Source organism: Porcipelethomonas sp. (assembly GCF_051893655.1).
Classification (GTDB): Bacteria; Bacillota; Clostridia; order Oscillospirales; family Ruminococcaceae; genus Porcipelethomonas.
Genome location: NZ_JBJFHN010000024.1, coordinates 1 through 41,845, shown reverse-complemented (window position 1 = coordinate 41,845; position 41,845 = coordinate 1). Strand labels below are relative to the sequence as shown.

37 protein-coding genes, 1 tRNA gene, 1 pseudogene and 1 riboswitch are annotated in these 41,845 nt (G+C 37.9%); of the genes and pseudogenes, 17 read left to right on the top strand and 22 right to left on the bottom strand.

Annotated features, from left to right (window positions below):
* Positions 1 to 683, bottom strand: a 683-nt coding sequence (locus ACI4WO_RS01305; protein ID WP_439805751.1) for a chemotaxis protein CheC, incomplete at its 3' end; no start/stop codon positions are given.
* 2 nt (positions 684 to 685) lie between these two features.
* Positions 686 to 1,693 carry a flagellar motor switch protein FliM gene (locus ACI4WO_RS01300; protein WP_439805750.1) on the bottom strand — a complete coding sequence of 336 codons (1,008 nt, stop codon included), beginning with the start codon at positions 1,691 to 1,693 and terminating at the stop codon, positions 686 to 688.
* A gap of 427 nt (positions 1,694 to 2,120) precedes the next feature.
* On the opposite strand from ACI4WO_RS01300, the gene ACI4WO_RS01295 reads away from it, so the two are divergent.
* The 5 genes from ACI4WO_RS01295 to ptsP all read left to right on the top strand — a co-directional run bounded on the left by ACI4WO_RS01295 (position 2,121) and on the right by ptsP (position 9,581).
* Positions 2,121 to 4,166, top strand: a complete 2,046-nt coding sequence (locus ACI4WO_RS01295) for a methyl-accepting chemotaxis protein (protein ID WP_439805749.1) — start codon at positions 2,121 to 2,123, stop codon at positions 4,164 to 4,166.
* Positions 4,167 to 4,547: 381 nt separating this feature from the next.
* A complete protein-coding gene (locus ACI4WO_RS01290; protein ID WP_439805748.1) occupies positions 4,548 to 5,402 on the top strand; it encodes a PRD domain-containing protein in 855 nt (284 codons plus the stop codon).
* A gap of 87 nt (positions 5,403 to 5,489) precedes the next feature.
* Positions 5,490 to 7,628 (top strand): glucose PTS transporter subunit IIA, encoded by a 2,139-nt coding sequence (locus ACI4WO_RS01285; protein ID WP_439805747.1) that lies wholly within the window; start codon positions 5,490 to 5,492, stop codon positions 7,626 to 7,628.
* 39 nt (positions 7,629 to 7,667) lie between these two features.
* Positions 7,668 to 7,925 carry an HPr family phosphocarrier protein gene (locus tag ACI4WO_RS01280; RefSeq protein ID WP_439805746.1) on the top strand — a complete coding sequence of 86 codons (258 nt, stop codon included), beginning with the start codon at positions 7,668 to 7,670 and terminating at the stop codon, positions 7,923 to 7,925.
* A 21-nt stretch (positions 7,926 to 7,946) separates the two neighbouring features.
* Positions 7,947 to 9,581 carry a phosphoenolpyruvate--protein phosphotransferase gene (gene ptsP, locus ACI4WO_RS01275; protein ID WP_439805745.1) on the top strand — a complete coding sequence of 545 codons (1,635 nt, stop codon included), beginning with the start codon at positions 7,947 to 7,949 and terminating at the stop codon, positions 9,579 to 9,581.
* Between the two features lie 52 nt (positions 9,582 to 9,633).
* On the opposite strand, the gene ACI4WO_RS01270 is transcribed toward ptsP, so the two are convergent.
* Positions 9,634 to 10,335, bottom strand: coding sequence for a zf-HC2 domain-containing protein (locus ACI4WO_RS01270; RefSeq protein ID WP_439805744.1), 702 nt, complete (start codon positions 10,333 to 10,335; stop codon positions 9,634 to 9,636).
* The gene (locus tag ACI4WO_RS01265) at positions 10,332 to 10,820 is read right to left on the bottom strand and encodes an RNA polymerase sigma factor (protein ID WP_439805743.1); all 489 of its coding nucleotides are present in this window, start codon (positions 10,818 to 10,820) and stop codon (positions 10,332 to 10,334) included. The genes ACI4WO_RS01270 and ACI4WO_RS01265 overlap by 4 nt, the downstream gene beginning before the upstream one ends.
* Positions 10,821 to 10,948: 128 nt before the next feature.
* Here ACI4WO_RS01265 and aroF point away from each other — a divergent pair, with 128 nt between their 5' ends.
* A complete protein-coding gene (gene aroF, locus ACI4WO_RS01260) occupies positions 10,949 to 11,956 on the top strand; it encodes a 3-deoxy-7-phosphoheptulonate synthase (RefSeq protein WP_439805742.1) in 1,008 nt (335 codons plus the stop codon).
* 16 nt (positions 11,957 to 11,972) lie between these two features.
* On the top strand, positions 11,973 to 12,827 hold the full coding sequence (locus tag ACI4WO_RS01255; protein WP_439805741.1) for a prephenate dehydrogenase: 855 nt from the start codon (positions 11,973 to 11,975) through the stop codon (positions 12,825 to 12,827).
* 113 nt (positions 12,828 to 12,940) lie between these two features.
* Here the strand turns inward: ACI4WO_RS01255 and aspS are convergent, their stop codons facing one another.
* The 8 genes and pseudogenes from aspS to ACI4WO_RS01215 all read right to left on the bottom strand — a co-directional run bounded on the left by aspS (position 12,941) and on the right by ACI4WO_RS01215 (position 24,104).
* Positions 12,941 to 14,254 carry an aspartate--tRNA(Asn) ligase gene (gene aspS / locus ACI4WO_RS01250; protein ID WP_439805772.1) on the bottom strand — a complete coding sequence of 438 codons (1,314 nt, stop codon included), beginning with the start codon at positions 14,252 to 14,254 and terminating at the stop codon, positions 12,941 to 12,943.
* A 129-nt stretch (positions 14,255 to 14,383) separates the two neighbouring features.
* Positions 14,384 to 15,808: pseudogene (gatB, locus tag ACI4WO_RS01245) on the bottom strand (Asp-tRNA(Asn)/Glu-tRNA(Gln) amidotransferase subunit GatB); the annotation flags it as partial.
* 14 nt (positions 15,809 to 15,822) lie between these two features.
* Positions 15,823 to 17,277 (bottom strand): Asp-tRNA(Asn)/Glu-tRNA(Gln) amidotransferase subunit GatA, encoded by a 1,455-nt coding sequence (gene gatA, locus ACI4WO_RS01240; RefSeq protein WP_439805740.1) that lies wholly within the window; start codon positions 17,275 to 17,277, stop codon positions 15,823 to 15,825.
* Between the two features lie 18 nt (positions 17,278 to 17,295).
* Complete coding sequence (gene gatC / locus ACI4WO_RS01235; protein ID WP_439805739.1) at positions 17,296 to 17,574, bottom strand: Asp-tRNA(Asn)/Glu-tRNA(Gln) amidotransferase subunit GatC; 279 nt, start codon at positions 17,572 to 17,574, stop codon at positions 17,296 to 17,298.
* A gap of 205 nt (positions 17,575 to 17,779) precedes the next feature.
* A complete protein-coding gene (locus tag ACI4WO_RS01230) occupies positions 17,780 to 18,838 on the bottom strand; it encodes a hypothetical protein (RefSeq protein WP_439805738.1) in 1,059 nt (352 codons plus the stop codon).
* Complete coding sequence (locus tag ACI4WO_RS01225) at positions 18,807 to 19,310, bottom strand: RNA polymerase sigma factor (RefSeq protein WP_439805737.1); 504 nt, start codon at positions 19,308 to 19,310, stop codon at positions 18,807 to 18,809. Before ACI4WO_RS01225 ends, ACI4WO_RS01230 begins: the two co-directional genes overlap by 32 nt.
* Positions 19,311 to 19,432: 122 nt before the next feature.
* Positions 19,433 to 20,161 carry a hypothetical protein gene (locus ACI4WO_RS01220; RefSeq protein ID WP_439805736.1) on the bottom strand — a complete coding sequence of 243 codons (729 nt, stop codon included), beginning with the start codon at positions 20,159 to 20,161 and terminating at the stop codon, positions 19,433 to 19,435.
* A 169-nt stretch (positions 20,162 to 20,330) separates the two neighbouring features.
* A complete protein-coding gene (locus ACI4WO_RS01215; RefSeq protein ID WP_439805735.1) occupies positions 20,331 to 24,104 on the bottom strand; it encodes an endo-1,4-beta-xylanase in 3,774 nt (1,257 codons plus the stop codon).
* 241 nt (positions 24,105 to 24,345) lie between these two features.
* Here ACI4WO_RS01215 and ACI4WO_RS01210 point away from each other — a divergent pair, with 241 nt between their 5' ends.
* Positions 24,346 to 25,539 carry a helix-turn-helix domain-containing protein gene (locus tag ACI4WO_RS01210; protein WP_439805734.1) on the top strand — a complete coding sequence of 398 codons (1,194 nt, stop codon included), beginning with the start codon at positions 24,346 to 24,348 and terminating at the stop codon, positions 25,537 to 25,539.
* 77 nt (positions 25,540 to 25,616) lie between these two features.
* Here the strand turns inward: ACI4WO_RS01210 and ACI4WO_RS01205 are convergent.
* The 6 genes from ACI4WO_RS01205 to ACI4WO_RS01180 form a co-directional block, all read right to left on the bottom strand.
* Positions 25,617 to 25,703: transfer RNA gene (locus tag ACI4WO_RS01205), tRNA-Leu, on the bottom strand.
* A 151-nt stretch (positions 25,704 to 25,854) separates the two neighbouring features.
* Positions 25,855 to 26,715: a hypothetical protein gene (locus ACI4WO_RS01200; protein WP_439805733.1), complete on the bottom strand. Its 861-nt coding sequence runs from the start codon at positions 26,713 to 26,715 to the stop codon at positions 25,855 to 25,857.
* 33 nt (positions 26,716 to 26,748) lie between these two features.
* Positions 26,749 to 27,135, bottom strand: coding sequence for a cytidine deaminase (locus ACI4WO_RS01195; RefSeq protein ID WP_439805732.1), 387 nt, complete (start codon positions 27,133 to 27,135; stop codon positions 26,749 to 26,751).
* Positions 27,136 to 27,507: a hypothetical protein gene (locus tag ACI4WO_RS01190; RefSeq protein ID WP_439805731.1), complete on the bottom strand. Its 372-nt coding sequence runs from the start codon at positions 27,505 to 27,507 to the stop codon at positions 27,136 to 27,138.
* A 90-nt stretch (positions 27,508 to 27,597) separates the two neighbouring features.
* A complete protein-coding gene (locus ACI4WO_RS01185) occupies positions 27,598 to 28,797 on the bottom strand; it encodes an acetate/propionate family kinase (RefSeq protein WP_439805730.1) in 1,200 nt (399 codons plus the stop codon).
* Positions 28,798 to 28,926: 129 nt separating this feature from the next.
* Complete coding sequence (locus tag ACI4WO_RS01180) at positions 28,927 to 29,169, bottom strand: hypothetical protein (protein ID WP_439805729.1); 243 nt, start codon at positions 29,167 to 29,169, stop codon at positions 28,927 to 28,929.
* Positions 29,170 to 29,400: 231 nt separating this feature from the next.
* On the opposite strand from ACI4WO_RS01180, the gene ACI4WO_RS01175 reads away from it, so the two are divergent.
* The 7 genes from ACI4WO_RS01175 (at position 29,401) to ACI4WO_RS01145 (ending at position 36,065) form a co-directional block, all read left to right on the top strand.
* On the top strand, positions 29,401 to 30,615 hold the full coding sequence (locus ACI4WO_RS01175; RefSeq protein ID WP_439805728.1) for a nucleotidyltransferase family protein: 1,215 nt from the start codon (positions 29,401 to 29,403) through the stop codon (positions 30,613 to 30,615).
* Positions 30,599 to 31,261: an HAD family hydrolase gene (locus ACI4WO_RS01170; RefSeq protein ID WP_439805727.1), complete on the top strand. Its 663-nt coding sequence runs from the start codon at positions 30,599 to 30,601 to the stop codon at positions 31,259 to 31,261. The genes ACI4WO_RS01175 and ACI4WO_RS01170 overlap by 17 nt, the downstream gene beginning before the upstream one ends.
* A 3-nt stretch (positions 31,262 to 31,264) precedes the next feature.
* Entirely contained in the window at positions 31,265 to 32,332 is a 1,068-nt protein-coding gene (gene mnmA / locus ACI4WO_RS01165; RefSeq protein ID WP_439805726.1) for a tRNA 2-thiouridine(34) synthase MnmA, read from the top strand.
* Positions 32,333 to 32,455: 123 nt separating this feature from the next.
* Complete coding sequence (locus ACI4WO_RS01160; protein ID WP_439805725.1) at positions 32,456 to 33,106, top strand: hypothetical protein; 651 nt, start codon at positions 32,456 to 32,458, stop codon at positions 33,104 to 33,106.
* A gap of 3 nt (positions 33,107 to 33,109) precedes the next feature.
* Entirely contained in the window at positions 33,110 to 33,754 is a 645-nt protein-coding gene (locus ACI4WO_RS01155) for a class D sortase (RefSeq protein WP_439805724.1), read from the top strand.
* Positions 33,755 to 33,771: 17 nt separating this feature from the next.
* Positions 33,772 to 34,653, top strand: a complete 882-nt coding sequence (locus ACI4WO_RS01150) for a hypothetical protein (protein ID WP_439805723.1) — start codon at positions 33,772 to 33,774, stop codon at positions 34,651 to 34,653.
* A 389-nt stretch (positions 34,654 to 35,042) separates the two neighbouring features.
* Positions 35,043 to 36,065: a hypothetical protein gene (locus ACI4WO_RS01145; RefSeq protein WP_439805722.1), complete on the top strand. Its 1,023-nt coding sequence runs from the start codon at positions 35,043 to 35,045 to the stop codon at positions 36,063 to 36,065.
* Positions 36,066 to 36,070: 5 nt separating this feature from the next.
* Here the strand turns inward: ACI4WO_RS01145 and ACI4WO_RS01140 are convergent, their stop codons facing one another.
* From ACI4WO_RS01140 to ACI4WO_RS01130, 3 genes are read right to left on the bottom strand one after another with little or no spacing between them, the layout of a single operon-like run.
* Positions 36,071 to 36,721 carry a sigma-70 family RNA polymerase sigma factor gene (locus tag ACI4WO_RS01140; protein ID WP_439805721.1) on the bottom strand — a complete coding sequence of 217 codons (651 nt, stop codon included), beginning with the start codon at positions 36,719 to 36,721 and terminating at the stop codon, positions 36,071 to 36,073.
* Positions 36,714 to 37,151, bottom strand: a complete 438-nt coding sequence (gene spoIIAB / locus ACI4WO_RS01135) for an anti-sigma F factor (RefSeq protein ID WP_439805720.1) — start codon at positions 37,149 to 37,151, stop codon at positions 36,714 to 36,716. Before spoIIAB ends, ACI4WO_RS01140 begins: the two co-directional genes overlap by 8 nt.
* A gap of 13 nt (positions 37,152 to 37,164) precedes the next feature.
* Positions 37,165 to 37,476, bottom strand: coding sequence for an anti-sigma factor antagonist (locus ACI4WO_RS01130; RefSeq protein WP_439805719.1), 312 nt, complete (start codon positions 37,474 to 37,476; stop codon positions 37,165 to 37,167).
* 456 nt (positions 37,477 to 37,932) lie between these two features.
* Positions 37,933 to 38,016: riboswitch (cyclic di-GMP riboswitch) on the top strand.
* Between the two features lie 121 nt (positions 38,017 to 38,137).
* Between ACI4WO_RS01130 and ACI4WO_RS01125 the strand changes: the two genes are divergently transcribed.
* Both ACI4WO_RS01125 and ACI4WO_RS01120 read left to right on the top strand, forming a co-directional pair.
* A complete protein-coding gene (locus ACI4WO_RS01125; RefSeq protein ID WP_439805718.1) occupies positions 38,138 to 39,994 on the top strand; it encodes a dockerin type I domain-containing protein in 1,857 nt (618 codons plus the stop codon).
* A gap of 149 nt (positions 39,995 to 40,143) precedes the next feature.
* A complete protein-coding gene (locus tag ACI4WO_RS01120) occupies positions 40,144 to 41,226 on the top strand; it encodes a leucine-rich repeat protein (protein WP_439805717.1) in 1,083 nt (360 codons plus the stop codon).
* Between the two features lie 146 nt (positions 41,227 to 41,372).
* Here ACI4WO_RS01120 and ACI4WO_RS01115 read toward each other — a convergent pair.
* Positions 41,373 to 41,845, bottom strand: a 473-nt coding sequence (locus ACI4WO_RS01115; protein ID WP_439805716.1) for a PfkB family carbohydrate kinase, incomplete at its 5' end; no start/stop codon positions are given.

The window sequence follows — 41,845 nt, the reverse complement described above, 5'->3', positions numbered from 1 at the left end:
TCTTCGTCGTCTTCTTCGTATTCATCGTCATCTTCCTCATCCTCATCTGAGGTGCCAAGAAGTGTCTTAGCCATACTGTCGGCAAGCTCTACCGGAAGAAGCATAATAAATCTGCTGTCAATAGCATCTCCGACCTCAAAGTCAAAAGCGATTACACATACTTCACTGCTTGCCGGTATTCCCTGCATTTTGTATAAAGTTTTAGTGTCATCAGAAACTTTCGCTTCCGGAGGATCAATACTAACGGTACCGTTAAGTACCTGAGACAGGGAAGTTGCCGCAGCACCCATCATCTGGTTCATAAGTTCAGTAACGGCTGAAAGATGCATGTCATCAAATTCAAAGTCATCAGTAACATCAAGCTCCATTCCCATGAGCCTGTTTACGATCATCTCCATATCTTCCGAGTTGAAAACCAGAACAGATGTACCTTTTATACCTTTAGTATAATTTATCTTTATGTAAACAGTATCTTCATTTTTATTAAACAGAATTCCTTTTACCGACTGCTTCAGCTTGGTTCTGACTATTTCACTGGCTTTGCACACTGTCACCTGCGGAGACGTAATAGATACATCTGAATCAATCATTCCAGAAACAGCAACAGCTGCCGAGCCCATAGCAATATTGTATACCTCGCCCAGGGCGTCAGTTTTCATTTCATCTAAAACAGGTCCGGCCATTTTTATCTCCTCGTATCATAAACATTACAAATTTTAATAGCTTTTTTGTGATTGACAATTCCCATTTTCCCGTCAAACAGCTTTTCGTTATTGACAATAAGAGAAATATTGTGATCAATTGGTACATTAAGCATCAGAACATCGTTGGGATGCAGGGCAAGAATTTCACTGAGATCAACCTGCGTTTTGGCAAGTACAGCTTCAATTTTAAATTCAGAACGTGAAATTCTTTTTATCATTCCGTCACGGTATTCTTTTTCCTTTTCCGGATCAGAAAGTTTTCTGCCGGTATTGGCAATGTGTGCCTTTGATATAATAGCTTCCATTGTAATTGCAGGAATTGTAATTGTAATAATATTTTTAACATCATTATACTCAACCTGAAGCGTTGCAAGAACAATAACCTCATCTGCTGCTATAGGCTGGTTTACACGAGCATTTGTTTCAATATCGGAAAGAGAGGATGTAACGTCGACATAAGGTAAAAAAACCTCTTTGATAAATGCACCCATTTTTTCAAATATGTTACGCATTACTCTGATTTCAATATCAGTGAAATTTCTTGATAAGTCCATATTGCGGCCATAACCGCCCAGAAGCCTGTCAATAAGGGAAAATGAAACAGAGTTGGAAAACTGTATCATGCATCTGGTATCCATAATATCATCGCCTTCATTGAATGAAAGGTCGATATTTCCCATTAAAGTACAGTCGGGAAGAGCGTTATTGAATTCGTAAAAGCACTGTTCTTCAATCTGAAGCACTTCAACTTTGCAGTAAAATCTGGTGACGCTTGTGAGGTATGAAGAAAATAATCTTGCGTATGATTCATAAATAGTACCGATTGACTTGAGCTGTTCCTTTGTGAACTTTTTAGGAGCTTTGAAGTCATAGGATTTTACCTTCTTTTCGGACAGACTGTCACTCATGTCCTCAAGAGTCTGACTATCAGCATTATTCAGATTTTTTAACAGCTCGTCTATCTGGCTTTGGGAAAGTACATCTGACAATTTCTTCACCTCTCAATATGGGAAAACTATTTTCCCTTTGTCAGACCAAAGATTAAAACATAAGAAACTTAGCAACATTTTAAACATTGCTAAAAAATAAAAAATATTATTTATATTATAGCATGTTTTTTGATAAATTTCCATAGTAAATTAAGCTTTCACACAATTTTATACATAATTAACAAATGATGCCGTCCGGATTTGCAAAAAATTCATAAATTTTACTTCTGATATAAAAAGCAATAAGTAAAAAGTATTTTTTGAACTGATGTTTATAACAATCATGCTGAATGTTGTTTACAATTTCATGAATGTTTTGTAATTTTTGACGAAAAACGTTGACTTTTTAACTTGAGTGTGATATACTGTAATTACTAAATTAATTTAAATTAATTTTATAAATATAAGATTTGGGAGTTGACTTTTAATGCGAAAAGGAAAAATCAAAACAAGTATAATCGTATTATCTGTAGTAGCTATTTTATTAACAGCAGTTACTGTGTTTGCCACAACTTTTGTGCCGTCACAGCGTATAACTACTAGCGTTCTTGAAAGCCATGCGTCAGATATGCTTATAGTGCTTAAAAATGAAGTTGCATTTTTGGAGAATGAATGCAAAACTTCAGCAGAAACTCTTGCTTCTTACACGCCGATTGTTGAAGCATACGAAGCAAATGATACAGAAGCACTGAAAAAAGCAGTTGATGATTTTTATAATTTTACTGCAATGACTACAAATTGTATTACTCTTACAGACGCTGAAGGAACAGCGTTATTCCGGTATTACAATGATGAGAGCGGGGACTCATTGGCTGAGCTTGATTATATGAAAAAAGCTCTTGCAGGAGAAGAAGCAACATCTGTTTCTAAGGGGAACAGCATAAAGCTGGGTGCCATAACGGCAGTGCCTGTAAAAAATTCTGAAGGAAAAATATTGGGTGTTGTTTCAGTTACATATCCTCTTGATCATGAAGCTATTGTTGATCAGCTTAAGGGCGAAACTGACAATGAATTTACCATATTCATGGATGATGAAAGAATCAATACAACTATTATTCAGAATGGACAGAGATCCGTTGGCACAAAAATGAATGCTGATATTGCAAAAATTGTTCTTGAAGATAAAAAAGAATATGTTCATGAAACAGAAATTCTCGGTCAGGAATATATGGCAGCTTATGCCCCGCTTCTTGATTCAGATGGAAATACTATTGGAGCGTTATTCGTTGGAAAGAACATAAGTGATGTTGTTTCACAGAGAACGAGTTCTTTTGTATCAGGTATTGGAATAGCATTAGTAATTGTAGCAATTATTATAATAATCATGAATATATACATAAGTTCATCTATTGTGAAACCAGTTACACAGCTTTGTGACACTGCAGGTGAAATGGCAAAGGGCAATCTTTCAACAGATGTTAAAAAAGGTCCTAATAATGAGATTGGTACTCTTGCTGAATCAATGAAAGAGACAAGGGATCATCTTAAGACATACATAGGCGATATTTCCGAACACATGGAAAGTATGGCAGCCGGTGATATGACTAATGAAATCACAGGAGAATATGTAGGAGATTTCTCTTCAATAAAAGACTCAATAAATAAAATTGCAAGTTCGTTAAATAATACGCTTTCTTCAATTAATATTGCGGCAGAACAGGTTAATTCCGGTGCAGATCAGGTTGCAACAGCTGCTCAGTCACTTTCGCAGGGTGCTACTGAACAGGCGTCTTCAATTGAGGAACTCGCAGCTTCAATTAATATTATTTCTGAAAAGATTAATGCCAATGCAGCAGATGCAATTGAAGCAAGCAACAATACCGATGAAGCCGGAAGGGAAATGCAGGAAGTTAATGTCAAGATGAATGAGCTTGTTTCTGCAATGGATGAAATCAGAGAGTCTTCTGATCAAACAAAGAAGATTATTAAAACTATTGAAGACATCGCTTTCCAGACTAATATACTGGCTCTTAATGCAGCTGTTGAAGCCGCAAGAGCAGGTGTTGCCGGCAAGGGCTTTGCGGTTGTTGCTGATGAAGTAAGAAATCTCGCAGGAAAGAGTGCGGAAGCTGCTAAAAATACCACAGCTCTTATTGAAAGTACTGTTTCTGCAATTGAAAAGGGCAATACATTTGTTCAGGAAGTTGCAGACAAAATGACAGTTGTTTCTGAGTCGTCAAAACATGTTGCTGAAATTAATGCTAAAATTTCAGAGGCTTCAAAGGATGCGGCAGATTCTATTGTTCAGATTACAGTAGGCGTTGATCAGATCTCTGCTGTAGTTCAGACCAATTCCGCTACATCACAGGAAAGTGCAGCTGCAAGTGAAGAGCTTTCAGGACAGGCACAGATGCTCAGAGAAGAAATTTCTCAGTTCAAACTAAAAAATACTTATGGTGAACCTGATAGTGTAAATGATTATCAGCAACCGGAACAGCCTATAAAAATAGACCTTGATGATGATAAGTATTAATGAATTGCTTGATTAATACCTGATTTTATCCCGGCAGAGAGTGTGGTCTCTGCCGGGTTATTTTTATTGCTATCGGATAATTTATCCTTAATTTGCATGTTGCTTTTGTGCATTGTGCTGAAAAACAAGCACTAAAAATTATATAAAACGCAGATATTTGTTGAAAGATTATAGATATTATTGACAAACTGGAATTTGCGTGGTATACTTAAATCAACATAAAGAAATAAAATATTACATGAATATTGGAGTGTTACTGTTCATATAATATGTGCAGGCATAACCAACTTTGTACGGAATCATTTATTATTTAAAAGATAATAAACTTCTGCGTATAGGGTTGGTCTTTTTGTTTATATAGGGAAATAAAGGATGAAATGTATGAAAATCATAAAAGTTATCAATAATAACAATGTGTGCGTGCTGAATGAAAAAGGCAGAGAACAGATCGTTTCCGGAAAGGGAATTGGTTTCGGAAAGAAGTATGGTGACAGCGTTGATTCTTCCCGGATTCAGAAAACATATCTTTTTACTGATTCGGCATTGCAGAAAAAACTTATGGATTTAATGACTGAAATTCCTTATGAGTATATAAAGTTTACCAGCGATATGGTTGAGTATATAAAGGAGTGCATTCCGTCAAAACTTAATGAATCACTTTTAATTACTCTTTCCGACCATATATGCTTTGCTATAGAACGAAAAAAACAGGGAATTGAATTTACAAATCCCCTTATTGACAGTATCCGTGAGTGTTACCCGGAAGAACTAAAGCTTGGCTTTTATTGTCTTGAACAAATTGAAAAGCGTCTGGGGATTACTCTTCATAAGGATGAGGCAGGATTTATTGCAATGCATATAATAAACGCCAGACTTTATACTGATATGAGTGAAGTTTATGACATAACAAAGCTTATTGACGGGTGTGTAAAAATAGCTGAAGATAATTTTACAGACCGTTTTGACAGAACCACATCAGCATATGAACGCTTTATGATCCATATGAAATACATGTCACAAAGGCTTTTTAAGAATGAATCCTGTAAGGAAATTCTGGGCAAAGATAAAGTTTTTACGGAATTTATCAGAAGTGATTACGACGTATATTACAGCTGTGCAAAGACTATGCAGAAATATATTCTTGAGACTTACGGTAAAAATATAAATGAAGATGAGGTAATTACTATTACACTGCATCTTGTGCGTGTGGTTTCTGAGTCTGAAAAAGCAGACTGAAATTCATGTAAAGTAAATTGAGTCTGATGCAAACCCGGTACCATTTGCATAATGACTTTTATAATTTATAATTCAGGAGGTAAAACCATGAAAGACAAAATTTTTGGTGTTTTACAGCGTGTAGGACGTTCTTTCATGCTGCCGATTGCAATTCTGCCTGTGGCGGGACTGCTGCTTGGTATCGGAAGCTCGTTTACAAATCCCACAACGCTTGAAACATATCATCTGACAAACATAATAAGAGAAGGCGGAGTACTTTACACTATACTCGACATAATGAGCAAGACAGGAAGTGCTGTTTTTGACAATCTGGCACTGTTGTTTGCAATGGGCGTTGCAATAGGAATGGCAAAAAAAGAAAAAGAAGTTGCCGCCCTTTCAGGAGCAGTTGCATATCTTATCATGAACACTGCCATAAGTGCACTTATTAATGCCAAGGGCGGAGTTGAAGCTATGGCTGCAAACTCAACCACTTCCGTTCTGGGAATAACTACCCTTCAGATGGGTGTATTCGGCGGTATTATCGTAGGCTTAGGTGTTGCGGCACTTCATAATAAATTCTACAAAATAGAGCTGCCGCAGGTTCTGTCGTTCTTCGGCGGAACAAGGTTTGTGCCGATTATATGCAGTCTGGTTTATCTGCTTGTTGGTATACTTATGTTCTTTGTATGGCCGATAGTTCAGAATGGAATTTCTCATCTGGGAAATCTGGTTCTGGCTTCAGGATATGCAGGAACATGGATTTACGGAATAATCGAAAGAGCACTTATACCTTTCGGACTTCATCATGTTTTCTATATGCCTTTCTGGCAGACAGAAGTCGGCGGTTCAGCTATGGTTGACGGAACTCTTATTCAGGGTGCACAGAATATTTTCTTTGCAGAACTTGCTTCCAAGTCAACAGAACATTTCTCGGTATCCGCAACAAGATTTATGTCAGGAAAATTCCCGTTTATGATATTCGGTCTTCCGGCTGCTGCATTTGCAATGTACCGTGCTGCAAGACCTGAAAAGAAAAAGGTTGTAGGAGGTCTTCTCCTTTCAGCAGCTCTTACTTCAATGCTGACAGGTATTACAGAGCCTCTGGAATTCACATTCTTATTTGTCGCTCCGGCAATGTATGCTGTTCACTGTGTTCTGGCAGGTTTGTCATACATGCTTATGCACATTTTCAATGTAGGCGTTGGAATGACCTTCTCAGGCGGTCTTATTGACCTTACTCTGTTTGGTATTTTACAGGGCAACGAAAAAACAAACTGGATCTGGATTGTTATTATAGGTCTTATTTACGCAGTGGTTTACTATTTTGTATTCTACTTTATGATAACAAAGTTCAATCTTAAAACTCCGGGAAGAGAAGCCGATAATGAAGAAACAAAGCTTTATACCCGTAAGGATGTTAATGCAAGAAAATCCGGAAATAATGCAAACTCTTCTTCCGGTTCTGTTGATACCGTAAGCGCACTTATCCTTAAAGGCTTGGGCGGCAAGGAAAATATTTCAGACGTTGACTGCTGTGCTACAAGACTTCGTATAACTGTTAACGATCCGGCAAAGGTAACTGACAGTCTTCTTAAGGATAGCGGAGCGTCAGGAGTTATTCACAAGGGTAATGGCATTCAGGTGGTTTACGGTCCTCAGGTTTCTGTTGTAAAATCTCACCTTGAAGATTTTATGGACACTCCGGAATCAGACAGGCTTGATGAAATACTGGGCGATGCTCCTGCTGCTGATAAAAAATCAGATGATTCAGCCACTGAAAAAACTGATGGAAAACAGATTTTGCTTTGCTCTCATTTAAGCGGTACAGTAGTTCCACTTGAAAATGTAGATGATGAAGCATTCTCTACAGGTGTTCTGGGCGAGGGCGTTGCTGTAGAACCGGATGACGGAAAACTGTATGCACCTTGCAGCGGCAAAATTGACACTGTTTTTGATACAAAACATGCTGTTAATATCATATCAGATGACGGCTGTGAAATATTGCTGCATATAGGTCTTAACACAGTAAAGCTTAATGGAAAGCCTTTTACAGTTCATGTAAATGAAGGCGATCAGGTTAAAAAAGGCGATCTGCTTATTACCTTTGACATGGATGAGATTAAAAAGGCAGGTTATAAAACTACTACTCCTATGGTTATCTGCAACAGCGAAGATTACAGTAATGTTGCCGTTACCGCTTCCGGAAAAGTAAAAGCCGGAGACGATATAATAAAAATTAATTAACTTCAGACAATTTTTTAATTGCAGAAAGGATGTATCATCATGAAAACAATAACCTATACGATCAAGGACGAGCTTGGAATTCACGCAAGACCAGCAGGTATGCTTGCTAAAAAGGCAAAGGAATTTTCAAGTGAAATCACTATTCAGAAGGACTCAAAGACTGTTAATGCTACAAAGCTTATTGCTCTTATGGGACTGGGAATCAAGTGCGGAGACAGTATAACAGTAAGCGCATCCGGAGAAGATGAGGATGCTGCAATCAAGGCGATGGAAGAATTTCTTTCAGCTAATCTTTAATTGAATTCAGGAGGTGTCGGTATGAATAAATTCAGCGGAAAGGGCGTCTATAGTGCAGTCGCCATCGGGAAAATATCGGTGTTCAAGCGTAATGAGGTTGCAGTTAAGCGTACCCACGTTGCCGACACCGGACTGGAAATTGAAAGGCTGAATAAAGCCAAAGAACTGACAACAGCTCAGATTGAAAAAATTTATCAGAAGGCTTTAAAGGAAGTCGGCGAAACTAATGCTCAGATTTTTGAAATCCATATGATGATGATTGAAGATGAGGATTATAATGAATCTATTGTCAGTATTATAGAAGGACAGAAGGTAAATGCAGAATATGCAGTAGCTGTAACGTCAGATAACTTTGCTGAAATGTTTGCGAATATGGATGATCCATATATGCAGGCAAGGTCTGCTGATATCAAGGATATTTCAAATCGGATCATCAGTAATCTGTCCGGCGGTACGGGAGAATCTGATTCTGATGAAAAGGTAATAATCTGTGCTGATGATTTAGCACCCAGTGAAACAGTTTCTCTGGATAAGGACAAAGTGCTTGCATTTGTAACTGCTCACGGTTCATCAAATTCCCATACTGCTATTCTTGCCCGCAATATGAATATTCCGGCGGTTATAGGAGCAGGGGACGAATTCCTTGAAAGTATCAAAGACGGTGACAGTGCAATAGTTGACGGCTTTACAGGAACTGTTTATGTCAATCCGGACAGTAAAACTACAGAGGAAATGCAGGCAAAGCAAAAGGCTGATATGGAGAAAAAAGCATTGCTTTTAAATCTTAAGGGAAAAGAAAATATAACTCTTGACGGAACGAAAATCAACGTATTTGCCAATATCGGCGGCGTTGAAAATATCGGTGCGGTACTTCTCAATGATGCCGGAGGAATAGGACTTTTCCGCAGTGAATTTCTCTATCTTGAAAACAGTGACTATCCTACAGAGGATCAGCAGTTTCAGGCTTATAAAAAAGTTGTTGAAAGTATGGCTGGAAAAAAGGTTATTATCCGTACTCTTGATATAGGTGCGGACAAGCAGGTTGATTATTTTGATCTGAAAAAAGAAGATAATCCGGCACTTGGTTTCAGAGCAATCAGAATCTGTCTTACACGTCCGGAAATATTCAAAACTCAGCTGAGAGCCCTTTACCGTGCTTCTGTTTTCGGCAATCTGGGGATAATGTTCCCTATGATTACCAGTACTTCCGAAGTTGAAAAAATTCTTGAAATATGCAGTGAGGTAAGAGCTGAGCTGAAATCTGAGGGAATAGAGTATTCGGAAAATGTCGAACTGGGAATCATGATCGAAACTCCGGCAGCAGCTGTAATAAGCGATAAGCTTGCACCGATGGTTGACTTTTTCAGTGTAGGCACTAATGACCTTACTCAGTATACTTTAGCCTGCGACCGACAGAATCCTGAACTTGAGGATTTCTGTGATACTCATCATGAGGCTATTTTACGGCTTATTGAAATGGCTGCAAAAAATGCTCATGAAAACGGTGCGTGGATCGGAATCTGCGGCGAGCTGGCAGCTGATACCACTCTTACAGAAACATTTCTGCGTATGGGTATTGACGAGTTATCTGTATCACCATCATTTGTGCTGAAGGTGAGAGATGCTGTCAGAAAAATTGACTTGTCTAAAAGTTGAATATTTGAATATGAAAAAATCAGACGTTCCTGTCCGGAGCGTCTGATTTACTTTATTTTTTCCATAATATGTGTCTTTCACCATCGTCATACATAATGCAGTCTATATCCTTTTCACCCCATGCATCTGTAAAATCATAGTCCGGCATATTATCTGTCAACTCAATTTTGGTGTTATTAAAGATTGTTGCCCTTGCAGTTATAATTATGGTATCACCATATTCAGTTTCCTCATGATCAAATGTAATATTTCGTGCAAATTTTTCAAATTTTCCTGTTACTTTTATTACATTATCTCCCATTTCATATTTATCTGCCGGAAAATCGTATATCAGATCGTCCAGATTCATTTTTATTGTAGAACCATCATTAGTATACCAACCATGGTTTGATGTGTTCATTTCTATAACTTCAATATTAAATTCCGCATCATCATACTTACATTTTATCAATGGTACTTCTAAACTGATATAAATAATTCCGCAGACAGCAGCAACTGCCAGTGCAGATGAAACTGCAATTACCATTATTCTCTTTTTTATTTTTTTAGACACTTTTCTGATAATGGTCTTCTTTACGCTTTTATCATTTTTGAAGTTTTTGTAGCCGGACAGCATTTGTTTATATTCGCTGTCACACTCGCCGCATTCGTTCAGATGTTCTGCAATCAAATCGCTGCTTTCACTGCTGCACACCTCGTCAATATATGACGGAAGCAAATCCTTAATAATACTGCATGGTATTTTATTACTCATAAATCATTCTCCTTTTCCAGTTCTGTCTGTATTTTTTTCTTTGCACGAAAAAACGTTACTCTCGCCCAGTTTTCGCTTTTTTCGAATACTTCTCCGATTTCCTTAAATGAAAGCTCTCCGAATACTCTTAGTGTAAATACTTCCTTGTAGGGCTCTTCAGTCTTATGAAGAATTTTATGTATTTGCCTGCAGGATTCATTATTAGATACGATATTTTCAATGCTTGTGTTATCAGCAATTTCCGGTATTTCGTTGCCTGATATTTTACTTTGTTTTCTTAAATAGTCCAAATAAATATTTTTGGCAATCTGGCAAAGCCATGTATTTACATTTTTATTTTCATCTGTTTTTTTATAATGAATGATAGCTCTTACAAAGGTTTCACTTGTAATATCCTCTGCAAGCTCTTTGTTTTTACATAAATTTACAGCAAAGCCATATATTTTTGAAAAGTACTCATTATAAAGCAGTTCAAAATCGTTCACTTTTTCACCTCCGGAAATTATACGAAGTAAATTTAATTTTGTTACAAAAAAATTATGCTATTGACTTTTGGACTTTAAAGTGATATACTATTTAAAGTGAATAAGCAGAATTTAAAGGAGAATAAATTATGATAATAGTATGCAAAAAATCAGATGATGCTTCTGTAGAGATGCTCACTGGCAAGTTTGAAAGTATGGGATTCCGTACACATCTAAGCAAGGGGACTGAATCGACAATAATCGGTCTTATAGGAGATACATCAAAAATTTCTGTAGAGGATATAGAAGCTATTGATATTGTTGAAAAGGTTCAGAGAGTATCAGAGCCTTACAAACTGGTAAACAGAAAATTCCATAATGATGATACGGTTATAGACGTAAACGGTGTTAAAATCGGCGGCGGACATTTTGCTGTAATGGCAGGTCCCTGCTCTATTGAAAGTGAAGAGCAGATTGTCAGCTGTGCAAAAGCGGTAAAAGCGGCAGGTGCAAATTTTTTAAGAGGGGGAGCATTTAAACCCAGAACTTCTCCTTATGCATTCAGAGGTCTTAAAGCTCAGGGACTTGAATTCTTGCTGACTGCTAAAAAGGAAACAGGACTGCCGGTGGTAACTGAGCTTATGAGTCTTGAACATCTGGATTTATTTAATGATGTTGATATAATTCAGATAGGCGCAAGAAATATGCAGAATTTTGAGATGCTGGCAGAAATAGGGAAGTGCCGCAAGCCTATACTTCTGAAAAGAGGTCTTGCAAATACAATTGAAGAATGGCTTATGAGTGCTGAATACATTATGTCAGGAGGAAATGAAAATGTTATCCTCTGTGAGAGAGGAATTAGGACATTTGACACTGCTACCAGAAATACCTTTGATGTTTCTGCAATTCCTGTACTTCATAATCTTACTCATCTGCCTGTTATTGCAGATCCCAGCCATGCTTCAGGAAAATCGGCACTGGTAAAACCACTTGCCAAATCGGCAGTTGCCGCTGGTGCTGACGGACTTATGATTGAAGTACATCCGGAGCCTTCAAAAGCTTTGTGTGACGGGGCACAGTCACTTACTCCGGAAGCATTTGAAAATGTTATGACAGATGTCAGAAAATTATGCGGACTGGAAAATAAAATATTATAATATAAGGAAGTAAAAAATGAAAATTCTTATTGTTGGTTTAGGTCTGATTGGCGGTTCTTACTGCAAAGCTATTACAAGCTACACCGACCATGAAGTATATGGGTTTAACAGAAATCCGAAGGTGATTGACGCAGCTGTAGAGTGCGGCTGTATAAAAAGAGGTGCGGATATCTCGGAGTTTGGCATGTTTGATATGGTGATTGTATGTCTGCATCCTGATCCTACTGAAAAATTCATGCGTGATAACATGGATAAATTTAAAAAGGGATGCATATTAACAGATGTCTGCGGAATAAAAGGACAGATGACTGTTGAAATGACAAAGCTTGCAGCAGATTATGGCGTCAATTATGTAGGCACTCATCCTATGGCGGGAAAAGAACATTTTGGTTTTGATTTTTCTGATGGTTCACTTTTTATTGGTGCTAATTTTATTGTAACACCTCTGGAGGAAACTGATAAGAATTCCGTACTTATCGTTGAAAAGCTTGCCAGAGATATGGGATTTGGCAAGATCGTTGAAACAACGCCTTTTGATCATGACAGTATTATTGCGTATACATCTCAGCTTGCTCATGTAGTATCCAGCGCATATGTTAAAAGTCCTACAATGCAGAAAGAACTGGGATTCAGTGCCGGAAGCTTCAAGGATATGACAAGGGTTGCTACAATGAACGAAACCATGTGGACTTCTCTTTTTATGTCGAACCGTGACTGTCTGGTATTTGAAATCGATGAGCTTATAAAGCATCTTACAGAATATCGTAATGCGATTGCTGAAAATGATTCTGATACCCTTGAAAAGCTTATCAGAGACGGCAGACTTTTAAAAGAGGAAAATTTAAAGCATCGTACAAAGGAATGCGAATAGTAATCAGGGGACGCTTTGCAAGTGAAAGCGTCCCCTGATTTGCTTTAAATTTAAGTTTTTCTAAAGACTTGGACACCGCACAGTTTTGTGCGGTGTTTTTCAATATTTGTAACTTATGGTAAAAGTCTGTTTATATCTCTTGGGAACATACTGCATGATCTTACATTCTGAGCACCGATTAATTTCATAACCAGTCTTTCAAGACCGATACCCAGACCGCCGTGAGGAGGAAGACCGTATTTATGAGCCTCAAGATAATATTTGAAGTCATCAGGATTCAGTCCCTGAGCTTTCATTTTTTCAAGCTGTTCATTGTAGTCGTGAATTCTCTGACCGCCGCTTGTTATTTCAAGACCTCTGAAAAGCAGGTCGAATTTATAGGCAAGTCTTGGATCTTCCTTTGAATTCATAGCATAGAACGGAGGCTTTGAGGACGGGAAATGAGTAACAAAAATGAAATCACTGTTAAATTCTTTCTTTGCATATTCGCAGATAGCCACTTCATCTTCCGGTTCAAGGTCAAGCTTGTTTTTAGAACCCTTATTTCCGAGAATTTCCTTGGCTTCAAGAAGTGTGACACAAGGAATTTCGTCAATTACAGGTATTTCTGCTTCAAGAATTTCTATTTCATGAGCATAATTTTCCTTAAGGTAATTCATGACATATTTAAGCATTGCTGTTTCCATTGCCATAACGTCATACATGCTGTCAATATATCCCATTTCAAAGTCAAGACCGATATACTCATTAATATGTCTTGATGTTGCGTGTTTTTCCGCACGGTAAACAGGTCCGATTTCAAAAACTCTGTCAAAGAATGCTACAGCAGTCTGCTTATAGAACTGAGGGGACTGGTTTAAGAATGCCGGTTTGTCAAAGTATTCCAGATGGAAAATATTTGAACCGCCCTCAGCACCCTGAGCAACAATTTTCGGAGTATGAATTTCAGTAAAGTTTTCTTTGAGCATAAACTCTCTGAATCCGTTGCATACGCCTTCCTGGAGCTTGAAGATAGCTCTTTCATAAGCATTTCTCAGAGATACTGAACGATTGTTGAGGTTAATGTCCAGAGTACAGCCGAGACGTTTGTTGGGAACATGGAGAGGATATTCTTCAGCCGGAGCAGAAATAAGTCTGATTTCTTTCAGAAGAAGCTCTATGCCGTTGTAGCCCTTTTCGTTTTCCGTAACAGTACCTGTAATGTTAACGAAATAACCCTCTTTAAGTCCGTCAATACTGTCTTTGCAGTTCTCAGGAGAGTAAATAGTCTGGATAAGATATCTGCCTGTGCGGACAACGATAAACGAAAATTCGCTCATATTTCTGATTTTATATACACAGCAGCTTAAAGTAATATCCTTGCCGATATTTTCAAGTGCGTCTGACAGTACAAATTCCTTTTTGAGAATGTCAGGATTTATCTGCATGATATTTTTCTTAGTGCCCGGCTTGTAAATACTGTCATTTACATAATCGGTCATATTGTTTTTTGCGTCTTCGATATTTTCACCGGACTTTTCAGCAGTATTTTCTGCTGCTGATGCAGTTTCCTGAGAAAGTTTCTTTTCAAGTTCTTCCTTGATTACTTTAGGAGTGCAGACACCCTTAAGCAGTTTTGAACACTGTCCCATAAGGAAACCGAATACTTTAGTTTCGCCGTTTCTGTACTGTTCAGCAGCTGACTGATTTTCATTAAGAACAGAATCTATTACCTCTGCGACCTTAGTCATATCGTTTATGATAAGCATACCTTTTTCTTTTGCAATTTCATCCGGAGCTTTGCCGGTTGCAATCATTTCACGCAGAATTTTTTTAGCGTCATTTTTGGATATCTTTTCAGTATCAGCCATTTCAATCAGTTTTGCAAAAGCGTCTGCTTCAAAAGGCAGATTTTCCATTGAAACCTCTCCCAGATTTACACGTCTGAGAAGTTCCACAATAATGAAGTTTGCGATAGATTTCGGGCTGTTATAGGTTTTGAGCGCACTGTCAAAGAAGTCAGAAACAAGCTTTTGATTTACCAGTATTTTAGCATCTGTTTCAGAAAGACCGTATTCATTTGTATATCTTGCAAGACGCTTATGAGGCATTTCCGGAAGCTTTGCCTTGATTTCGTCCAGCATTTCATCAGTGAAATTAACCTGTAAAATATCAGGCTCCGGGAAATAGCGGTAGTCATGAGCGTCTTCCTTGGTTCTCATAGAAGTTGTTTCTCCACGGTTATCATTGAAACGTCTTGTTTCCTGAATAACCTTTTTGCCCATGTCAAGCAGTCTGGACTGACGTTTTATTTCATAGTCAATAGCTCTTGTGATAGATTTGAGGGAGTTTAAGTTCTTGCACTCTGTTCTTGTACCGAACTCCTTGTCTCCCGGTTTCATAATTGATACGTTTACATCAGCTCTCAAAGAACCCTGTTCCATTTTACAGTCGCAGACTCCTGCGTACTGCAAAAGCAGACTTACCTTTTCAACGAAAGCTCTTGCTTCCTCCGCAGAGGATATATCAGGTTCTGTTACTATTTCAATAAGGGGTACGCCGCATCTGTTGTAGTCAGCCAGAGATACGGCATTGAAGTCGTCATGTACAAGCTTTCCGGCATCCTCTTCAAGATGAATACGGTTTACACGGATATCCTTTTTCCTGCCGTCAACCTCAATAGTAACAATACCGTTTATACAAAGGGGCAGATTAAGCTGTGAAATCTGATAAGCCTTTGGAAGGTCTGGATAAAAGTAGTTTTTTCTGTCAAATACTGAAAATTTATTTATATCGCAGCCCAAAGCAAAGCCAGCCTTGACTGCATATTCAACAGCAGTCTGGTTAATTACCGGAAGAGTTCCCGGCATACCTGTGCAGACAGGACAGCAGCGTGTATTGGGGTCGCCGCCGAATTCTGCGTTACAGGTACAGAAAACCTTTGATTTTGTTGAAAGCTCAGCATGAACTTCAAGTCCTATAACCGGAATATATGATGACATTAATCTTCTCCTCCTTAAACAATTTCAGGTGCTTTATATGCAAATGTTTTTTCAAAAGCATCAGCTGCACCTATAATTGAAGCTTCGTCAAACTTCTTTCCGATGATTGACATGCCGATAGGCATACCGTCTGCATTATATCCGCATGGTGTTGATATTGCCGGAAGAGAAGCGATATTAACCGTTACTGTACATATATCTGCCTTGTACATCTTTACAGGATCTGAAACATTTTCATTGGCATTGTAAGCAACAGAAGGAGTTGTAGGTGTCAGAATCATGTCGCACTTTTCAAAGATACTGTCATATTCTGCGGAAATTTTTTGTTTTAAAGCAAGTGCCTTGCCATAGTAAGCGTCATAGTATCCGCTTGAAAGGGCGTAGTTGCCGAGAAGGATTCTTCTTTTAACCTCACTTCCGAAGCCTTCTGCTCTTGAATTGCAGATAAGCTCGTTGAAGTTCTCGCCGATTTTGCTGCGGTGTCCGTACTTTATACCGTCATATCTTGAGAGGTTTGAGGAAGCCTCCGCAGATGAGATCAGGTAATATGCCGGTACGGCATATTTAAGGCTTGGCATGCTGCACTCAATAAGTTCAGCACCCATTTCCCTGTAGCTTTCAGCAGCCTTTAAAACTGCATCTGAAACTTCCTTGTCGATACCTTCGCCGTAGAATTCCTTAGGAATGGCAATTTTAACACCTTTCATACTCATGCCGATTTTTGAAGTATAGTCCATAGTTGGATTTTTTGATGAAGTTCCGTCGTGTCTGTCATATCCGGCAATTGCATTTAAAATAACAGCACAATCATGTGCGTCTTTTGCCAGAGGTCCTATCTGGTCAAGTGAAGAAGCGAATGCTACAAGACCGTAACGTGAAACTCTGCCGTAAGTTGGCTTAAGACCTGTAACACCGCAGAAAGCAGCAGGCTGTCTTATAGAACCGCCGGTATCAGAACCCAGCGCACCGGCACAGAGAGATGCTGATACTCCGGCAGCTGAACCGCCTGAAGAACCGCCCGGAACTCTGTTTAAGTCATAGGGGTTTTTAGTTTTAGCAAATGCAGAGGTTTGTGTAGAACCGCCCATGGCAAATTCGTCCATACTCACTTTGCCCAGCATAACTATATTCTGAGAATTCAGCTTGTCCATAACTGTTGCATTGTAAGGGGGAACAAAGTCCTCCAGCATTTTTGAAGCACAGGTAGTTTTAACTCCGTCAGTGCAGATATTGTCCTTTATAGCGAGAGGAATACCGCACAGATCAGAGGAATTTCCAGCGTCAATGGCCTTCTGTGCATTTTCAGCACTTTCAATAGCTTTTTCTTCTGTAACAGTAATAAAGCTCTGAAGCTTTCCGTCATATTTTTTAATTCTGTCAATATAGGACTGAGTAAGCTCCGGAGAAGAAATTTGCTTGCTGTCAAGAAGCTTTCTCATATCTCTTATTTTTAAATTTTTAATATCCATTTCCTACCTCTTATCCGATTATTCAACAACCTTTGGAACAACAAAACAATTTTCACTGTTAACTGCGTTCTGCAGTATTTTTTCCGTAGGCATACTAGGTTCTGAAGCGTCTTCACGCAGATCATTCAGATATACATTTTTGTTGTCTGCGAGAGCATTATACTCAACGTCAATTTCCTTGATTGTATCCATAATTTCGATAATACTGGTCATTTCCTCAGCTGTTTTTTCAAGTTCTTCTTCAGTAAATGAAAGCTTGCCCAGCTTTGAAAGATAAGTTACCATTTCAAGATCCAAATCAATTCCCTCATTTCTTCATATTTTATCTTCAAATATCGTTAAAATAAACTTATTAAATTATACTACATTTTAGCAGTCTTTGCAAGATTTTTTTCTTATTTTATGTCGGCTGATCATATTTTTGTGCTTTGGCAGCAGGCGGACTGGCATTTGTTGTGCTGAAATACAAAAAAGTATCCGGGAAAATCCGGATACTAATATTTTATGGCTTTGAGTATATAAGGTTATCGTCTATATAAATTTCAGCAATATCGTCCGGGTTTATGGGACTGTCAAACTGACTTTCCACGCATGATACATTCGTTGCATCAGTTGAATCAGAAGATGAATACCCATAGGACGAGCCATAGTTACCGGATGCATTGGCAATACTTCCGTTATTCATTACTACCTCTATTTTCGATCCTATATAATTAAGTTCATTATATGCAGCTATTGATAAAGGAGTTATAACAATTTTGCTGATACTATATGAAGTGTCTTCGGGCAAATTATCAATTACAACAGTATTGGTATTACCAAAATTAACTTTAAAGTCGATTCTGTAAAAATCGTAATCACTGACTGTATTAAAATTGCTTAAATCCAAAGGCTGCTGTGTATTATAAGGGTTAACGCAATAAGACCAGATATTTTCAATTTCACTGACTGTCAACTTGTTTTGATTGTCAATATGCTTTGAATGGTCATAATTTGAAAGGAAAATACTTACATTGTGTCCGTCTGTAAAAATCTGATCAGTCAGGCTGAATTTAATTATTATATTCCCGGTTTCTTCATCTATATAACTTGATGAAGTCGCCCCCATTCCTTCATCATGTTTCAGACAGTCAGAGTATAAGTTAATGAAGGAAATTTCATTGCCTTGAAGGTTAACAGGTCTTATAACGCAGTATAAATTCTGTTCGTCTGCAATCATTCCGACAGGCTCAAAGCTTACATTTTCATTTGTAGACTGGAAGCTGAAATTTTCCATTTCACCTATAAGTCCCTCTTCAAATTCTGTAATTTCTGTATTTTCCATACCATCTGAGAATAATGATTTAAACCAATCCAGACCGCCATTTTCAGCCGCTGCCCATGTACCGCAGGTTATGCATATCGCTGCTGCTGCGGCAACAGGCACAAAACGGATTTTTCTGTGCTTTGCTTTCTTCACATTTTCATTTTCTTTACAAAATGCTGCTTCTGTTATTTTTTCTTTGCATCTGTCGCTCATTGTAATTTTATCAAATGTCTGAGTGTATAAATTTTTGTTCATATTCCTCTTCCTCCTTCAGTTTCTTTTCAATAAGTTTTCTGGCACGCTGCAGCTGAGTCTGAACAGTAGATATTTTTCTGCCGGTAATCTGAGCGATATCTTTTATCGGGTACTGTTCATAGTAGTATAAGTGAATTATGATTCTGTATTTTTCAGGAATTGACATGACTGTTTCAAGAAGCTCCTGCTGTGCCTCGTTCATGGAGTAGGTAAGCCGGCATTCATCGAGATCGGTACGGGTATTCTTCCACGAAGATTTTAACATGTCTTTGCATTTGTTTATAGTAATTCTTATAAGCCATGCCTTTTCTTCGCCGTTATCAGCAAAAGATTTTTCATAGGTATAAAACTTTAAAAATACATCCTGACATACGTCTTCAGCATCAGAGATGTTTTTCAGATATGAGTAAGCAATGCGGAAAACGGTATCCTTATATAATTCGAGTTTTTCGCAGAAAATATCATCATTCATGTTGCTTCACCGCCTTTGTATGGTTTTGAAACGTTTCATTAATATAACGATTGAGAAGCGGAAAAAATCCCGGTTTATAAAAAAAGAACCCTTGTGTTAAGGGTTCTTTTTATTATACCTGATTAATTAAATCTTCTTCCTCTGGTAATCTTTTCTGCTATTTTAGGATAGCATATAGCTTCAACGAGGTCAAAATCCTTAAGTTCTCCGTCAGCGTCCAGCATCATCCATGAATAGCTTTTTCCAGAAACATCATTTGAGAGTATATGAGTCATTTCAAACTTTTCGCCGCTTATTACCACATCAGCAACAATTTTAAATGAATCAAATTCATCTATTGTAAGCTGCTGAAAATCAGTAATGTCGATGCTTTCATATACACTGCCGTATGCTTCAATGTAGCTTTCTTCTGTTCCGGCAAGAAATGATTCCTTATCCTCATATTCGTCAACTATTGTAATAGTAAGGGTATCTTTTGTATCTTTATATTTTATTACAGCCGGAAATGATGTGATATCGTCGGATTGCATGTCCGTTGCTTCTCCGCCGGAAACAATTTCCCAGCCGTTTTCCATAAACAGTGCAGTTGAATATCCTTTAAGTGTAAAAGCTTTATTAGAATGCCTGTATGTCTTTACATTGGTGGAAATAAAGTTTTTGGCAGCCGGCAAAGTCAAAGTGGTTTTACCGTTTATTTTGGTAATTGCTCCGCTTGCGGCTGTTACGGCAGCCGAATCGGAGGCGGTCTGACTTTCTGATGCAGCTTCTTTTGTATTGTCGTTTTCGCAGGCAGTAAAAAGTGAAGTCATGAAAACTGCTGCTGACACAAGGGCAAAAAATTTCCGTTTCATATTAATCTCCATTCTGCCGCTTTAAGCGGCGGGCAGAACACCTGTTTGAATAAAATATGCAGTATTATTTTTTACGCTTAATTCTTTTCAAGTGTTATATCAAAAATCCTGTTATAATTATAACACATACCTGAATTGAAGTCAACAGCGGTTATTCATTAAGGTTAGTTTAAGAAAAGTACCAATAATCGAATTCAGCATCCGAGCTGAATACAAAATACAAATCCTGAGTACCGCTTATGCTGTCCACAGAAAAGGTGATTTCATCCATACTTCCGCCTTCCGGTACTTCAGCATAGCCTATAGCCTTCCCGGACGGACTGCCTGTGCAAATCTTTATCGCACAGCCATTTTTTGAGGATACCTTTAAAGTAACAGTTGACGCACCATTTGAGAAATTTACTCCGGAAACTTTGATCCAGTCACCTTTGTCAATATCGGTGACGATAGTATCACCTGTATTTTTTACATTGATTCCTGCCTGATCTGACATTGTTTCAGCCTGAACTTTCGCATAAGGGTTCAAAGTCTGCAGCTGTGGAATACCAGTCATTGTACCTGTCACAGATGTGAAGTTTTCGCCGTCCATGGTGATTTTATCAGCCTGAGGGCTTCTGTAGTTTCCGTCAATACCCATAGCTGCTTCAACCGGACGTGCATGATAGAACAGGTATAACTGACCGTTAAGTTCTGCAATGGAATGGTGGTTATTGCCGTAAAGACCGAAGAAGTTCCCCTGATTTTTAAACAGCTCACCACCATAGGTGAAAGGTCCCATTGGACTGTCACTTACCATATATTCAATTGCTCCGCTTGTCATACCATAAGAATTTCCCGATGTATTCCAGTTTGAGCAGTAAGTATAATAATATTTGTCTCCGATTTTGTTGATACCGGAATCTTCAAACAAATAAGGGGGATTAATAGTCTGAGGAGTACCGACGATGCTTATCATATCATCTCCCAGCTGTACGACTCTTGCTGTTCCCGGATCAGCTGTTTTGCCTTCAGGAACACCGCCGCCGAAATAAAGATAACCTGTACCGTCATCATCAACCAGTACTGCCGGATCGAAAAGCCATGTAACATCTGAACAGTTAGGAGTTGAACGTGTGATTAATCCTTTCCCCAGAGGATCTGTCCACGGACCTGTAGGACTGTCTGCCGTAAGAACGCTTACTCCGTTTCCGCCGTTGCAGAAATAGAGGAAAAACTTTTCCTTGCCGTTGATTGTTTTATGTGCTGCACAGGGTGCCCATGAATTTGACGTCCATTTTGCAATTCCGTTTTCACCTGCAACTTCAATAGAGCCATGGTCAGTCCAGTTAACCATATCGTCTGAAGAAATACAGTTGATTTTATTTATCTGTGCATAAGTATTTTCCACTACATTTCCGCTGTCATCATATTCTATTACATCGTTTGTTGTATATACATATATTCTTCCGTTATACTCCATAACTCCCGGATCTGCTCCGAAACGCTGAGTGAAAAGCGGATTGTTTACATTGTCTTTTTTATAGCTTTCGGCAATAGTGATACCTGAAAATATTGATGCCATTTTTTCGGTATCTACAGGTGTTACAGGTTTTTCTGCAATTGGAAATTCAGTTATTTTCTTTGTAAGAAACTGCTGAATATATTCTACATCTGAAGTATCAGCAGTTCCGCTCTGATCAACATCAGCTGCAATTTCCTGTGCTGTATTGTCAAAACCGCTGCTTATTCCTCTTTTGGCAAGAATTACATCCAAAACATTAATTGTACCGTCACAGTTAACATCTCCGGCAATGATATCAACTGAACCTGCCCCAAGAATTGATGTTCCGCCAACTGCTCCGATAACCTCGTCAATATAGAAGTTATTAGTAGTTTCGGCTGTTTCAATGTAAAGCTGCATGTTTGATGCATCAGCAGGAATTTTATAATTTTTATTTGCAAGCTGAACCCATTCACCCTTGATTCCTGTGGCTTCTGCAATTGTTGAATACTGTGTTTCGCCATTTTCATCAGTATACTGTAATTTTAAATAGAATTTATCTGTGGAATTTCCGTCAAAATATGTAACATTTGCACTGAAACTGTATTCTGTGCCCGGCTTGAATATTGCAGTACTAAGCGGTTTTGCAGCACCGTTCCATGAAGCTTCTCTGTTCTGGACAAGAAGAGCCTCATTGCCTACATAGTAAGTACGTCCGCTTGTCATTATATCTGCTGAGCCTCTTCCGGTCCAGCTGCATACATCACCTTCAAAGCCGTCCTGAAAATACCAGCCGTATTCATTAGGTTCAACAGGTGTGCTGCCGCTGCCCCATTCTGATTCAGGTATCATGGAAATAAGTGTTGTATATGCAAGCTTAGGCTGATTATCTGCATCATAAAGAAGAGGTGCATTTTCTGTTTTGATCCATGTATTTGCGTCATTTGGACCCCAGATGCAGACCGCCGTTACTCTGCCGTCAGATTCCGGATTACTGTTCCAGTCCATTGCAGCCTGGAAAATTGCCTTGTACTTATCAGCCTGCTGCTGGAGTGTATATGTACCATTTTCAGTACTTATATCAAGTTCAGTAATCTGAACATCACAACCGATTGAAAGGAACTTTTTCATTGCTGTGGTGTAGGCAGATACGCCGGAAAATCCATCGTAATTTGCATTGATGTGGGACTGCATTCCGACACCGTCGAGAAGTCCTTTTTCATAGAGGGATTTGCACATACTGTAAATTGCATCTCTTTTGTGATCCCAGTATTCATTGTAATCATTATAGTACAAAGCACAGCCGTCAGGAGCATATTTTCTTGCATAAGTAAATGCTTTTTCAACAAAACTGTTATCTCCGTAAACCTGAACCCATGGTGACTGTCCGCTTATATTTTCACCTGGTTCTCTTGTGCCGCCGTTATTTTGCGTTCTTTCTGAATCGTCACTTATACATTCGTTTGCAACGTCATATGCATAAAGGTCAAGCTCAGGGTACTGTTCTTTGATTGCTGCAAATATATTTTTTATATAGCTTTCCATACGCTGATCCATTACATCCGAGGAAACCCAGTTACCGTCATTCTGGAAATTGTCCTTGAAAAACCATGTAGGAGTCTGACTGTGCCACACAAGAGTATGACCTCTCATTGCTATATTGTTCTGAACACAGAAATCCATAATTGCAGCGGCGTTATTAAGAGAAACGCCTATATTGGTATCCGTACACTGTGACTGGACAATAGTTGCATCGGGCTTCATTTCGTTTTCGCATTCAATACTGTTGTAATCTTTAAGAATATTTGCTGTGATTGCTGAATTTTGCACTGTACTGCCGTTTAGTATATTGCCTACCTTGAAATATCCGGCAAACTCATCTTTAAGACCTTTGTCAGCAGATGCGGCAAAAACAGTACTTGAATTCTTTTCTTTTGAAGTTATCAAAACGTCATCGAAGCTGAAATCATTTACACTGTCGGTTGTGAGTGTAAGTCTGAATTCGCAGCTGTTTTCCGGAGCAGTATAGTCAGCAGACAACTCAGTCCATTTGCCCGCTTTTACATTTTTGTTTTTTAGTTCAATTACGGTTTCTTTTCCTGTCTCGCAATCAATGCAAAGAAGCGATAACCGGAATTTTTCGTCAGTTTTGCTGTAAACTTTAATACTATATGTATAATTAATTTCTCCTGTAAGATAGAAACCCTTTGAGGAACTTACTCCGTCAGATTTTGTCTTACGTCCTGAAACAGTCATTCCTCTGGAATTTTCAAAGCCTTTTCCATTTTCTGCTTTCAGTTTGACTGTGTCTGTATTACTGTGCCAGCCATCATAATTGACTTCAAAGTCATTGTAAACACAATCTTCTGCAAAAGTTTTCTCGCTGATTTGCGGCAAATAAGATAATATTCCCGTACAGCAAACAGCCGCAGTAAAGCTTGCAGCTATTTTTTTCAGATTCATAGTCGTCCTCCTATATATTTTTAAAAAATTTATATAGTTTATTGTAGCATAATTAAATAATTTTGTATTGCACAATTGTAATACAATTTGTTTATTTGTAGCGATTTCAATATTTTTTTAAAATCTCTTTAAAAATTATATGGAATATGATAAAATAAAATCAGAAAATAAACTGATTAAAAATATTTGACTGTCTGGTTAATAAGGCATATTAACCAGGATTGCAAAGGAGGAAATAAAAATGACTGAAGAAGAATTGATTTATTTAAGCCGTCAGTTTGCAAATATGTTTGGAATGCCTGTCAGACTATACAAAAATACAGAACAAATATACTATTTTTCAACTGTAAATCTTCCTGCTGATCCGGTTCTGCTTTGCCTTGACAATATTATGAATGAACATCACGAGGTCAGTTATTATGTGGATGACAACTTTTTTTACTATGGGATTGTGAATCACAATAATTATAAATTTGTTGCAGGACCTGTGAGTGAACTGAAAAAATCTGAAAGTGAGCTTAAAAAGCTGGCGTTTATGCTTAAACTTTCTGGAAATGAAATACCGCTTTTTGTTTCTGAAATGATGTCACTTTCCGGAATACATCTTGATAGTGTAATACAGTCGGTTATTTTATATAACTTTTCTGTAAACAGAACCAGGTATGATATATCAGACATAAGAATAAGAAATGCAGAACAAAAAAATATTTCTTCTGAAATAAAAGAAAGTGAATTTGTATCTCAAAAGGATGAGGATTCACATTTGAATAATGCCAGAGCTTTTTCAATAGAAAAGGATATAATAAAGAAAATTATGAATGGAGATGTTGAAGGACTTATAGACGGTGCGTCAAAGATTCCTGCGGTAAGTTCCGGAAATCTTGCTTTGCATCTTATTCGGCATCAGAAGAATTTCTTTATAAAGTTAGAGACGATTGCTTCGAGAGCTGCAATTGAAGCTGGTCTGGATATTGACGAGGCAGTAGCTGCTGAAGAAATGTATATAATCAAATGCGAATCACTGGAAAACATCGACAGAATAAAAAATCTTCAGTATCATATGCTGCTGGATTACGCAGACAGAGTTAAAAAACATCATCAGTATAATAAAAACAATTCCAAATTAGTAAATGACATATCCAAATATATATATAATCATATTTCCGAACCTATTAAAACGTCTGATATAGCTGAATATTTAGGGAAGAGCCGCGGATCTGTTACAACAGAATTCAAAAAACAGACAGGTACTAATCTTTCAGATTTTATTAATATGAAAAAGGTTCAGGAGGCTGAAGAATTGCTTTATGAAACGGATCGAAGTCTTGCTTCCATAAGTGATTTTCTTGGATTTTCATCACAAAGCCATTTTTGTAAAGTATTTAAAAAAATTACTGGTGTAACGCCTACGGAATACAGAAGTAAAAAGTTCTGATTTTTATATTGATGGACATATAATGTGACCATGCAATAAAAAACCGGATTTCATAAAATGAAATCCGGTTTGCATTATGGTGCGGATAACAGGAGTTGAACCTGCACCCCCTTGCGAGGACTAGCACCTGAAGCTAGCGCGTCTGCCTATTCCGCCATATCCGCATATTGTTTCCTGATTTTTACTCGACAGAAACCCAAAGGAAAGACCCGAGGCGGATGTTTTTACACATTACTCCGCATTACAAAAATAATTATATCATATAAGCGAAAAAAAGTCAATATCTTTTTCTCGCTTTTTTGAAATTTTCTGAAATTATTCATTAAATGATTCGTTTGCATTATCTATTACATCATTCAGTTCTTCAACATTCTGAATAAGTTCATCTGTCTGTTCTTCAAATGATTCCAGATCCATTTTTTCATAATAGGAGTTTACTTCTTCAATCATTGTGTTATAAGCGTCCGCAGCAGCTGTGTATTTATTTACAAATTCCATAGAATTACTGTCCGAATATGTATTTGAAGATGCAAAGCTTTTTAATTCTTCTATTTTTGCTAAGAAATCATCTTTATTCACATAATCTGACGATACACTTTCCATTCCAAAAGTAATATTGCCGCAGAAAGTAGCAACCATGCTGTAATTTGAATAATTATCCGAAATAGTCTGAAGATTGGTTCTTACAGTATTAAGCGAAGTGTCCAGTGATTTGGTTTCATTTACAAAATCAATAAGATACCCTTTATATGTTGAGAGTTTGTTTCTCAGCGTATTGAAATCAATGTCAGGATAAGCATTTATATCGGCTTTTTTAATAAAGTCTACGATCTGGTTGAAATCTTCTAATCCTTTGCTGTAGTTTTCTATAGTACTGTATTTAGTTGGATCAAAATCTTCAATTTTTTGGTTTGCTTCGTCAGATATTGATTTGTAATATTGCTCATATAGATCATCGATCAGGTCATCATCAACCTGTTCTTTATCTTCATTTTCCAATGCTTCATAGGCTTCACTGGCTTTTTCAAGATCAGATAAAATATCTTCGGAATAATTGTCAGGAAGTGCATCAATTTTTTTCTGAGCTGATTTTGCTTCCTTTGACATACAGCCTGTGAAACAGGTCAGCAGTGCCAGAGCGACAGCAGGTGTAATTAAAATAGATTTTCTTTTCATTTCATTTGTCCTCCAGTATATGTTTTTTGAAATTCAATCCAGGTCAAAAGCGTATGGCAGAACATCATTCAGCGTCAGAATTTTGTCAGAAAGTATAATTTTAAAATCCTTATTGCAGAATTCAGCCATAACCTGACGGCATGCTCCGCAGGGATAGCAGGGTTCATTTAAATTTTCATGTCCTCCGGCAATGGCTATTGCTTCAAATTCCTTTTTGCCTTCTGAAACTGCTTTGAAAAATGCCGTTCGTTCCGCACAATTTGTAAGAGAAAATGACGCATTTTCTATATTGCAGCCTGTATAAACGCTTCCGTCACTGCATAAAAGTGCCGCACCGACTCTGAACTGTGAGTATGGTGAGTATGATTTTTCGGCAGCCCTTACAGCATCGCTATATAAGTTTTGGTATAGTTTATCCATTTATGATTCCTCTTTATTGAACTCATTTAATCGAGTGGCTAATTCAGAATAATAAAATGAAGCATCTGCTTCTTTAGGTGTTCTTATAACACTGCCATCATCTGGTTCATCTTTTGACAAAGCGATAAAAAATTCGTTTTTCTCTGCTTGAAAGTCAATATAAATATCTGATTTGCTTTTGCCTTGAATGTTAATGCACTTATAGTTTTCTAGCCAATCTACATAAATTTCAATTTTTGAAAATCCGATTTCACTTAGTTTTTGCTTGAGTTTACCGGAAAGATAATCACTTAAAAGAAATTCAAATGCAGAAAAATTTCCTGACGTTTTTATGATATCTAGATAACGCCTTATTTTATCTTTCTTAAACATAATTTTGCCTTTAACACAATTTATCTATGTAAAAATAACCCGAAAAATTATTTCCGGGTTATTTTTAATTGTTTTAAATTCATACTTTTATTATTTGGAAATAATAGCCAAAGTATCTCTGGCGATAAGAAGTTCTTCATTTGTCGGAATAACCCATACTTCAACCTTTGAATCCGGTGTTGAAATTTTTGTAAGAGTACCCCTTACTGTCTTGTTCAGGTCAAAGTCAATCTTGATGCCAAGATAATCCATGTTTGTGCATACGCCGCCGCGTACTTCCCATGAATTTTCACCGATGCCGCCTGTAAAAATAACAGCGTCCAGACCGTTCATTACAGCTGCATAGGAGCCGATATATTTCTTGATTTCGTAGCGGAGCATATCAGCAGTCAGCTGAGCCTTTTCATCACCGTGATGGATAGCCTCGTAAATTTCTCTGTTGTCAGAGGAAACATGAGATACGCCTAAGAATCCGCACTGTTTATTTAAGTAGTTGCTCATTTCGTCCGGATTAAGATTCATTTTCTTTTCAAGATATGTAACAGCAGAAGCGTCAATAGCACCGCTTCTTGTACCCATAATTACGCCGTCAAGAGGAGTAAAGCCCATTGAAGTATCAATTGATTTTCCGTTTTCTATTGCAGTAATTGAAGAACCGTTTCCAAGGTGGCAGGAAACAACCTTTAAATCCTTGAGATCTTTGCCCATAGCCTCTGCAAGTGCAGCAGATACAAATCTGTGAGATGTACCGTGGAAACCATATTTTCTTACATGGTATTTTTCATAGTCTTCATAAGGAATACCGTACATATAAGCCTTCGGAGGCATTGTCTGATGGAAAGCTGTATCAAATACAACGACCTGAGGAACATCAGCAGAAAATACCTTTTTGCAGGCTCTCAGAGCCAGTGCATGAGCGTGATTGTGAACAGGAGCAAGCTCTGCAAGTTCATCAATCTTGTCAATTACTTCATCTGTGGCAATAGTTGTTTCGCTGAACACTTCTGCACCCTGAACTACTCTGTGACCTACTGCTGAAATTTCAGACATACTGCTGATAACGGCAGCATCACCATTTACCAGTGAATCAACAAGCTTTTCAAAAGCTTCAGTATGGGTCGGGAAGGAGCAGTCTTCATTGATCTGTCTGCCGTCATGGGTTTTATGTGAAATATGACCGTCAATACCGATTCTGTCGCAGTTTCCCTTTGCCAGAACCTTTTCACCGTCCATGTCGATAAGCTGATACTTCAGAGATGAACTTCCGGCATTTACAACTAAAATTAACATATGTAAAAAACAACCTTTCAAAATGATTTTTATACATTAACATTATATAACTTATTTCATGAAATTGCAAGAGCTTTTATAAAAAATATACATTTTTCGACATAGGGACATAAAAAAGGATAACTATATTTATTCTTCAATGTAAACCGGTTCAAATATGTCGGTTACAACCGGAAGGTTTTGGTACATATCGCCAAACCAATAAGATTCGCCTGAATCAATGCTGTTGTAATAGTGCGGAATTTCTTCATTTTCGTTTTTATTAACTGATTCCTGAACGTAACTCTGATAATCATAAGCCTTATAGTCTTCAAAATCAGAGCAGGAAAATACAGCAGTCATACCTATGATAAAGCATATAATATCTAACATAATCATTACCCCCTTTATCGAACTTTTCAGTATTAATGGTATATTTTTACATTTGACTAAATTATATACCTTTATATATTAAATGTCAATATAATTTATATTTTGTTTACAAATTATTAATATAAATGTCAAAATGTATAAAAACCTCTTTATCCTTGCTTAATTGCATTATGTAATAAAATGTGGTATAATAAACGTAAACTTAAAAATTCAGGAAAAGAGGGCAGGAAAATGAAAATAACCGGAATCGTCTGCGAATATAATCCATTTCACAACGGGCATTTTTATCACGTTAAGAAAACCAGAGAAAACGGGGCTACGCACATAGCAGCCATTATGAGCGGAAATTATGTACAGCGGGGAGATACGGCGGTTTTAGATAAGTTTACAAGGGCAGGACTTGCACTGAAATGCGGTGCTGATCTTGTGATAGAAATTCCGTCGGTTTACTCTCTGTCGTCGGCAGAATTCTACGCAAGGGGAGCAGTATATATTCTTGATTCGCTGGGATGCGTGGATGAAATATCTTTCGGCAGTGAAGTGGGTTCAGTAGCGGAGCTGGAAAGAGCCGCTGAAATAGCAGATGAGTGTTCAAAATCTCCGGAGCTTGAAGAGTATCTGAGAAACGGTATGTCATATCCCAACGCAATAAATACTATGGTATATGAGCGTCTTGGGAAAAAACTCGGCAACAGAATAGGCGACATTCTGTCGTCACCAAATAATGTTCTGGCTGTGGAATACCTGAAAGCTTTAAAACATTTTAATTCTTCCATAAAGCCCTTTACTGTACAGAGAAAGAGTGCTGCCCATGATTCTATGACAGCTCTGGACGGTATTGCAAGTGCTTCGTTTATAAGAAAATGCATGACTGATAAAAGTGATTTTTCAAGTCTTGTACCTGACTATGTAAGTCAGGCGTATACGAATGCCCGTGCTGAGGGAAAAACAGCGGACATTTCAAACCTGGAACGCATCATAATATACAAGCTCAGGACATCTTCTCCGGAGGAACTCAGGCGTGTTCCTGATGTGGGACAGGGACTGGAATACAGAATTCTTGAAGCGGCTGATAAAAATAATCTTGAAGAAATTCTGATGAGTATTAAAACCAAAAGATATACAATGGCAAGACTTAAAAGAATATTTCTTAATATGCTTATCGGAATTACAAAAAGTGATCTTGAGATACTTCCGCCTTACGGCAGAATTCTGGCAGTCAGCGAAAGAGGACGTGATATTCTTGCAAAAGTAAGGGAAACGGGGAAAATTCCTTTTTCAACTTCCCTTGCAAGACTTTCAAAAACAAGTCCGGAGGCGGAGCGTTTTGCCCGGATAGAGGGAAGAGCATCGGATATATACGCTCTGGCACAGGATAAAATAGGAAAGGGACAGGCTGATTACAGGGCAAGAATAGGTATTAAAACAGATGAACAGAAATTTTAAAGGAGTTATTTTTGATCTTGACGGTACTTTGCTGGATTCTATGAGCGTATGGGAAAATGTGGACAGGATGTTTCTTGAGGAAAACGGTATTGTACCGCCGGAGGGCGTTTCTGATATTGTAAAGAAAATGACTATTCAGGATTCTGCTATGTATTTTAAAAATCAGTTTTCTCTGGAACATTCATGCGAATATATTATAAACAGAATCGAGGAAATGGTGTCTCATCAGTACAGGAATGTGATTCCGCTGAAAAACGGTGCAGACAGGACTATAGAGGAACTGAAACAATACGGCTTTAAAATGTGCGTTGCTACGGCAACCTATAACAGTCTTGCAGACAGTGCATTAAAACGCCTTGGATTATATGACAGTCTTGATTTCGTTATAACATGCTCTGACGTGGGGGCTGGCAAGGATAAGCCTGATATATTTTTTAAGGCTGCGGAAAAAATGGGATGTTCATTCTATAATACCGTTGTTGTTGAGGATTCTCTGCACTGTATTGAAACGGCTGCTGATGCCGGTTTTTTTACAATAGGCGTTTATGACAGTACTTCCTGTTCAGACTGGGATGAAATCTGCCGGAAATCAGATGCGGCTGTGAAAAATATAAGTGAAATTACGGAAATTATAAAGAAGGGATAATCAATGGCAAAGGTAATGGTGGGAATGAGCGGAGGCGTTGACAGCTCCGTGGCGGCAAAGCTTCTTCTGGACGAAGGTTATGAAGTTATGGGAGTAACTCTGAAATTGTTTGACGGGGAGGATATTGAGGAAGGTACGAGAACCTGCTGTTCTCTTTCGGATGTTGAAGACGCAAGAAGTGTTGCATACAAGCTGGGCTTTGACCATGTGGTATTCAATTTCAAGGACGATTTCAGAAAAAATGTTATGGAGCATTTTGCTGACAGCTATCTTAAAGGCGAAACTCCGAACCCCTGTATTGAATGCAACAAGCATATAAAGTTTGATAAAATGCTCAGAAGAGCTGAGGAACTGGGCTATGATTATATTGCAACAGGGCATTATGCGGAAAGAAGATTTGACGAAAAAACCGGAAAATATCTGCTGATAAGACCGGCTGACCGTTCAAAGGATCAGACATATGTGCTTTATGGACTTACTCAGTATCAGCTTTCTAAGACTTTGTTTCCTCTGGGCGGATATGACAAGTCGCAGGTCAGAAAAATAGCAGAGGACGCAGGACTTGTAAATTCACGCAAGCCGGACAGTCAGGATATATGTTTTGTTCCCGACGGAGATTATGCCGGATTTATAAGAAAAAATACCGGATGTGAAATACCTGAGGGGGACTTTTTAAATACTCATGGTGAAAAAATCGGTACTCATAAGGGAGTGATCAACTATACTGTGGGGCAGCGAAAAGGCTTGGGGATTTCTCTCGGAAAGCCTGCATATGTTGTAGAAAAAAACGCAGAGCTTAATACAGTTACAATAGGCGATGAAGCAGATCTTTACAAACCGGAGATAATGGTTTATGATGTGAACTGGATATCTATGGATGGTCTTGAACAGCCTATGGAAGTAACCGTTAAAACCAGATACAGTCAGAACGAGCAGGAAGCGGTTATTTATCCGCAAAAAGATGGGGAAGTGCTTGTGAAATTTCTGTCTCCCCAGAGAGCACCGGCTAAGGGTCAGGCAGCTGTTTTTTATCAGAATGAGGTCGTTCTGGGGGGAGGAACAATAAAATAGCTTTATTTTCCAGTAGTTTTATTAATTTTTACTATTGACAAACCGTCGGTTACATGTTAAATTGATTATATAGCTTTTTTCTTAACAAGATAATTTTTTTCAGATAATATACGGAGGTAACAAATGAAAAAATCATTAAAAAAAATAGCGGCGGCAGCTGCTGCCGTTTCAATTATGTGTACTGCCGGAATAAGCGTTTCAGCTGCAACTGCTGATGATGTTATAGCAGCTGCCAGAGGTGCAGGATTTCTTGAGGAATATGTTCAGGTTCTGGACAATTATCTTAAGGTAAATAAATTTTCTTCCAGCCAGTATGATATTCTGGTTGAAAAAATTTCAAATGTTGGCTCGGAAATGGACGATATTGCTATGCAGTATTTCGGAAAAACTGTAGCTGAAATGAAAGGCGAAGCAAAGGTTGATCCTGATACGGGCATAGTTGACGACTCATTCTTAAGAGAAATTGCTGATAAAATGACAAGCGAACAGGTTCTGAGTTCTATTAATGAGATTGTGGAAGCCGGCAAGAAGATGGGACTTGATATTACAGTTGAGCAGAAGGCTGAAAAAAGTTTTGTTATGACTGTCCGTGATTCTGAAGGCAATGTTCAGCTTGTAACACCTGTAGGCAAGCTTGTTGATCAGACAGGCGTTCAGGATAATTCCGGTAATGACGGCTTTATATGGGTTGCTGCATTATGCGCCGGAATGATCGCTGCGGGCGGTACAGGAGCATGGCTTTTAAGCAGATACAACAAGAAAGCTGAGGAATAAGCTATGTCTTATACTAAAAAACGCAGAAATCTGGGTATGCTGCTTATTACTCCTGCGGTGATATTTGCAATATGCAGCGGAGCAATAGCCGGAGCAGGGTATATGCCTGTAAAAAAGCTTAAGGCGGCAGCAGACATTATTTTTTCTGCAAATTCAGGACATGAACAGATAAATGAAATAAAATACCTTGAAAAAGAAACAGAGTCACAGCTGGATGACGGAAGCAAAATTGTTTACCCCTCTTTCGGATCACAATACGCAACATTAAAAATAGATTCCATTGACCTTGAAGCTCCTGTTTACTGGGGAAGCAGTGATGAACTGCTGGATCAGGGTGTATGCCAGTACACAGGTTCTGTGTTTATTGGTGAAAAGGGCAATGTTGTGCTGGACGCACACTGTAATACGTTTTTCCTGAACCTGGGAGATGTAAAAGAGGGCGATATTATTGTTCTGACTACGTCTTACGGCGAGTTTACATATAAAGCAAAGGAAAGCACAATATTTAAGGATACAAATAATGCGTTTATTGCTCCTACTACCGATGACCGTCTGACTCTTTACACATGCTACGGAAATCTTCTCGGTCCTACTGAGGACAGGCTTGCTGTAATATGCGAGCTGGTTGAAAAGAAGTTTTACGAATAGAAAGGATCAGACGCTTTATGAAAAAAATGGAAAAATACATTCCCAATCTGATTTTGTCAATAATTATGGTGTTTGCACTGCTGGGTACAGAATGTCTGGTGTTTGCAAAAACTCAGGTGCTGAATGAACAAACATACATAAATGCAGTGGAAAAAAATCACGTTTCCCAGAAGGTATTAAACGAGATTGAGAATTATTTTGAAAAAAGCAGCAATTATTCACGTATTCCGGCAGAGGTTTATATGTCTGCTGTCAGTGAAGAACTTGTTGAAGATGCTATAGAACAGAAAATTTCACGTGTTTTTGATTATATAACCGGAAACACTAATGAAATTGCTGATGCTGAAATTGATTTTGAAGAACTTGAAAAAAGTATAAGCGATTATTTTGAAAAATTTGCAGAAGAAAATAATGTTGAGGTAAATGACGATTATAACAGTCAGCTTCAGAAAACTGTTGATACTGCCAGAAATGAAATTGATAATTTTACTGATGTCTATATGCTTTCATACATTAATAAAACAGGAGTGTTAAGTAAAGTGAGAACAGTTTATGGACTTCTGGATACAGCTTCAGCTGTTATGGCAGGGGTGGTTCTTGTATGTATTATTTTAATTTTCATTATGAATTTAAAGAAAAAATCATATTTTCTTTACTGGATCTCATCTGTCCTTATCTGCTCGTCTGTTATAGTACTGATTCCGGGGCTTTATATACGCCTTTCCGGATATACTCAGAAACTGGTAATCAGAAATGATTATATTTATTCTGCGGTGACAGGTGCTATAAATGATATCAATGACAAACTTATTTATGCTCAGGCAGCAGCATTGATACTGGGAATAATAATCATGGTGATATTTGCGTTTGCTTCAAAACCACGTAATGCAGAAAATTAAAAAAGTAATAATCCCTTCAGAATAATTTTTTCTGAAGGGATTTCAGACTGTAGAAATACTTAATTTAAATTAAATCCGGGGACGCTTTTACTTGCAAAGCGTCCCCTATTTTAAAACAGTCTGCTTTAATGTTTTGGAATTCAACTCTGTACAAGTGCTAATACCAGTCCCCATCCACCTGATGAAAATCTTGTACGCTATCATTCCGTCACTTTGCATTGTCCTCCCTTGATTGACGAAACGCTGTCAGACAATCTTTTCGTCAGAACGATGAGGGATTAGTATAAAAAGCCTGAAAATATTACAATAATTTTAATGACTTCTATTGATTTTTTATTCAAAATGTTGTATAATTAAAAAACTAAATGTAAACAGATAGGAGAAAAATAATGGTTAATGATATTATAGAAGAAATAAAAAAAGGACTTACCGGAGAACCGCAGAAGGATGCTGTATATCTTCAGGAACAGGCAATCAAATATAAAGATCATGAAAACGCAAATGAAATCATGAAGATCTTAAGTGATATGACATTTAATCTTTTGCCGGAAGATAAACAGGAACTGCTGAAAAAATCTGTGTTTATAGACGGCAAACGTATTGATCAGGTGTTTAATGAAGCTGATAAGCTGGTAAGAGAAAAAAAGCTTGAGGGTGCTGTAAAGCTTATCAGAAAAATTGAAGCTCAGGCAGACAAATATTTTGCAGATAATGATAAATGCAATCAGTTTTCATTCAGAAACCCATTTGATGAGTATCTTTACACTCATATCTATAAGCCTGAGAAAAGATATGAGAGAACTCCGTTTGATTTCTGTACATATCTGACATCACTGGGATATCTTCTGGTAGAACTTCACAGACCTCAGGAAGCAGTACCGGTACTGGAAAAGGCTATCAAATACAATCCGGTAAATGTGGGACCTCGCTTTGAACTTGCCGAAACTTTTAAGCTTCTTCTTGAACCCGAAAAGCTTTTTGCATGCGTAAGAGATACTCTTCCTATTGCTTCTACACCGGAGGATATTGCAAGATGTTACTGTAATCTGGGATTTTACTGCATAGAAATAAAGGATTACGAATCAGCAGTATGCTTTTATTATGAAAGCCTGCTTTATGCTCCTAACGATGCTGTAACAGGTGAGCTTCACCATGTTGGTATGCTTATGGGCAAAAAGGTCGCTCCGCCTACCAGAAAAGAGGTTCTGGATGCATTTGAAAAATATAAAATCAAAAACGGTCCGGATAAAGATCTGGTAAATATAGCTTATTCTCTGGGTGAATACTGTGTTGAACATAACTCACGTCCGGAAGAAGCATTATTTTATTACAGTATTGTTTACGGTCTTACAAGAGATGAGAACGTAAAAAAGAAGATGGATGATCTTAACGCAAAAAGAGAAAACAAATAATATTTTTACTTTATAAGCTGTTCACGCATAAATGTGAGCAGTTTTTTTTCTCGTCTGGAAACCTGAACCTGAGTCATTCCCAGCTTCTGTGCGGTTGCTGACTGGGTGAAATTTTTATAATACCGTAAAATAATAAGCTGACGGTCTCTGGGATCCATTTCCTCAAGAATCTGGCGTATCGCAATAGAATCTCCGATTTCTATATCCGGGGAGGGGACTGCAACATCAATCTGACCGCCGCCGTCATCTGTACTGTCGGTCAAAGACATTGGCGGAAGGCTTACCGAAAGAGCTTGTGCAATTATACATTCGTCTGTATCAAGCTTGCGGCTAAGCTCAGACAAGGTAGGTTCTCTTCCAAGCTCTTTGGACATTTCATCTCTTGCACGGACAGTTTTAAGTGACAGCTCTTTCAGACTGCGGCTTACCTTTACAGTTCCTCCGTCACGGAACAGGCGTTTTATTTCTCCCAGTATTACCGGAACTGCATAGGTGGAAAATTTAACTCCCCTTTCACTGTCAAAAGCATCAATAGCTTTAAGAAGTCCTATGCACCCGGCAGAATACAGGTCGTCATACTCTATTCCTCTGCCCCGGAATTTGTTGGCACATAAGTGAACCAGACCAAGATTTTCTTCGGCAGCCGGTTTATTCATCAGCCGTACCAAGCCTTTTTCTCATAGTTACAACAGTTCCTCTGCCCACAGTGCTTTTTACCTTAAGACTGTCCATAAAACTTTCCATAACAGCAAAACCCAGTCCGGCTCTTTCTTCATAGGGTGCAGTAGTGTAAAGCGGTTCCATAGCCTGTTCCACATCCGGAATGCCGCAGCCTTTATCTTTTATTTTTATGTAGATTTCATTGCCTTTGAGAATACGGGCAGTGATTTCAATTAATCCTTCTGTTCCACGGTATGCATGAACAATACAGTTTGTTACGGCTTCGGATACAGCAGTACGGATATCAGCTATTTCTTCAATTCCCGGATCAAGCAATGCGGCAAAAGCACATACTGCCGTTCTTGCAAAGCCTTCGTTTTCTGATTTGCTTTTAAAGCTTATTTTCATTTCATTTAATATTTCCATTATTTCACATTCCTTAAACATTACATATTGATGTCAGCTTGTCTATTCCTGAAAGTCTCATGACTTTTTTTATATGATTCTGGGGATTTTTTATGGTGACTGTTCCGCCTATCTCCTGCATGAGCTTGTACCTTCCCATGACCAGTCCGATTCCGGAGCTGTCCATAAATCCTACATCTGCAAAATCAAGAATAAGCTCTGACGGCTGATTTTCATGTATGGCAAAATCTATATCTCTGCGAAGATTCCCTGCAATGTGATGATCTATTTCACCGGACAGTATGGCAGTGACTTTGTTTTCTTCATTTATTATTCTTACGGACATTGAAATTTAAACCTCCTTTTGTTTTTAACGGCATAACATTATTTTAGTACAGACTATATAAATTTTTTGTAGAATCCTGATAGCAGAATAAAAAAATTCAGGGCAATAATTTACTTTTTTCAAAAATAATTCTTAAACGTTTTAGCCCAGTAAATACATAGTGATTTGGTATTCTTTGATTTTGATGCCGATTATAGAAAAGCAATATTGTTATATTTTTGTCAGCTTTTATCAAAAATACTGGTTTTTAAAGGTTAAACGTTTTAATTGCTAAAACAAGTAATGATTAACTTTATTTAAAATTAGTGCAGTTTGTATATTTTTTCCTTAAAATACAACTTGTGGAAGATTAATTTGTAGAACTTCACCATAAACTGTTGACATTGAAACGTTTTCGTGGTATATTATAAACACAGAAAAGAACACAGCATATTTAAAGTTCTTAATAATGGAAAATTTAATATTTAGCAAACTTGCTGAAAGGCAAGGACGCAAAGCTAAGGGTCTAACCCAGAAATGGTATGACAGCCGGTTGCCAGCATTTGTTGATTATACAATTGTTGTTTTTTGATTGCTCAACCGGCGTCTTTGTAAGAGGACGTCGGTTTTTTGTTTTCGTATGGCTGGAAAAATACCGTTTAAAGAAGAAGGAGTGTTAATTATGTTTGAGAAGTCCGCAGTCAGAAGAATCGTTTCAGTTTTATCTTCATTAATACTTGTATTTACAATTGCAGCAGGTGCATTTCCGGCAAACGCTGTAACGTATACTTATCATACGCTGACATACCAAGCCGGAGATTATGATGATATTGTAGGTTCAACGGAAGTTTCCTATGAGAGAATTGCCGGAGTTTCATTTGACGTTGCAGCTTCTTCAAGATTCTCCAGAAAGGGCTATAAACTTTCTTCATGGTATATTCCGTCAACAGGCGAAACTGTTTCACCAAGCTCACAGTACACAATGCCTGATAATGACATTACTTTTATCGCTAACTGGACTCCTGAAAAGTATAGTATTACTTTTGCCGGAAACGGCGGTAAAACAGATGATGGTGCATCAAATATTTATGTTAACGCAACATGCGGAGATTTAATTAATCTTCCTGAAAATCCGTTTACAAAAAGCGGATATACATTTACTGGCTGGTCTTATGAAGATGTAACATATGATGCAGGTGCGGAATTTACAGTTCCAGGCGTTTTGTCCGGAGACACAATCGTTCTTGCAGCAGAATGGAAAAAGGGAACAGCCGTTACTACAACAGCAACAACAGCTGCTACCACAACAACTACTACCACAACAACTACTACAACTACTGCACAGACAACAATTTCCTCAGCACTTGCAGAGGGAATGAAGGTAACTGAATATACCGTTAACTCTCAGATGGACAACAGCAGTAACAATACTTATAAAGTTTATCTTTATAAGCTTATAAAGAGTAATTATACAGTTGAAAGGGTTGAGTTTAATTTCTCAGCTGACTGTGATGATATCGGTCAGGTAAACATAGGTATAGGAACAACTCTTAAAACCGGCAACTGGTATCAGAAAGATTTTAATGAAACTATTCAGGGAAATAAATTTACAATTGATCTGGGCGATACAGATACATGCAATAATTTAAGTTATTCTTCAAGCTTCCAGGTTGGTTACTGGTATGGTACAACTACTCCTTTGAATCTTGATTCTATAACAATAATTTATACACAGCCTGAGGTTACAACAATCACAACAACAGAAGTTACAACAACTTCTGAAACAACAACAGAAGTCACAACAGCAACTTCCGAAACAACAACAGAAGTCACAACAGCAACTTCTGAAACAACAACAGAAGTTACAACAACAACTTCTGAAACAACAACAGAAGTCACAACAACAACTTCCGAAACAACAACAGAAATCACAACAACAACTTCTGAAACAACAACTGTAACCACTACAGTAAGCACAACTCCGGCAGTTACATTAAAGCCTTCTCAGTATTCAAAGGTTGTAGATTTTAACCGTCAGGTTAATATGAACAATATTTTAGAGATTTCAGGTTCAGAGCTTGTTTCTGCAAACCAGATTGTTGAAAGTCTTGAAATTACTGTTTCAGCTAACGGAAATTCAATTGAAAATTATAATATGTCAGTTTATATGAACCTTGAAAATAATGGATACTTCCAGAAAGATGCAGCAAGCTATACAACAGACGGTACTGCTGTTATTCAGATTGAGCTTGACGAGTCTGCTCAGCAGGGTCTCACAAAAAATGCAACAGTAAATATGGGTTACTGGTGGGGCAGCAATTCGGCGATTACTGTAGAATCCATAAAAGTTAATTACAGAATCGACAAAGGCGATTATAATTTTGACGGTGTTGTTGACACAACAGATGCTGAAACATTGAAAAAATATATGGTAGGTATTAATGTTGAAGGTACAGAAGTTGATGCTGACAGTGCTGATATAAACGGTGATGGCGTAATAAATGTATTTGATTATATGGAACTTACCAGATTACTGTAAGTCTCTTCCTCCTGTAAAAATGCTGCGGGTAAAAATACCGCAGCATTTTTTAGTTATTTGCGTTAACATTTCTAAGAGCCTTGTCATTGACAAAATAATGCGTAAATGATATAATAAAATCATATTTTACGGTTTAAGGGGGATTTAATATGAATATTAAAAAAGTTTTGTCTTGCTTTTTCTCGCTAATGATAATTTCTTTGTTTGACTTTTCGGTATACGCAGGAAATCAGATAGGAAATTATACTTACAAGAATTTTACATATAATATTAACAGTAATGATACTGTATCGATTATAAGCTGTGATGCAGATACTGTGATGGCGTCAATTCCGGATAAAATAAATGATATGCCGGTTGTAAATATAAATTCAGAAGCATTTAGCAGATGCAGTAAACTTGAAAAGATAATTGTTAATTCGGATAATCAGTATTTTACTGTTATGGACGGAATACTGTTCAGCAAGGACAGAACAAAGCTGATAAAATGTCCGCCGGGAATGGGTCTTAAGTCCTATTATATTCCGGATGGTACTGGTACAATATGTCCGGGGGCATTTTCAGCATGTGAAGAACTTGAACTGGTTTCTGTTCCGGCAAGTGTTTATTCAATAGGAGATAAAGCATTTGCAGATACGGGATTTACAAGTATTACAATCAGCAATAAATCAGCATCATTGGGTGAAATGGCACTGGGATTCAGTGACGAAAAAACTGTTGATAATTTTACTGTTTATGGATATATAGGCTCTTCGGCAGAAGAATATGCATCCGCAAACGGATTGAATTTTATTTCGATTGACTGCAGTATCTATAATGTGCGTGTAAATGGAAATCTTTATTACTATACTGAACAGAAGAATTTTTCCGGATGGAATATTGTTGTTACTGATACTTCCGGAAATCCGGTGACGTATGCTTTCAGTTCGTCCCCGGCGGCAGTATATAAAAAATATGGTTCGGCTCTTTCAAAGGTAGACATACTTGATACCTCAGGGGCAGCAATAGCGTCGGTAAATGTCCGCACTTCGGTTAAAGGTGATGCCAATCAGGACGGAACATGCAATATAAGAGATGCGGCTTTCATTTCTTCAAAAGTTGCTAAAAGATATTCGTTTACAGGCTTTGAAGCTTTTTGTGCAGATAAAAACGGAGACGGAACAGCCAATGTGCGTGATGCTGCGGCAATTGCGAGGGAAGCAGCTCAAAAATATTCTGACAGTACAACATGATAAAAAACTAATGGGAACTTCATTTGAAAGTTCCCATTAGTTTTTTATCAATTTAGAGGGGACGCTTTGCAAGTGAAAGCGTCCCCTGATTTACTTTAAATTTATTGCACTGTTGCTGTTGTTTACAGCTGACCGGAATTTTTGCCTCAGACTTCCCCAAGCAGATGAAGCAGCGGCTCAAAAACTACACCTTCTGCCAAAGCCGTATTTGACTTGATGGTATATTCAATTGCATCGGAAATAAATTTCCCGGCAACTGAAACAGCTTCGGCAACTGTAGCTCCTCTAAGAATCAATGCACAGACAACAGATGAAAAAATGTCACCTGTTCCGGAGAAAACTTGTGTTTCACGGTGAAGCTCGTCAAATTCAGCCTTGCCGTATTCATAGGTCATATTAAGTATACTGTTCCCTTTGACGATTCCTGTAATTACTATGTGTTTGCAGCCCATATTTTCAAGTTGCATCGCAATTTCTTCTGCCTTGCTGCGTGAAATATCCTCACCTGTGTAATCAGTACCGGTAAGAAAGCAGGCTTCCGTAATATTTGGCGTTATAAGGTCGGCAAGAGATACCAGATCCTTTATTTTTTTCTGCATTTCCGGAGTGTATGTAGGAT

Coding starts and splice junctions, on each gene's coding strand:
- ACI4WO_RS01295 (WP_439805749.1), top strand. CDS start 2,121: ATGCGAAAAGGAAAAATCAAAACAAGTATAATCGTATTATCTGTAGTA.
- ACI4WO_RS01290 (WP_439805748.1), top strand. CDS start 4,548: ATGAAAATCATAAAAGTTATCAATAATAACAATGTGTGCGTGCTGAAT.
- ACI4WO_RS01285 (WP_439805747.1), top strand. CDS start 5,490: ATGAAAGACAAAATTTTTGGTGTTTTACAGCGTGTAGGACGTTCTTTC.
- ACI4WO_RS01280 (WP_439805746.1), top strand. CDS start 7,668: ATGAAAACAATAACCTATACGATCAAGGACGAGCTTGGAATTCACGCA.
- ptsP (WP_439805745.1), top strand. CDS start 7,947: ATGAATAAATTCAGCGGAAAGGGCGTCTATAGTGCAGTCGCCATCGGG.
- ACI4WO_RS01270 (WP_439805744.1), bottom strand. CDS start 10,335: ATGAGTAATAAAATACCATGCAGTATTATTAAGGATTTGCTTCCGTCA.
- aroF (WP_439805742.1), top strand. CDS start 10,949: ATGATAATAGTATGCAAAAAATCAGATGATGCTTCTGTAGAGATGCTC.
- ACI4WO_RS01255 (WP_439805741.1), top strand. CDS start 11,973: ATGAAAATTCTTATTGTTGGTTTAGGTCTGATTGGCGGTTCTTACTGC.
- aspS (WP_439805772.1), bottom strand. CDS start 14,254: ATGCAGATAAATCCTGACATTCTCAAAAAGGAATTTGTACTGTCAGAC.
- gatA (WP_439805740.1), bottom strand. CDS start 17,277: ATGGATATTAAAAATTTAAAAATAAGAGATATGAGAAAGCTTCTTGAC.
- ACI4WO_RS01230 (WP_439805738.1), bottom strand. CDS start 18,838: ATGAACAAAAATTTATACACTCAGACATTTGATAAAATTACAATGAGC.
- ACI4WO_RS01225 (WP_439805737.1), bottom strand. CDS start 19,310: ATGAATGATGATATTTTCTGCGAAAAACTCGAATTATATAAGGATACC.
- ACI4WO_RS01220 (WP_439805736.1), bottom strand. CDS start 20,161: ATGAAACGGAAATTTTTTGCCCTTGTGTCAGCAGCAGTTTTCATGACT.
- ACI4WO_RS01215 (WP_439805735.1), bottom strand. CDS start 24,104: ATGAATCTGAAAAAAATAGCTGCAAGCTTTACTGCGGCTGTTTGCTGT.
- ACI4WO_RS01210 (WP_439805734.1), top strand. CDS start 24,346: ATGACTGAAGAAGAATTGATTTATTTAAGCCGTCAGTTTGCAAATATG.
- ACI4WO_RS01200 (WP_439805733.1), bottom strand. CDS start 26,715: ATGAAAAGAAAATCTATTTTAATTACACCTGCTGTCGCTCTGGCACTG.
- ACI4WO_RS01195 (WP_439805732.1), bottom strand. CDS start 27,135: ATGGATAAACTATACCAAAACTTATATAGCGATGCTGTAAGGGCTGCC.
- ACI4WO_RS01190 (WP_439805731.1), bottom strand. CDS start 27,507: ATGTTTAAGAAAGATAAAATAAGGCGTTATCTAGATATCATAAAAACG.
- ACI4WO_RS01185 (WP_439805730.1), bottom strand. CDS start 28,797: ATGTTAATTTTAGTTGTAAATGCCGGAAGTTCATCTCTGAAGTATCAG.
- ACI4WO_RS01180 (WP_439805729.1), bottom strand. CDS start 29,169: ATGTTAGATATTATATGCTTTATCATAGGTATGACTGCTGTATTTTCC.
- ACI4WO_RS01175 (WP_439805728.1), top strand. CDS start 29,401: ATGAAAATAACCGGAATCGTCTGCGAATATAATCCATTTCACAACGGG.
- ACI4WO_RS01170 (WP_439805727.1), top strand. CDS start 30,599: ATGAACAGAAATTTTAAAGGAGTTATTTTTGATCTTGACGGTACTTTG.
- mnmA (WP_439805726.1), top strand. CDS start 31,265: ATGGCAAAGGTAATGGTGGGAATGAGCGGAGGCGTTGACAGCTCCGTG.
- ACI4WO_RS01160 (WP_439805725.1), top strand. CDS start 32,456: ATGAAAAAATCATTAAAAAAAATAGCGGCGGCAGCTGCTGCCGTTTCA.
- ACI4WO_RS01155 (WP_439805724.1), top strand. CDS start 33,110: ATGTCTTATACTAAAAAACGCAGAAATCTGGGTATGCTGCTTATTACT.
- ACI4WO_RS01150 (WP_439805723.1), top strand. CDS start 33,772: ATGAAAAAAATGGAAAAATACATTCCCAATCTGATTTTGTCAATAATT.
- ACI4WO_RS01145 (WP_439805722.1), top strand. CDS start 35,043: ATGGTTAATGATATTATAGAAGAAATAAAAAAAGGACTTACCGGAGAA.
- ACI4WO_RS01140 (WP_439805721.1), bottom strand. CDS start 36,721: ATGAATAAACCGGCTGCCGAAGAAAATCTTGGTCTGGTTCACTTATGT.
- spoIIAB (WP_439805720.1), bottom strand. CDS start 37,151: ATGGAAATATTAAATGAAATGAAAATAAGCTTTAAAAGCAAATCAGAA.
- ACI4WO_RS01130 (WP_439805719.1), bottom strand. CDS start 37,476: ATGTCCGTAAGAATAATAAATGAAGAAAACAAAGTCACTGCCATACTG.
- ACI4WO_RS01125 (WP_439805718.1), top strand. CDS start 38,138: ATGTTTGAGAAGTCCGCAGTCAGAAGAATCGTTTCAGTTTTATCTTCA.
- ACI4WO_RS01120 (WP_439805717.1), top strand. CDS start 40,144: ATGAATATTAAAAAAGTTTTGTCTTGCTTTTTCTCGCTAATGATAATT.